This is a genomic window from Gammaproteobacteria bacterium (genome assembly GCA_028819075.1).
In the GTDB taxonomy this organism is placed as follows: Bacteria; Gemmatimonadota; Gemmatimonadetes; order Longimicrobiales; family Gaopeijiaceae; genus BD2-11.
In genome coordinates, this window is sequence record JAPPMM010000018.1 from 115,344 (window position 1) to 158,528 (window position 43,185).

General features: G+C 68.7%; 44 protein-coding genes and 1 pseudogene (1 of these 45 cut by a window edge). 32 read left to right on the plus strand and 13 right to left on the minus strand.

The window, feature by feature from the left end; all coding sequences use genetic code 11:
- From OXU32_04340 to OXU32_04380, 9 genes are all read left to right on the plus strand, one after another.
- On the plus strand, nt 1–87 hold the final stretch of the coding sequence (locus OXU32_04340) for a hypothetical protein (GenBank protein MDE0073198.1). The gene continues 582 nt to the left of window position 1, outside the view; the window shows 87 of its 669 coding nt (coding positions 583–669); its start codon lies off the left edge, out of view; the stop codon is at nt 85–87.
- A 62-nt stretch (nt 88–149) separates the two neighbouring features.
- Nucleotides 150–1,745, plus strand: a complete 1,596-nt coding sequence (locus OXU32_04345; protein ID MDE0073199.1) for a bifunctional response regulator/alkaline phosphatase family protein — start codon at nt 150–152, stop codon at nt 1,743–1,745.
- Entirely contained in the window at nt 1,742–3,598 is a 1,857-nt protein-coding gene (locus OXU32_04350; protein ID MDE0073200.1) for an ABC transporter ATP-binding protein, read from the plus strand. Before OXU32_04345 ends, OXU32_04350 begins: the two co-directional genes overlap by 4 nt.
- Before the next feature lie 18 nt (nt 3,599–3,616).
- Complete coding sequence (locus OXU32_04355) at nt 3,617–4,564, plus strand: lysophospholipid acyltransferase family protein (protein MDE0073201.1); 948 nt, start codon at nt 3,617–3,619, stop codon at nt 4,562–4,564.
- A gap of 92 nt (nt 4,565–4,656) precedes the next feature.
- Nucleotides 4,657–5,403, plus strand: a complete 747-nt coding sequence (locus OXU32_04360; GenBank protein ID MDE0073202.1) for a glycosyltransferase family 2 protein — start codon at nt 4,657–4,659, stop codon at nt 5,401–5,403.
- Nucleotides 5,400–6,215, plus strand: coding sequence for a DUF3108 domain-containing protein (locus OXU32_04365; protein ID MDE0073203.1), 816 nt, complete (start codon nt 5,400–5,402; stop codon nt 6,213–6,215). Before OXU32_04360 ends, OXU32_04365 begins: the two co-directional genes overlap by 4 nt.
- A gap of 127 nt (nt 6,216–6,342) precedes the next feature.
- Nucleotides 6,343–6,606 carry a ribbon-helix-helix protein, CopG family gene (locus OXU32_04370; protein ID MDE0073204.1) on the plus strand — a complete coding sequence of 88 codons (264 nt, stop codon included), beginning with the start codon at nt 6,343–6,345 and terminating at the stop codon, nt 6,604–6,606.
- Nucleotides 6,603–7,025 (plus strand): PIN domain-containing protein, encoded by a 423-nt coding sequence (locus OXU32_04375; protein ID MDE0073205.1) that lies wholly within the window; start codon nt 6,603–6,605, stop codon nt 7,023–7,025. The genes OXU32_04370 and OXU32_04375 overlap by 4 nt, the downstream gene beginning before the upstream one ends.
- 8 nt (nt 7,026–7,033) lie before the next feature.
- The gene (locus OXU32_04380) at nt 7,034–8,785 is read left to right on the plus strand and encodes a stage II sporulation protein M (protein ID MDE0073206.1); all 1,752 of its coding nucleotides are present in this window, start codon (nt 7,034–7,036) and stop codon (nt 8,783–8,785) included.
- A 7-nt stretch (nt 8,786–8,792) separates the two neighbouring features.
- Here OXU32_04380 and OXU32_04385 read toward each other — a convergent pair whose 3' ends face one another.
- The 8 genes from OXU32_04385 to OXU32_04420 all read right to left on the minus strand — a co-directional run bounded on the left by OXU32_04385 (nt 8,793) and on the right by OXU32_04420 (nt 17,984).
- The gene (locus OXU32_04385; protein ID MDE0073207.1) at nt 8,793–10,106 is read right to left on the minus strand and encodes a DUF58 domain-containing protein; all 1,314 of its coding nucleotides are present in this window, start codon (nt 10,104–10,106) and stop codon (nt 8,793–8,795) included.
- A gap of 38 nt (nt 10,107–10,144) precedes the next feature.
- Nucleotides 10,145–11,092: a MoxR family ATPase gene (locus OXU32_04390; GenBank protein ID MDE0073208.1), complete on the minus strand. Its 948-nt coding sequence runs from the start codon at nt 11,090–11,092 to the stop codon at nt 10,145–10,147.
- On the minus strand, nt 11,089–12,420 hold the full coding sequence (locus tag OXU32_04395) for a DUF4350 domain-containing protein (GenBank protein ID MDE0073209.1): 1,332 nt from the start codon (nt 12,418–12,420) through the stop codon (nt 11,089–11,091). Before OXU32_04395 ends, OXU32_04390 begins: the two co-directional genes overlap by 4 nt.
- Nucleotides 12,417–13,058 carry a DUF4129 domain-containing protein gene (locus OXU32_04400; protein MDE0073210.1) on the minus strand — a complete coding sequence of 214 codons (642 nt, stop codon included), beginning with the start codon at nt 13,056–13,058 and terminating at the stop codon, nt 12,417–12,419. The genes OXU32_04395 and OXU32_04400 overlap by 4 nt, the downstream gene beginning before the upstream one ends.
- Nucleotides 13,059–13,946: a hypothetical protein gene (locus OXU32_04405; GenBank protein ID MDE0073211.1), complete on the minus strand. Its 888-nt coding sequence runs from the start codon at nt 13,944–13,946 to the stop codon at nt 13,059–13,061.
- Between the two features lie 100 nt (nt 13,947–14,046).
- Entirely contained in the window at nt 14,047–15,924 is a 1,878-nt protein-coding gene (locus OXU32_04410; GenBank protein MDE0073212.1) for a hypothetical protein, read from the minus strand.
- Complete coding sequence (locus tag OXU32_04415) at nt 15,921–16,328, minus strand: hypothetical protein (GenBank protein ID MDE0073213.1); 408 nt, start codon at nt 16,326–16,328, stop codon at nt 15,921–15,923. The genes OXU32_04410 and OXU32_04415 overlap by 4 nt, the downstream gene beginning before the upstream one ends.
- A 3-nt stretch (nt 16,329–16,331) precedes the next feature.
- A complete protein-coding gene (locus tag OXU32_04420; protein MDE0073214.1) occupies nt 16,332–17,984 on the minus strand; it encodes a hydantoinase B/oxoprolinase family protein in 1,653 nt (550 codons plus the stop codon).
- A 74-nt stretch (nt 17,985–18,058) separates the two neighbouring features.
- Here OXU32_04420 and OXU32_04425 point away from each other — a divergent pair, with 74 nt between their 5' ends.
- From OXU32_04425 to OXU32_04450, 6 genes are all read left to right on the plus strand, one after another.
- Nucleotides 18,059–18,328: a hypothetical protein gene (locus OXU32_04425; protein ID MDE0073215.1), complete on the plus strand. Its 270-nt coding sequence runs from the start codon at nt 18,059–18,061 to the stop codon at nt 18,326–18,328.
- Nucleotides 18,329–18,559: 231 nt separating this feature from the next.
- Entirely contained in the window at nt 18,560–19,678 is a 1,119-nt protein-coding gene (locus tag OXU32_04430) for a tetratricopeptide repeat protein (GenBank protein ID MDE0073216.1), read from the plus strand.
- Nucleotides 19,675–20,370 (plus strand): zinc ribbon domain-containing protein, encoded by a 696-nt coding sequence (locus OXU32_04435; protein ID MDE0073217.1) that lies wholly within the window; start codon nt 19,675–19,677, stop codon nt 20,368–20,370. The genes OXU32_04430 and OXU32_04435 overlap by 4 nt, the downstream gene beginning before the upstream one ends.
- On the plus strand, nt 20,363–21,439 hold the full coding sequence (locus OXU32_04440; GenBank protein MDE0073218.1) for an isocitrate/isopropylmalate family dehydrogenase: 1,077 nt from the start codon (nt 20,363–20,365) through the stop codon (nt 21,437–21,439). The genes OXU32_04435 and OXU32_04440 overlap by 8 nt, the downstream gene beginning before the upstream one ends.
- A 101-nt stretch (nt 21,440–21,540) precedes the next feature.
- Nucleotides 21,541–22,743 carry an acetyl-CoA C-acyltransferase gene (locus tag OXU32_04445; GenBank protein MDE0073219.1) on the plus strand — a complete coding sequence of 401 codons (1,203 nt, stop codon included), beginning with the start codon at nt 21,541–21,543 and terminating at the stop codon, nt 22,741–22,743.
- A 10-nt stretch (nt 22,744–22,753) separates the two neighbouring features.
- Complete coding sequence (locus tag OXU32_04450; GenBank protein MDE0073220.1) at nt 22,754–23,632, plus strand: 3-hydroxybutyryl-CoA dehydrogenase; 879 nt, start codon at nt 22,754–22,756, stop codon at nt 23,630–23,632.
- Nucleotides 23,633–23,696: 64 nt separating this feature from the next.
- Here the strand turns inward: OXU32_04450 and rpsU are convergent, their stop codons facing one another.
- Nucleotides 23,697–23,897 (minus strand): 30S ribosomal protein S21, encoded by a 201-nt coding sequence (rpsU, locus tag OXU32_04455; GenBank protein MDE0073221.1) that lies wholly within the window; start codon nt 23,895–23,897, stop codon nt 23,697–23,699.
- Between the two features lie 616 nt (nt 23,898–24,513).
- On the opposite strand from rpsU, the gene OXU32_04460 reads away from it, so the two are divergent.
- Nucleotides 24,514–24,690: a hypothetical protein gene (locus OXU32_04460; GenBank protein ID MDE0073222.1), complete on the plus strand. Its 177-nt coding sequence runs from the start codon at nt 24,514–24,516 to the stop codon at nt 24,688–24,690.
- Nucleotides 24,691–24,968: 278 nt separating this feature from the next.
- Nucleotides 24,969–25,205 carry a hypothetical protein gene (locus OXU32_04465; protein ID MDE0073223.1) on the plus strand — a complete coding sequence of 79 codons (237 nt, stop codon included), beginning with the start codon at nt 24,969–24,971 and terminating at the stop codon, nt 25,203–25,205.
- A gap of 21 nt (nt 25,206–25,226) precedes the next feature.
- Here the strand turns inward: OXU32_04465 and ssb are convergent, their stop codons facing one another.
- The gene (ssb, locus tag OXU32_04470; GenBank protein ID MDE0073224.1) at nt 25,227–25,670 is read right to left on the minus strand and encodes a single-stranded DNA-binding protein; all 444 of its coding nucleotides are present in this window, start codon (nt 25,668–25,670) and stop codon (nt 25,227–25,229) included.
- 198 nt (nt 25,671–25,868) lie between these two features.
- On the opposite strand from ssb, the gene OXU32_04475 reads away from it, so the two are divergent.
- The 5 genes from OXU32_04475 (at nt 25,869) to gyrB (ending at nt 31,737) form a co-directional block, all read left to right on the plus strand.
- Nucleotides 25,869–26,654 (plus strand): enoyl-CoA hydratase-related protein, encoded by a 786-nt coding sequence (locus OXU32_04475; protein ID MDE0073225.1) that lies wholly within the window; start codon nt 25,869–25,871, stop codon nt 26,652–26,654.
- 6 nt (nt 26,655–26,660) lie between these two features.
- On the plus strand, nt 26,661–27,776 hold the full coding sequence (locus OXU32_04480; GenBank protein ID MDE0073226.1) for a DNA replication/repair protein RecF: 1,116 nt from the start codon (nt 26,661–26,663) through the stop codon (nt 27,774–27,776).
- The gene (locus OXU32_04485; protein MDE0073227.1) at nt 27,773–28,234 is read left to right on the plus strand and encodes a DUF721 domain-containing protein; all 462 of its coding nucleotides are present in this window, start codon (nt 27,773–27,775) and stop codon (nt 28,232–28,234) included. Before OXU32_04480 ends, OXU32_04485 begins: the two co-directional genes overlap by 4 nt.
- Complete coding sequence (locus OXU32_04490; protein MDE0073228.1) at nt 28,228–29,565, plus strand: hypothetical protein; 1,338 nt, start codon at nt 28,228–28,230, stop codon at nt 29,563–29,565. Before OXU32_04485 ends, OXU32_04490 begins: the two co-directional genes overlap by 7 nt.
- Nucleotides 29,566–29,775: 210 nt before the next feature.
- A complete protein-coding gene (gene gyrB, locus OXU32_04495; protein MDE0073229.1) occupies nt 29,776–31,737 on the plus strand; it encodes a DNA topoisomerase (ATP-hydrolyzing) subunit B in 1,962 nt (653 codons plus the stop codon).
- A gap of 131 nt (nt 31,738–31,868) precedes the next feature.
- On the opposite strand, the gene OXU32_04500 is transcribed toward gyrB, so the two are convergent.
- Together OXU32_04500 and OXU32_04505 are read right to left on the minus strand one after the other, a co-directional pair.
- Nucleotides 31,869–32,681, minus strand: coding sequence for a MerR family transcriptional regulator (locus tag OXU32_04500; protein MDE0073230.1), 813 nt, complete (start codon nt 32,679–32,681; stop codon nt 31,869–31,871).
- A 42-nt stretch (nt 32,682–32,723) separates the two neighbouring features.
- The gene (locus tag OXU32_04505; protein ID MDE0073231.1) at nt 32,724–32,960 is read right to left on the minus strand and encodes a hypothetical protein; all 237 of its coding nucleotides are present in this window, start codon (nt 32,958–32,960) and stop codon (nt 32,724–32,726) included.
- Between the two features lie 183 nt (nt 32,961–33,143).
- On the opposite strand from OXU32_04505, the gene OXU32_04510 reads away from it, so the two are divergent.
- The 3 genes from OXU32_04510 (at nt 33,144) to OXU32_04520 (ending at nt 35,921) form a co-directional block, all read left to right on the plus strand.
- Nucleotides 33,144–34,673: a solute:sodium symporter family transporter gene (locus OXU32_04510; GenBank protein MDE0073232.1), complete on the plus strand. Its 1,530-nt coding sequence runs from the start codon at nt 33,144–33,146 to the stop codon at nt 34,671–34,673.
- A gap of 133 nt (nt 34,674–34,806) precedes the next feature.
- On the plus strand, nt 34,807–35,397 hold the full coding sequence (locus OXU32_04515) for a nuclear transport factor 2 family protein (GenBank protein ID MDE0073233.1): 591 nt from the start codon (nt 34,807–34,809) through the stop codon (nt 35,395–35,397).
- Nucleotides 35,394–35,921, plus strand: a complete 528-nt coding sequence (locus tag OXU32_04520) for a hypothetical protein (protein MDE0073234.1) — start codon at nt 35,394–35,396, stop codon at nt 35,919–35,921. The genes OXU32_04515 and OXU32_04520 overlap by 4 nt, the downstream gene beginning before the upstream one ends.
- A 23-nt stretch (nt 35,922–35,944) precedes the next feature.
- Here the strand turns inward: OXU32_04520 and OXU32_04525 are convergent.
- Nucleotides 35,945–36,019: pseudogene (locus OXU32_04525) on the minus strand (HEPN domain-containing protein).
- A 64-nt stretch (nt 36,020–36,083) separates the two neighbouring features.
- On the opposite strand from OXU32_04525, the gene OXU32_04530 reads away from it, so the two are divergent.
- The 7 genes from OXU32_04530 to OXU32_04560 form a co-directional block, all read left to right on the plus strand.
- Nucleotides 36,084–36,425: a helix-turn-helix transcriptional regulator gene (locus OXU32_04530; protein ID MDE0073235.1), complete on the plus strand. Its 342-nt coding sequence runs from the start codon at nt 36,084–36,086 to the stop codon at nt 36,423–36,425.
- Nucleotides 36,418–37,149, plus strand: a complete 732-nt coding sequence (locus OXU32_04535; protein ID MDE0073236.1) for a hypothetical protein — start codon at nt 36,418–36,420, stop codon at nt 37,147–37,149. Before OXU32_04530 ends, OXU32_04535 begins: the two co-directional genes overlap by 8 nt.
- A gap of 15 nt (nt 37,150–37,164) precedes the next feature.
- A complete protein-coding gene (locus OXU32_04540; GenBank protein MDE0073237.1) occupies nt 37,165–37,821 on the plus strand; it encodes a hypothetical protein in 657 nt (218 codons plus the stop codon).
- A 111-nt stretch (nt 37,822–37,932) separates the two neighbouring features.
- Nucleotides 37,933–39,456, plus strand: a complete 1,524-nt coding sequence (locus tag OXU32_04545; protein ID MDE0073238.1) for a DUF222 domain-containing protein — start codon at nt 37,933–37,935, stop codon at nt 39,454–39,456.
- 164 nt (nt 39,457–39,620) lie between these two features.
- Nucleotides 39,621–42,011 (plus strand): prolyl oligopeptidase family serine peptidase, encoded by a 2,391-nt coding sequence (locus OXU32_04550; GenBank protein ID MDE0073239.1) that lies wholly within the window; start codon nt 39,621–39,623, stop codon nt 42,009–42,011.
- 52 nt (nt 42,012–42,063) lie between these two features.
- The gene (locus tag OXU32_04555; protein MDE0073240.1) at nt 42,064–42,924 is read left to right on the plus strand and encodes an SDR family NAD(P)-dependent oxidoreductase; all 861 of its coding nucleotides are present in this window, start codon (nt 42,064–42,066) and stop codon (nt 42,922–42,924) included.
- Between the two features lie 43 nt (nt 42,925–42,967).
- The coding region (locus OXU32_04560; GenBank protein ID MDE0073241.1) for a hypothetical protein at nt 42,968–43,185 on the plus strand (218 nt) is incomplete at its 3' end.

The window sequence follows — 43,185 nt, forward strand, 5'->3', positions numbered from 1 at the left end:
GAGGCCGCCCGCTGGATGTTCGAGCCGGCGCGCCGGGGCGGGCTGCCCGTGGCGGCCTGGTTCCGCTATGTCATCAGCATGGAATAGACTCCTTCTTCCACTGCCCCGGAGGGCCCACGAGCCGCCAGCAGCGGCCAGGCGGCCAACGAATGAAACCACTTCCCTCCACCCGCGCCAAGCGCGTTCTCTGGGTCGACGACGAGATCGACCGCCTGCGGCCACACCTCCTGTTTCTGCAGCAGCGGGGCTACCATGTGGACGCCATCACCAACGGCGACGATGCCCTCGTGCTCCTGCGCCGGAACCACTACGACCTGGTCATGCTCGACGAGCAGATGCCCGGGCGCCGGGGCCTCGAAGTGCTTTCCATCCTGCGGCGGATGGATCCCAATGCCCGCGTCGTCATGGTGACCAAGTCGGAGGAAGACCGCACCATGACCGAGGCGATCGGGCGGCGCGTCGAGGACTATCTGGTCAAGCCGACCAGCCCGCGCCAGGTGCTTTCGGTGGTTACCCGCATCCTCGAAGGGTCGAGCATTCGCCAGCAGCAGGTGGCCCGCGACTTCGCGGCGCGCTTCGGATCGCTCTCGGCGCTGCGTGCGGAGGTCCGCACCCATGAGCGGTTCGCCTCCCTGTATGCGGAGCTGGTGGACTGGCACATCCGGCTGGATCAGGCGGGAGAGACCGGTCTGCTGGATTCCGTCAACGGGATCATGGCCGAGCTTCGCCACGACTTCGGAACCTGGATCACCCGCAACTATCCTCGCTGGGTGAAGGGCGCGGGCCCGGCCCGGCCCGAACTCTCGACCGACATCGTGAAGAACCACGTGGCGCCCCTGCTGGGCACCGATCCGGTGGTCTTCGTGATCCTCGACTGCATGAGGCTCGACCAGTGGCGCGTCATCGCACCCCTGCTGTCCCCCATGTTCGAGATCCAGGAGAAGCTCTACTACTCCATCCTGCCCACCGCCACGCCCTACGCGCGCAACGCCATCTTCGGCGGACTGTTCCCGGACGAAATCGCCCGGCTGCGCCCCGGCTGGTGGGACGCGTCCGACGACGAAGGGAGCCTGAACGCCTTCGAGGACGAGTTGCTGGCAGCGCAACTCTGGCGGCTGACCGGGCGCGACGTGCCGCTGCACTACGAAAAGATCTTCACCGACCGGGAAGGCGACCAGGTTCGGGCGCGCTTCCGTTCGGCCGTGCGCACCGAGGGCTCGCTGGTGGCGCTGGTATTCAACTTCGTGGACCTGATGACGCATGGACGCAGCGAGTCCCCGGTGCTCATGGAGGTGGCCAGGGACGAGGTCGCGCTGCGCAACCTGACGCGGGCCTGGTTCGAACGCTCTACCGCCTTCCAGGTCCTGAAGGAAGCCGCGACGGCGGGCTATCCCGTGGTGCTCACCACCGATCACGGCTCGATCCACTGCAACCGTCCGACCACCATCTACGCCCGCAAGGACGCCACCACCAACCTGCGCTACAAGTTCGGGGTGGATCTCCGGACCGCGAGCAGGTCCACCGTCTTCAGCACCAAGCGGGCCCGCGACCTGCGGCTGCCCGGGGGACGGATGGGAACGACCTACGTCGTCGCCCGGGACGACTACTTCATGGTGTATCCCACGAAGCTGCGGGAATACCAGTCACGCTACCGCGGGTCCTTCCTGCACGGCGGCATCTCGCCGGAGGAGATGATCGTGCCGGTCGCGCGCCTGCAGCCCCGAGGCCGGAGCACGCTGGATTGAGGCTGTATCTCCGCATCCTGCGGTATCTGGGTCCCTACGTCGCGGTGTTCCTGGGGGCCGTGGCCGCGAGCATCCTGTTCGCCGCCTTCGACGCCTTCTCGATGGTGCTCCTGATCCCGTTCCTGAGCGTCCTGATGACGCCGGAGGCAGGTGCCTCGAGCGGGGTCGGCGACGGGATGCTGGGCCGGCTGCTGGACGCCACCGCGGGCCGCTTCGTCGCCGGCGCGTCGGGACCGCAGGAGGCGGTTCAGGCGCTCATCCTGCTGATCCTCGCCGTGTTCGCAGTCAAGAACGTCTTCGACTTCCTGAAGACCTGGCTGGCGGCGCGCGTGGAGCAGGGGGTGACCCGCGACCTGCGCAACCAGGTGCACGATCACCTGCTCGAGCTCGACCTGGTCTTCTTCGGACGAACGCGCATCGGGCAGATCGTCTCCCGGCTGACCCACGACGTCGAGCTGGTGCGGACCCTGTTTACGCGCGAGTTCATGCGCGGCATCTCGGCCGCCTTCGAGGTGGTAGCCGTTGTGGTGCTCATGGTGGCGGTGTCGCCTTCGCTGACGCTGCTCTCGGTCGCCGTGCTGCCGGGCATGGTGGTCATCTGGGGGCCGATGCTGAAGAAGCTGCGCCGGGAGGACGGCCGCGTGCTCGACCAGGCCGCCGAGGTGAACGCCCGGATCCAGGAGACCTTTTCGGGAATCCGTCTGGTGAAGGGGTCCGCGGCCGAGGACTACGAACGCGGGCGCTTTCATGCCCTTACCGGACGATACTTCCGCACCTTCCTGCGCACGGAGCGGGTGCGCGCCCTGGCGGCCCCCGTGACCGAAATGGTGGCGGCGCTCGGCACCATCGTCATCCTCTGGTACGGCACGCGGCTGGTCCTCGTGCAGGGCGACCTCACCGGGCCGGCGTTCATGGGTTTCGTCGCGCTGAGCACGAAGCTCTACAGGCCGGTCAAGTACCTGAGCAGGCTGCCCGCCATGATCCAGCCCGCCCTGGTGGGAGGCCGCAGGCTGTTCGAGTACCTGGACGCGCCAGCGGCCATTCGCGACCGGCCGGACGCGCTGCCGTTCCCGGGCCTGGAGCGCGAGATCGTGTTCGACCGGGTAGGGTTCGGCTACCGCGAGGGAAGCCCCGTGCTGGAGGATGTTTCGCTTGTGGTAGAGCGCGGAGCCATGGTGGCCGTGGTGGGGCCGAGCGGGGCCGGGAAGAGCACCCTGGTGGATCTGCTCAGCCTGTTCTTCGAGGTCACCTCGGGGAGGATCCTGATCGACGGCACGGACATCCGGCGGTTCCGGCTGCGCAGTCTGCGGGCGATGATGGGCATCGTTTCGCAGGAGACCGTGCTCTTCCACGACACCGTGCGCGCCAACATCGCCTACGGGTTGCCCGGGGCCGGGGCGGGGGAGGTGGAGGAGGCGGCGCGCGCGGCGGGTGCGCACGAATTCATCGAGGCGCTGCCCGGGGGCTACGACACCGTGGTCGGCGAGCGCGGCGCCGAACTCTCCGGCGGACAGCGCCAGAGGCTCGCGATCGCGCGCGCCATCCTGCGCGATCCTCCGATCCTGATCCTCGACGAGGCCACCAGTTCGCTCGACACCGCGTCGGAACGCCGCGTGCAGCGCGCCCTGGACCGGCTCAGCGAAGGACGAACCGTGTTCGTAATCGCGCACCGTCTGTCCACCGTTCAGCGCGCGCACGCGATCTTCGTGCTGGACGGGGGCCGGATCGTCGAAGTCGGGGATCACGACCAGCTCATGCGCGCGGGAGGGCTGTACTGCCGGCTCCACGAGATGCAGAGCGGGTCGCCGGCGGGCGGGCACCGTATTCCGGAAGTGGCCGCGGCGCGGGGTTGATTCCGGCGGGGAGCATGCATGGGGGCGTCTGAGGGACAGCGCGTGCGTGTCCGACACCGGGTCGAATACGCGGTCTTCCGCATGGCCGCCGGGTGTGCGCGGCTGCTTCCGGGACGGTGGGTCCAGGGCCTGGGGGCGGTGGCGGGATGGCTGGCCGGCAGCGTGCTGGGCATCCGCCGCCGGGTCACCGCGGAGAACCTGGCGCGCGCCTTTCCGGAGCGCTCGTCCGCCTGGCGGGCCCGGGTGGCGCGGGAGAGCTACCGCCATCTGGGACGCACCGCGGCCACCACCTTCCGGCTCGCGCGCCTGACGAGCGCCGAGATCCTCGCGCTCTCCCGGGTGGAGGGGCGGGAGCTGCTGGCGGAGCCGGTGGCGCGCGGCGAGGGCGCCATCCTGGTGACCGGCCACATCGGCAACTGGGAGGTGGGGGGCGGGGCGCTGGCTTGCCGCGGCCTTCCGCTGGACGTGGTGGTGCGCCCCCAGAACAACCCGCTCTTCGACCGTGCACTGGTGCGGGCCCGCCGCCGGCTGGGCATGAACGTGGTCTCGCGCAACGACACGGTACACGTCCTGCTCCGCTCGCTCCGCAAAGGCCGCGTCGTCGTGCTGCTCGCCGACCAGAATGCCCACGCGCGCGGCCTGCCGGTGGAATTCTTCGGAGAGCCGGCCTCGACCGCCCGTGGCGCGGCCCTCCTCTCACTGCGCAGCGGCGCACCCCTGGTGCTGGGTGTCGCCCTCCATCATCCGGCGGCCCCCGTTCCCCATCATCTCGTTCTGGAACAGGTCTCGGTTTCACCGAGCGGCGTGTCGGCCCGCGACGTGGAAGCGCTGACGCGCGCGCACGTCGCCGCGCTCGAGCGCTGGGTGCGGCGCTATCCGGGCCAGTATCTCTGGCAACACCGGCGGTGGTCCCGCCCGCGAGCCTCCGGCCGGCCGCCGGAACCGTCCCCGCGCGGTCAGGTATAAGCGCCAGCCTGTTTGTTCCCACCGTCCGCGGTTCTGTTCGGCACCGATCTTGCACCGCCGAGAGGACGTTCCGCGACGTCACGGAGTCCAGCTTGGTCTATATCTGCATACCTGCCCGCAACGAAGAGAACACCATCGGCGTGCTTCTCTGGAAGATCCGTCAGGTCATGGCCGGCTTCGGCCGCGACTACGAGATTCTCGTTCTCGACGACGGCTCCAGCGACGATACGCGCTCGCTGCTGTCGAGCTATCGGCGCGTTGTGCCGCTCGTGATCCTGTACGGCAAGAAGCGATTGGGGTATGCGGGGGCGACGGAAGAGCTGCTGCGCCACGCCGCGCGCCGGGCCGAGTATCCGAAGCGGGATGTGGCCGTGACCCTTCAGGCCGATTTCAGCGACGACCCCGCGGGCATCGTACCCCTCCTGAAGACCATCGAAGGGGGTACGGATGTCGTGAGCGTAGCCTACGCCGGGGAGCCGCCCGGACTGACCCGGTCCGCCCGCCTTACCCGCTGGGTCGGGCGCCACTGGCTGCGAAGGGCGCTCCGCTCGGCGCCGGTGTCGGATCCGTTCGGGGGCTTCCGGGCATATCGCATCGTGGTCCTCCGGAAGATGTTTGGCGAAGCCGGAGAGGAGGGGCTGGGGCTCGGAGAGGGCTGGGCCGGCAACCTGGAGCTGCTCGGGCGTGCGCTTCCCCATGCCCGCGCGGTCGCCGAGGCCGTGGTCGAGGCGCCCCGCAACCGGCGGGTGCGGGGTTCGCGTTTCAGGGCGTGGCGCACGCTGAGGGGCCTGGGCCGCGCGCGCGGACGGATAACCTTTGCCGCCGCGCAGGGATCATGAGACGCCCGATCGGTCTCGCGTTCGCGCTGAGCCTCGCCGCCGTCTCGCCGGCCGAGGCCCGCGCGCAGGCGCAGGCGCCCTGGATGAGGCCGGCGGAACCCATCGCGGCCCCCGTGCCGTTCGAGGTGGGCGAGTTCCTGGAATACAAGGTCAAGCTGGGAATCCTCGACGCCGGCGAAGGATCGCTGGAGGTTGCCGCCATCGAAGCGGTGCGGGGAACCCCGGCCTACCGTGCCGTCATGAGGATAGACGGCGGCATACTGTTTGCGCGCGTGCGCGACGTGTTCCAGACCTGGTTCGACACCCGCACGCTGACCAGCCTTCGCTTCATCCAGGACCAGAACGAAGTCGGATCGAAGCGCTATCGGCACTACGAGATGTTCCCGGAGCGCGGGGTCTGGGAACGCAGGGACGACGAAGAGGTGGGCGACCTGCCCACATCCCTGCCCCTCGACGACATCTCCTTCGTCTACTTCATCCGCACCCTGCCGCTGGAGGTGGGCGACGTCTACACCTTCAACAGGTACTTCAAGGACACGGGCAATCCGGTAGTCATACGGGTGCTGCGCAAGGAAGAGAAGGAGGTCCCCGCGGGCATCTTCAAGACCATCGTGGTGCAGCCGATCATCCGCACCCGGGGCCTCTTCGGCCAGGGCGGCAGGGCCGAACTGTACTTCAGCGACGACGACCGCCGGGCGCTCGTGTACATGAGGTCGAGCATCCCGATCGTCGGCAGCCTCACCCTGCACCTCACCAACCCGCCCGCCTGGCAACCCCAGCCCGGCGACACCACGGGCATGACGCCGCCGTAGCACCACTCCCGTTTGTTGCGGCCGCGCCACCGTATTACACTCGTAATACGCGGGCACGGCCGGCCTCCGTGGTCCGGCCCGATCCTCGCTCGCGAGGTCCTTCGTTCGGCCGGGAGCGATGATCTGAATGGCAACTCGGACGGTGCGTCTCGGACGGGAAGGGGAGACAACCCTGGCCGATCTGCGGGACCGGACCGGCCTGTCCATTTCGGAGGTGATCCGGCAGGCGCTGCGCACCCTGGCGGCGGAGCTGGACAGGGAAGCCACCTCGCGCCCGTACGACGTCTTCCGGAAGATCCCCCTGCCGCGGTCGGGCGGGTATGCTCTGGCGCCCGCCTTCCGCGCCAAGCAGGCGGTGGTGCTCGTGATCCGGCGGAGGCACGCATCGTGATTCTGGTCGATACCGGACCGCTGGTGGCCCTGTTCACTCCCACCGATGACTACCACCGTCACTGCGTCGCGATTCTGGAGTCGCTGAACGAGGAGCTGGTGACCACGGCGCCGGTGCTGACCGAGGCGTTCCATCTGCTGCGCCCGGGGAGTCAGGGTCCGCCCAGGCTCATGGAGTTCGTGCGGCAGGGCGGGCTCCGGGTTCTGCCGATGGACGGCGAATGCCTGCTGCGCGGCTTCCAGCTCATGGACCGGTACGCGGACATGGCGATGGACTTTGCCGACGCCTCCATCGTGGCCACGGCGGAGGGCCACAGGATCCACAGGGTGTTCACCCTGGACAGACGGCGCTTCGCGTCCTACCGCGTGAAGCGCGGCCACCGGCGCGTCCCTCTTTCGTTCGCGGAGCCACCCGGATAAGCGCGGCAGTGTCGGAGAAGCCGCCAACGGGGCGCCGGCTCCGGCTGGAGACCCCCGAGCACGTCCGGCTGGACTACGAGCTGGCCGACGTGGGCTCGCGCCTGGCTGCTCTGCTGATCGACATGGCGATCATCGTGGGCGGCCTGATCCTGCTCGCGATGGCCAGCGCGCTGCTGCGGCGGGGCGGATTGTCCCTGGGCGAGAGTCTGGCGGCGAGCGTCGTGGTGCTCGGTTTCTTTGTGCTGCAATGGGGATACTTCCTGCTGTTCGAGTTGCTGCGCGACGGCCAGACGCCCGGAAAGCGCGCCCTCCGCCTGCGGGTGCTCCACTCGAGCGGCCAACCTCTCTCGGTGCGCGGCTCGGTGATCCGCAACGTGCTGCGCATCGTCGACTTCCAGCCGGCGGTGACGGGTGTGCTGGGCGGGGGAGTGATCATGCTCACCGGCAGGTCCCAGCGACTGGGCGACCTGGCCGCCGACACCATCGTGGTGCGCGACGGTGGCGCGGACGAAGTGGCCTGGCCCGAAGCCTCGGCCGCCCCGGCGGCCGGCCGACCGCTGCTCTCGGCCGAGCAGTTCGAGCTCCTGACCAACTATCGCCGCCGGCGCGCGGACCTGGCGCCCGAGGCGCTGCACTCGGTCGCGAGCGCGGTGTTGCAGGCGATCCGCCCGGCCGTGGAGGGCCATTCCCTTCTCGGAACGGTGTCGGCCGACGAGTTCCTGGTGCGGCTGCACGACGAGGAGGAGCCGCGCCGGGCGGCGGCGGGCGGTGTGTGGGGACTGCAGGCCGCCGCCCTGGTGCGGGAGCAGCGGCAGGAATGGGCCAGGTACGGCGAACTCCTGCGCGAGAGTCGCAGGGGCGGACTCGCGCGGCTTCCCGAAACGGAGCTCAGGACCTTCGGGCGTCTGTATCGCGGGATGACCGCCGACCTGGCGCGCGCCCGCACCTACGGCGCTCCCGCGTCGGTGCTGCGCAGCCTGGAACGCTGGGCCGGAGCTGGCCACAATCTCCTCTACCGGGTGACCGGGGAGTCCATCGTGTCGGTGCGCCGCTGGATGGCATCCGGTTTTCCGAAGGCGGTGAGGACGTATCACCGGCCCATCCTGCTTGCGGTCCTGCTCCTCTTCGGCCCCATGGGCATCTCGTTCGGCCTGGTGCGATCGAATCCGGTCCTGGCCCGCTACATGACTTCGTCGGCCATGCTGGAGCGGGCGGAGTCGACCCCGGCGGGAGACATCGACGCCGAATACGTCGACATCCCGGGCACGCTCATGCCGCTGGCCTCCACGAGTCTCATCACCAACAACGTGCAGGTTGCCCTGCTGGCTTTCGCGGGCGGGGTTCTGGCGGGATCGCTGACCGTGCTGCTGCTGGTGTTCAACGGCGTGCACCTGGGCACCGTGCTGGGGCTGTACGCAAACGAGGGGCTGCTGGGGGTCATTCTCGCGTTCGTGTTCCCGCACGGCTTCATGGAGCTCACCGCCATCTGCCTGGCGGGCGGCGCCGGGCTCTGGCTCGGATCCGCCGTCCTGGCGCCGGGTCGCCGCACGCGCCGGGCGGCGCTGCAGGCGCGAGGCCGGGAAGCGCTCTCGCTCCTGGCGGGCGTCGTCGGACTGCTCGTTGTCGCGGGGGTCGTCGAGGGCTTCTATTCCCCGTCCGGCCTGCCGGCGTCCGCGAAGTTCGCGTTCGGTGGAGCGACGGCGGTCTTGCTGGCGGTCTATTTCGCCCTGGGCGGGCGGAGGGAGGCGAATCGGGCGTAGGGATTCTCTACAGCAATCCCCGTTCCTTCACCTCCATGTACTTGTCGAGCGTGGCCGCGAGCGTCTCGGCGGGCGGGACGTCCACCACGAGGATTCCGGAACGCCGCATGGCCTGGAGCGCCAGGGCACGCGCCTGCACCAGTTCGGCGGCGGCCGCCCGGCGGAACGCGTCGGCGTCGGTTCTGACCAACTGGCCGGCGGCTTCCGCCAGCCCCGGGTTGCCGATGGTCACGGCGAGCGGGAGGTGCGCGCGCGCGATCCGGCCCAGCGAGCGAACCAGGGCCCGCGACACCGTCTCGTCGATCACGTCGGAGAAGAGCACCACCAGCGAACGCTTGCTGAAGGTTCGCCCCAGCGTCGCCATGGCGAGGGGGTAGTTGGGCTCCACCAGGCGCGTCTCGACCCCGGTGAGCGTCTCCGCAAGCCGCGGAAGGTTCACGCGCCTCGGCGCCGACAGGTGGCGGATACGGTCGTCGAAGACCATCACGCCGAGGCGATCCCCGTAGGCCTGCGCGCGGCTGGCCAGCAGCATGCTCGCGGCCAGCGCGATGTCGGCCCGCTCCCGGTCGAGGATGGTCTCGCGCATGTGACGGCCCGCGTCGATGGCGAGGACGAGGTGCTGTCCGCGCTCCGCCTGGTAGTTGCGCACCAGGAAGTGCCGGCGCCGGGCGGAGGCCTTCCAGTCGATGGTGCGCGGATCGTCCCCCTTCACGTACTCTCGCAGGCTCTCGAATTCGGTCCCCTCCGCGCGCATGCGCGTGCGGCGGGGTCCCATCTCGTGGAGCGGGCGGCGAAGGCTGTGCTTCCTGTCGCGCAGGAAGTCGCGAATGCCCGGCTGTACGCGCACCACGTCGGTGGCCGAGACCGTGACACGCGTCCATGCGAGTCCGAGCGGGCCCAGCGCACGCAGATGCATGTCGCCGAGCTCGAGAAAGCCACGCCCACGCGGCCGCATCCGGTAGGAGCGCGAGACCGATCCCCCGGGGGGCACTGCCAGTCGCACGCCCGCGTTCCAGTCGTCGTCGCTCCGCCGGGCGCCACGGCGCTCGAACCTCGCGTCGATGTCGTCGGTGAACATCACGCGGACGGCGCGCGGAGTGGGGTTGGCGACCGTGACGACCACTTCCCAGAACGTGCCCAGGGAGGCCACCTCGGGAGCCCGCCGCCTCGCTTCGGGGGCCTGCGTCCGGCGTGCGTCCAGCAGGATCAGCCCCCCGATGACCAGATCGACCAGCAGCGCGACCGGAACCGACACCGCCAGCAGCGGCGAAGCCAGCGCGAGCAGCCAGAGGGCGCGCCGGCTCGGGACAGCGCGGATCATCGCCGCTCGAATGCCGGGGAGGGTTCGTCCACGGGCTGCTACCGTGGCGCTTCCAGCGTCTCGAGCAAAGCCGCCACCTCGTCGTCGGAGGATCGTCCCTCCACCTCCGCTTCGGGGGTGAGGACCACCCGGTGGCGGAGGACCGGGAAGGCCAGCGCCTTTACGTCGTCGGGAATGGCGAAGTCCCGGCCGCTGAGCCAGGCCTCGGCCTTGGCCGCCTGAAGCAGGGCCACGCCGGCGCGCGGGCTCGCCCCCAGCGCGAAGACCGATTCCCCGCGCGTCGCACGCACGATGTCGGTGATGTAGCGGCGGATGCGCTCGTCCACGTGCATGCGGTTCACGGTGTCCCGCATCGCCAGCAGCTCCTCCCGCGACACCGGCTCGCCCAGTGGATAGGTGGCCTGGTCGTCCGCCCGGAAGCCGGCGTCGTGGCGGTCGAGGATGCGGCGCTCCGCTTCCTCCGGGGGATAGTCCACCGAGATCTTCATCAGGAAGCGGTCCACCTGCGCTTCCGGCAGCGGGTAGGTGCCTTCGTATTCGACCGGGTTCTGGGTGGCGAACACCGTGAAGGCCTCCGGAAGCGGACGCGTTACCCCATCCACCGTGACCTGCCGCTCCTCCATCGACTCGAGCAGCGCGGCCTGGGTCTTGGCGGGCGCCCGGTTGATCTCGTCGGCCAGCAGCAGATCGGCGAAGACGGGCCCCGGCCGCCAGGTAAAGTCGCGTCCGGAGCCGTCGAGGACGTTCACTCCCGTGAGATCGGTGGGCATCAGGTCCGGGGTGAACTGCACCCGGCCGAAGTCCAGGCTCAGCCCGCCGGCGAGCGCGCGCACCGCCAGGGTCTTCGCCGTTCCCGGGACGCCTTCGACGAGCGCGTGTCCGCGGGCGAGGAGGGTGATCGTCATCTGCCTGAGCATGGTGGCCTGGCCGAGCACGATCTGGTCGAGGGCGGCGAGCAGGCGAAGCGCCGGATCCGGCGAATTCATGCGGGGATCCTCCCTTGGGTGTGGTTGTCGATGCCCTGCGCGACCCGAACAAGGTCCAGGGGACTGGCCTCGAGGCCCCGGCGGATGAGCCTGAGTGCGCGGGGGCGCGCGGTCCGCTTCTCCAGTCGCTCCAGCAGACGCTCGGCGTCCCGCAGGTCATGGGGAGGCGGGAGATGCGCGGCGCGCGCAAGCCGTCCGAGCATCAGAACTGCCGCAGTCTCCCGGGCCTGCGCGCTCTCGTACACCGCTGCCAGGGCCGTCACGTGTTCCAGCGCGGACCGCCCGGGGCCGCCGGCCGGGGCCAGCGGAGCGCCGAAGCGGAGTCCGGCGCAGAAGAACGCCAGAAGAACGACCACGCCCAGGTGAAGCGACGCCCTGCCGGCGGGCGTGCCGACGAGGAAGTCCACGGTGGCGCGCGCGGGGGAGCGGGACGCCCCCAGTCCCTGGCTGAACTCGTCGAAGAAGACGGAATCCCCCGGGCTCGTCCAGGCGATGGCCGCGCGCACCGCCAGAACGGCCAGAGGCGCCTCGTCGGCGAAGCGATTGGACAGGGGAGCGGCGTCGGCGAAGCTGACGATGCGCCCCTCGCGCAGCGGAATCGAGACAGCGACCGCCCAGCGATGGCCGGCCGAGTCGGGGGCGGAAAGGAGCAGGGGATGATGGGGCACGGGATCGGGCCCTGGCTCTTCGTCCGCGTCCGCCTCGTCCTCTTCTTCGTTCTCCGCAGAGGCGGTGTCGGGCGCGATGGCGTAGCGCGCTGCGCGGGCCACCGGCAACCCTTCGGTGAGGGGGTGATCCCCGCTCCAAAGCGGGCCGTCGTCGAACTCCGCACCCGGCGACGTGCCCGATGCCTCCGCGGAGTCGCCGTCTTCCAGGAGCGTGCGCCGGACCAGTCCGAGCGAGTCCAGGATGGGCGACGCGGGCCGAGGGGCGTGGATCAGGGTGCCCCCGTCCCGCACCCACTCCAGCAGCTCGTGGACCTCGCGCGGGCTCGGGCGCCGCACCGGTTGCAGCATCACCAGGGTCCCGCGCAGGGGCTCGGCGTCGACGAGCGGCGTCACCCGGGTCGCGGTGCGAGTTCCCAGGCGCGCGATCGACCGGTACAGCGCCGCGACCCCGTCGGGCGTGGCGCGCAGCGCGCTGCGGCGGACGTCTCGGGCCGAGGAGCCCGAGGGGCGCAGCGCGAACGCCGTCACCACGAGGAGTAGCGTGACAACCGCGATCGCGGCCAGAACTCCCCAGCCGGCGCCGGGAGAAGTGGACCCTCGCGGCCGCCGGTCACCGCGCCCGGTCGTCCCGGCGCGCGGCCGAGCCTGTTCCGAGGTCACCTCTCCGCCTCGGGCGCCCCTTCGCACCCTGCCTGCCCGGCCAACCGTTCGAGACCGCGGTAGCCGGACAAAGTGGGGGTCTCCTGGCCGAAGGCGAGCTCCTGGAAGGAGCGGATGAAGTTGGCGGTCTCGGCCTTCTCGCGTTCGTCGATGACCCCGCCCCCGGCCACCTCCAGCGCATACTCCCCGGGGGTCTTGGACGGATGAAAACCCACCGCGCCCCTGCGCTCCAGCGTGAGGACGAATCCCTGATACAGTGCCGTGGCGGCGTGCCGGTACTCCGCGGCGCGCGCTCTCTCGCCGGCGATGCGCAGCCAGTCCCGAGCGGTGCGGCGCTCGTCGGGTACCGCTTCCGGATCACGCCGCGCCGACTGCGGACCCGTCTGCGGCAGCGCGCGCAGCACAACGTAGGCGACGGCGCCGAGGCAGACGGCCGCGACGACGACGGTCAGCAGTTCGGCCTGTGATTCCGAAATGCCAGGGAACATGCCGCGGACCCAGTCCCAGAACCGCACCCACAGCTCGGCCAGCACGCGACTCGACAACCCACCCTCGAAGGCCTGGAATTCCGGTCCCGCAAGGATGTCTGCGAGGGTTCGCGACACCTCCTCGGCGGAAGGAAGCTGCTCCTGGAACACTCAATCCGCCATCGCGCGGGCGGCGGCCTCGAGATCCGTCCCTTCGCTCCGCGCCTTCAGGTCCGTGAAGAGCACCATGGCGCACGCCATCATCAGCGGAGTGGTCACCGACTGAAAGCCCAGTCCGACGATCTGGATCACCCAGAACCGGGCCAGGCCGATGGTCTGGGCCGGATTGGCCGCGAACAGGTCTCCCGCCGAGCCCGCAAGCGCGTACGCGGCCACGCCGGGCATGGCGGTGATGAACCAGGTGACCACGACGACGAAGAAGGTGCGCATGCGGCTGCCCCGCACCAGCTCGAAGGATCGCCGGAGGCCCGCGAGCGGTCCGCGCCCCTCGACCACGGTTGCGGGCACGAGCATGAAGACGTGCGTCGCCCACCATCCGACGACTGCTGCCGCCATCGCCAGGATCACGAAGGACGAGATCAGGGCGCCCGCGAGCGAATCGGCGGGCCCGGCGAAGGCCACGAGCGCAACCATGGGGAAAGCCAGGGTGAAGATCGCAGCCCCCAGGACCGCCAAGGCAAGAGCGCCGGCGGCCACCAGCCGGGGAAGGGCGGCCAGCGCCCGCGTGTAGCTGCTCCCGATCGAGGCCGGCCGATCGCCCATCAGGTTGTCCATGGCCGCCGCGAGTGCCCCCCAGGTCAGCAGCGAGAACACCATGCCGACGGCCATGAGTCCGAAGAACGGCAGAACCGCGCCAGGGTCGGCCAGGATGACGTCCGCATCGATCTCGGACGCGGTCGGGATCACCGTCGCCACCATTGCCGGCACCAGCCCGACGAGGGCGAGCGGCATGTAGAGCCGATAGTCGCGCCGGAAGAGTCCGAAGCCGAGGTCGAGAACCTCCCCGAAGTCCAGAGGCCGCAACGGGATTGCCGACATCGATTTCTCCGGTCCGGTCTCTTTCCGCCCCCAGGATGTGGCGCCCGATCGGCGCAATCAAACGTATCCGCCAAAGGCAGGCAAGCGATCCCGCCTTCCCCTACCCGGGGCCTGGACGGCCTCGTCCAGGGCGCTGCGGCCGCTCCGAATCCGCGAAACGGCGCCGCGCCTCCCGAACGATCTCGGCGAATGCCGGGTCGCTGCGGATGGGGTCCCAGGCGGGATCGGTGCGCAACATCATGAGCCGGGGATCAGATGTCTCGAGTGCCTCCCGGAGCTGATCGAGGGCGCCTTCGCTGTCACCGGCCCAGAGGGACGCCTCGGCGAGAGAGGTGGGCGCAACCCGCCGGCCCTCGGCCTGGATGGCGTGGAGGCGGTCGAGCTGCCACGTCCAGTACCCGGCCGTGCCACCGGACGCGACCGCTTGCTCGAGCTGGTCGACGGCCTGCGCGCCGGGCGCTTCCGGCCACCCGTAGGTGCTCCAGCGGCGCATGGTCGCCACCGCGGCCGCGACATCTCCCGCGGACGCGCGCATGCGCGCCAGCGTCTCCCACACCGGGCCAACGTTGGGATGGTCGATCAGCAACGTCTCCAGCACCTCGATGGCCGAATCGATACGCCCGTCCCCCGCCAGACGCCGCGCCACGAATATCTGGCGCCCGGCATCAGTGCGCGCCGTCTGCAGGATACGGCGGCTCACGGCGTCCTCCAGGCCGCGGCCGATCTCCGTCGTGGCCACGGCCCAGGTGGTATCCAGCTCGGCCAGTGGAACCCGGGGGGAACCGGCTCCAAGCTGTGCTGGCGCCGGAATCGCGAATCCTTCCGTGGCAGGCTCCCGGGGGAGGCTGCGTTCGAGGAAGTCGACCACCTCCCGTGCTTCGGCGGAACCCGGATCGAGCGCCAGGGCGCGGGTGGCTTCCTCGCTTGCCCGCACCACTTCCCCGGCATCCAGGAAGCCGCCTTCGATGGCGGCCAGGAAGCGCGCTCCGGCCAGGCCCGCGAGCGCGGGAGCGAAGCCCGAGTCGCCGCGCAGCGCCTCCTGGAAGTATTCCACCGCCCGGCGGTACCCGTCCGCCGTGCCGAGCCCGTACTCGTACCGTCCCCTCAGATAGGCCTCCTGCGCTGCCGGATCGCCGCTGGGCCCGCTGGCCGCGGCCAGCGCGACCTCCCCCTGCTGGCCGGGCCTCCCCGGAATCCCGGATGTCACCGCCATCGCCACTTCGCTCTGGAGTGCGAGCACGTCGGTCATTTCGCGGTCGAACCGAAAGGTCTCGATGTGGGAGTCGCTCGCGGCGTGAATGAGCTGAAGTGTGATGCGCACCTGGTCGCCCGCGCGGGTCACCGACCCCTCCACCAGCGCGTCGACTCCAAGTTCGCGTCCGATGACCGGCGCGGAGGTGGTCGTGCCCTGGTACTGCATGACCGAGGTTCGGGACGCCACTCGCAGCCACTCGAGCTGGCCGAGGCTCGCGGTCAGCTCCTCCTGCAGACCCGCGACGAAGTAGGCCTCGCTCGCGTCCGGGGAGAAGTCCTCCAGCGGCAGCACGGCGATCGACGTGATCGGCTGGTCGGGATCGTAGACCTCCAGCGCGATCGTCTCCTGCCCCTCCCCGGACGTGAAGGCGCCCCTGGACGAGAGCCAGCCCGCCAGCCCGCCGGCAATCCCGATGGTGAGTACGAAGAACGCGACGCGCGGAAGGATGCCCTGGGCCGGGCTGTCGGGGGTCCGCCGTATCCCGTCCCTGGTGCGTTCGTACACCCAGGCCAGCGCGACGCCGGGCGGAAAACCGAGCACGACGAGCACTACCAGAATGCGCAACCCGGTGTCGCCCATGCCGAACGCGGGAAGGACGATCTCGCCCAGCTGCAGGAGCACGAAGGCGACGGCGCAGTATCCCAGGGCGAAGCGCACCACCCGCCTGCGCCGCAACTCGGCGATCAGATCGGCGAAGGCGAATCGACGTTCAGGCAGGGTCATGCGGCGTCTGGGTCGCGAAAGAGGTGGAGCGCCGACCCTTTAAAGACACGTCCCTTTGCGCGCACGCTGAATCGGTATCTCCCGGGAACCGGGAACACCACGTTCTCCACGGGCATGATCAGGCAGGTGCGGGCAGGCGGCCGATCGGGAGCGCGCGGGTCGACCTGGGTCTCGCCCTCGACCGTCAGGCACGGCTTCTTCGAAGGATCGAGCAGGTCCACCCGAAAACGATAGCTGCCGTCGTCGCTCCGGTCCCACTCGATGCCCGCCACGATCACCATGCGGCTCTGGACCGCCGGGAACCCTGGCGCGAACAGGTCGTTGAAGGCGCCCTGGACGTCGATCCGGGTTCCGGAGGAAGCCTGCTGCGCCGAGTCGCAGGCCAGCGAAAGGTAGAGTTCCATACCCTACGCCTTGGCGCCGGGCGATCGATCCGCGGCGTCGTCGGGAGGTCCCCAGCCACCGCCGCCGGGCGACCGGATGCTGATGATGTCCCCCGCCTTCACCTCCAACGAGGTCTTCCCCGGCAGGATCCGCTCCTCGTCCCCGGAGATCAGCGTGTTGATCCCGGGCGCCCCGTCCTCCCCGCCCCGCGCCCCCGCCGGACCGCGCGTGCGCCGTTCACAGAGGAGCGTCGACCCCCCGTTCACGAGCATCATGATGTCGCGGCGCAGCCCGTCTCCCCCGCGGAACCGCCCCCGCCCCCCGCTGCCGCGGCGGAGCGAATAGCGCGTCACCCGGAAGGGATAGGCGTGCTCCAGCGCCTCCACGGGCGTGTTGAGCGAGTTGGACATGTGGCAGTGAACCCCCGAGAGCCCGGGACGGCCCGGACCGGCGCCCATCCCGCCCCCCACCGTCTCGTAGTACGCGAAGCTCTCGCCGCGAAGGTCGATTCCGCCCATGGTGGTGTTGTTCATGGTCCCCTGGCTGAGCGCGGGCACGAGATCGGGCAGCGCCTCCGCGAAGGCGCGCAGCAGCGTATCTGTGATCCGCTGGCTGGCCTCCACGTTGCCCGCGGCGACGCTGGCCGGCAGGTGCGCGTTCACAAGCGAGCCCGGCGGAAGGCGCTGCTCCACGCAGGTCATCGACCCTCCCCCCGCGGGCAGTTCCTCGCCCAGCAGCCCCTCCACCACGCAGCGCACCACGTAGCGCACCGCGGACGAGGTGATGGCCGCCACCGCGTTGATCCCGCCCTCGGTCTGGGGCGAGGTGCCCGCGAAGTCGATCACCAGCCCGTCGCGCGATACCTCGATCGCCACCCGGATGGGCACCGGACCGTGTCCGAACCCGTCGTCGTCCATGAAGTCCTCCGCCTCGAAGCGCCCCGCGGGCATGCGCCGGATGCCGGTGAGGAGGAGGCGGTCGGCGTAGGCGACGAGCTCGTACATGGCGCCCAGCACCGCCCCGCTGCCCCGCCGCTCCACCAGGTCGAGCAGCCGCACCTGTCCGGTGTAGAGCGCCGCGATCTGCGCCTGCAGGTCGCCCGCGCGCTCGACCGGGGTGCGCACGTTGGCCATGATGGTGTCCCACAGCCCGTGCCGCCGCTTTCCGCGCACGAAGAGCCGCACGGGAGGGATGCGCAGCCCCTCCTGGTAGATCTCGCGGGCCAGCGGCATCGACCCCGGCGTCATCCCGCCCACATCGGAGTGGTGCGCCCGCGAGGCGACGTAGCCCAGCAGCACGCCGTCGGGCCGCGAATACACGGGCGCGATGAGCGTGATGTCGGGGAGATGGGTCCCGCCCCTGAAGGGATCGTTGAGGCACGCGATGTCGCCGTCCTCGAGGGTGCCCAGCTCCGCGAGGGCGGCCTCCACGCTCATCGGCATGGCGCCGAGATGGACCGGCATGTGGTCTCCGAGCGCGACCGCGATGCCGTCCGGCGTGAAGAGCGCGCACGAATAGTCGCGGCGCTCCTTGATGTTGGGAGAGAAGGAGGAACGCCGCAGCGCAGCCCCCATCTCCTCCGCGAGCGCGGCGAACAGTTGCCGGAAGATCTCGAGCGTCACGGCGTCCGGACGAACGCCGGAGATCCCGCCCGGATTTGCACCGCTCGCGGTCACAGCGTAACCTTGCTGGGCTTTTCCGCCGGATTTTGGGTCGGCGATGTCGTCATGCATGGCAAAAGGAGGTGAAGTTGTCGGATTCGAAGCTCCTGGATCGAGCCAGGGATGAGCTTTTCAGTCACATCAACCGATGTGGCGTGGTCGACGCCAGCGAGGCCGACCAGACGGAGTGGATGAACGATACCATCGACTATCTCGGGGAACGTTATCCGACTCTCGCGGCACACGAACTGCGCTTTCTGCACGCCGTCGGCATGCGCTTCTGCCAGCCCGCCATAGCCCGCGGCGCCGCCACAATCACCACTGGCGGCAACTCCGACGCTCCCGCCGGCCAGGAGTAGTCCGGGCGCCCGAGAATACCGCAGCCCGGCACACCGGCGCAAATCTGTGCCGGTTCTCATTCAACCCGCACAATTCTGCCGCGCGCCGCTCCGTCGGACACCGCCGGAGTCTGGTTGCCGTATGGGCCCCAGGTTAGATTTGGGCGCGCTCGCGCCTGCGAGACCCTGGTCCGAACCGGCCATCCTGCGGGCACTCCGGAAGCGCCCCACATCTCCATCGGGAGGATGCGGATGATGCAAGAGCGGTTCCTGAGCTCTGAAGAATACGATGAGGAAGCATACAAGCTCTACGATGAAGGCGATTACGAAGGGGCCCTCGAGATGTTGAAGGAGGGCCTTTCCTTATATCCCAATGCCGTGGAACTGTACGTCGGCATGGGATACGCGCGGCTCGCGCGCGAGGAGTATGCGTGGGCCCGCGAGAGCTTCCAGCATGCGCTCATCCTGGATCCCGATCACGAGGACGCCCTGGTGGGAATGGGAGAGCTGCTCCTCCGGTTCGGAAAGAAGGAGAGCGCGCTCAGGCTCTTCAGGAAGGTGGAGGCTCTCGGCTACGACGCGGACATGGACCTCATGCTGACGATGGGCCGGGCTCTGTACGGTGCGGGTCTGTACGTGGAAGCGCGCGACGCGTTTGCCAGACTGGTGGCATCGAGGCCGGACTCGGCCGAGGCGGTTGCGGCGCTCGGGTACGCGCTCCAGCGCACCGGAAACGAGCTCGAGGCGACCCGCCACATCCGGCGCGCGCTGCGGCTCGCCCCGGAACTGCATGAGGCCCGCATCTTCCTGGGTCATGTGCTGTACGACCGTGCCGACCGGGAAGGAGCGATGCGCGAGTTCGAACAGGTGCCCCCCGCCGAGCACTGGGACTCGCGGGCGGTATGGCGGGTGATCGAGTTGAACGCTTCCCTGAGGGGCGTCCCGGTAGACGATGCGCGCATGGAGCCCTGGCAGGCCCGGCTGCGGGAGCTGGAAAGCCTTTCGGATCCGCTCGACCGGCTGCTGGCCGAGGTGGAGGCGCAGGCCTCCGGCATCGTCGAGTCCGTGACCGACCACCAGCAGCTGGAGCTGTTCGAGAACGCGCCGCTCGCGGATCGCGAAGCGCACCACCTCCGTACCCGCGAGGGCCGGCCCTTCCGGGGGACCTGGCACGAGATCGTACGCCAGATGCGTGACGACGCGGGATTCTCGCACGAGACCGTTTCCCACTACATGCGGCGGTTGTCCGAGCGCTGGCGGGAGCAGTTCGGCCTCCAAATCCCGATCGTGGATCCGGAGAGCTTTCTGACGGCGGCGCTCCGGGCCGGGCTCATGCAGCGCGTCGACGATGGTCCCGCTCCCGCCGGATGACCCCCCCGACGACCGGCCCCGACCACCCCGTGACCGCCTCCGATCTCCCCGGCCGCCTGTTCGCCGCCCTCGTGCGCGAGATTCGGACACAGTGGCCGGAGTACCTCGATTCGCGCTTCACGGTTGCCGAGATCTACCAGAACCTCATTCCCTGGCGCAGCCACCGGAACGCCATGGACATCGCCACCAGCGCCGAGTACGAGCAGGCGCTGCTTCGCCTGCTGGCGGGCGAGGGCGACTACCTGGCGCTGGAGTCGCAGGCCGCACGGCAAGAGATCCAGGCCGAACTGGAGGCCCGCTTTCCCAACACGGGGCTGTATCGAGATTTTGCCGCGGTGGGGGTTCGTCTCAACCCGAGCCGGCTGCCGGCGCGCGATGGTGGCCCCGGGCACACCGAGACGTCCGCTTCGAACGTCCTGGATCAGGACACGCTCGCGGTGGCGGAGCGGGAGCCGGACGCGGCGCCCGGGATCACCGCGCCCGCGGCAGCCCGGGCGCAGGCCGATGACGGAGCAGCGGCGGGGCAGGTGTGTTCGGGATGCGACCGGGAACTGCCGGACATCGAGGGGGTGCGCTTCTGTCCGTTCTGCGGCCAGGACGCGCGCATCATCGCATGTTCCGCATGCGGGATGAGGGTGGAAGCCGAATGGTCCTATTGCGTCGGATGCGGGAGGCGCGCCCGGCGTGCGTGAGGCTGGGGGCGGGGCGGCGCGGGTTGCGGTCATTCCCGGAGACGGCATCGGGGTTGACGTCACCCGTGAGGCGGTACGCTGTTTTCGGGCGGCGGCCGATCTGCACGGCGCCGCGGTCGACTTCGTCCACTGGGACCTGGGGGCCGAGCGCTACCTGCGCGACGGCGTGACCGTCACCGACGACGAAATCCGCCGCCTCGCGGACAACTACGACGCCATTCTTCTGGGCGCGCTGGGAGATCCCCGGGTGCCCGACAACCGCCACATCCGCGACATACTCCTGGGACTCCGGTTTCGCCTCGACCTCTACGTCAATTTCCGGCCCTGCGAGCTGCTCGATCCCCGCTACTGCCCGCTGAGTGAGGTTCCCGCCGGCGGGATCCACATCGACATCTTCCGCGAGAGTACGGAAGGCGCCTACGTGAACATGGGCGGGCACTTCAAGAAGGGCACTCCCGATGAGATCGCGATCCAGGAGGATGTGAATACGCGCAAGGGGGTGGAGCGCCTGGTGCGGGCCGCCTTCGAGTACGCGCGCGCCGAGGGGAGCCGCCGGGTGACGATGGTCGACAAGGCCAACGCCCTTCCCGCCGCGGGCGCGCTCTGGCGCCGGACGTACGACGACGTGCGTGCCGAATACGGGGAGATCGAGAGCGACGTCATGCTGGTGGACGCCATGGCCATGGATCTGGTGCGCCGCCCGGGACGCTACTCCGTGCTGGTCACGTCGAATCTTTTCGGAGACATCATCAGCGACCTTGCCGCGGAAGTGACCGGGGGGCTCGGCATGGCGCCTTCGGGGACGCTGCACCCCGGGCGTCATGCCCTGTTCGAGCCCGTGCACGGCTCGGCTCCGGACATCGCCGGCAGCGGACGGGCCAACCCGGTCGCCGCTGTCCGCTCGGCGGCTCTCATGGCCCGCCACCTGGGCCACGACGCGGTCGCCGGAGACATCGACCGTGCCGTCCGGCTCGCCCTCGCCGAGGGCCAGGTCACCCCGGATCTGGGTGGTACGCTCACGACTGCGGCGGCCGGGGGAGCCATATGTGACCGGCTCAGCGGGCCATAGGCCATAGGGCACGCCCGCCGCCCAGGGCCCCTCCCTCGGGGGCGCGACCGCAAGCAATTGATGTAAGGGAGACTGCACATGACCGATCGAGAGAGCCGCACATGACCGGCCGCGCGAGAGAAATCGTCTTCCTTTCCGGAAAGCGGACCGGCTTCGGGGCGTTCGGCGGATCGCTCAAGCATCTGTCGGCCACCCAACTGGGCGTCGTGTCGGGCAGGGCCGCGGTAGAGGCCGCCGGCCTCACGCCCGACCGGCTCGACCATGTCGTCTACGGGAACGCGCTCCAGACCTCGGGCGACGCCATCTACCTCGCCCGTCACGTCGGGCTGGGGGTGGGCACCCCCGACCGCGTTCCCGCCCTGACCGTCAACCGGCTGTGCGGCTCGGGCTTCCAGGCGATTGCCAGCGGGGCCCACGAGATCCTCCACGGCGGCGCCCGGGCGGTGCTCTGCGGCGGGACCGAGTCGATGAGCCAGGCGCCCCACGTGGTGCGCGGCGCCCGCTGGGGCAACCTGCGCCTGGGGGATCCCGGCCGCTACTTCGAGGACCTGCTCTGGACCGCCCTCGAGGACACCAGTTGCGGCCTCACCATGGCACAGACCGCCGAAGAACTCGGTGACCGGTACGAGGTGACGCGCGAGTACTCCGACGAGGTAGCGCACCGCAGCCATGTGCGCGCCCGGGCCGCCTGGGACGAAGGCCGCTTCGCCGACGAGGTCGTCCCCATCACCATCCGCACCCGCAAGGGCGAGAAGGAGTTCGCCGCCGACGAGCACATCCGCGCCGACGTCTCGCTGGAGGGGCTGGCCCGGTTGCGGCCGTACTTCCGCAAGGGCGGTTTCGTCACGGCCGGGAACGCGAGCGGCATCGGCGACGGATCGGCCAGCACCGTCATCGCCGACGCCGAGTGGGCCGCCGGCGAGGGGCTCTCGCCCATCGGCCGCCTGGTCTCGTGGGCGTTCGTGGGCGTGGAGCCGAAGATCATGGGTATCGGACCCGCTCCGGCCGCCCGCGCCGCCCTCGACAGGGCGGGCCTCGCGCTCGACGACATGGAACTGGTCGAGGTCAACGAGGCGTTCGCGCCGCAGTACGCGTCCGTCGAGCGTGATCTGGGACTGGACCCGGAAAGCACCAACGTCAATGGCGGGGCCATCGCCATCACGCATCCGCTGGCGGCCTCGGGAACCCGCCTCACCATCCACCTGCTTCACGAACTGAGGAGGCGCGGCGCGCGCTACGGGCTGGGCTCCGCGTGCATCGGGGGCGGCCAGGGCGGGGCCGTGGTCGTCGAAGCCTTCTCCTGAGGAGGAAGACGTGAACATTCAGCGAGTAGGGGTCGCCGGCTGCGGCCTCATGGGGAGCGGCATCGCCGAGGTCGCGGCCAGGGCCGGATTCGACGTCCTGGTGAGCGAAGTCGACGAAGGCGCGCTCGAAGGCGGCAGGAGCCGAATCGTCAAGTCGATGGGCCGGGCGGTGGAGAAGGAAAAGCTCTCCCCGGCGGCGCGTGACGAGGCCTGGGGCCGGATGTCGTTCACGACGTCGCTCGCGGACATGGCCGACCGGGACCTCGTGATCGAGGCGATCGTCGAGGACCTGGCCGTCAAGTCGGAGCTGATGGGCGCGCTGGACGAAATCACCGGTCCGGAGACCATCTTCGCATCCAACACCAGCTCGCTCACGATCACCGAAATCGCTGCTGCCACCGGTCGCCCCGACCGGGTGGTCGGACTCCATTTCTTCAATCCGGTGCCAGTGATGAAGCTGGTGGAAGTGGTCCGCACCATCGCGACCGACGAGAAGGTCTTCGACGCCGCCTACCGGTTCGCGCGCGACCTGGGCAAGGAGCCCATCAAGGCGAAGGACAACTCCGGTTTCGTCGTCAATCTGCTGCTCGTGCCCTACATGCTCGACGCGATTCGCCAACTGGAGCGGGGCGTGGCGTCGGTCGAGGACATCGACCGCGGGATGATGCTGGGAACCGGCTACCCGATGGGCCCGTTTCTCCTCTGCGATTTCGTCGGCGTCGACACGACGTACCGCATCGCGGAAATCATGTTCGAGGAATACCGGGAATCAAGATACGCCCCGCCGCCGCTTCTCAAGCGGCTTGTGGCGCTGGGCAGATTCGGGCGCAAGACCGGGAAGGGATTCTACGACTGGAGCGCGAAGCCGCCGCGTCCTCTGCCGCTGTAGCCGGCTAAACTGCAGGAGCCCGTCCTGGGGCAAGGAGCGGGCTGTAGTCGGGCGCGCGCGTCTCTCAGCGCCGGGACGAGGTTCGCCTCTGACGCCGCCGTTCGCGGCGGATTGCGGCTTCCCTCTTCCGCTTGCGTTGCGCGCTCGGCTTCTCGTAGAAGCGCCGTTTGCGCAACTCGGAGTAGAGCCCGGATCGCTGTACCTTGCGCTTGAAGCGTCGAAGCGCCCGCTCCAGATTCTCGCCTTCCTGAATCAAGACTTCCAAACAGAGCCTTCCTTTCGCTGTAGCCTGTTCCGCTGAGACACCGCGAGCGACGCCCTCGGGTCCGGGCAGGCAATCTAGTCGATTCCCGGCCTTCCCGGAATCCCCGTTCGCTCTCGTCCCGGAGCGCGGAGCAGGCGATCTGCCCGGTTCGTGCGGCCGGCTGGCGGGGTCAGGGCCCACATTGGCTTCCGCCGGGCACGGAGGAGTGCAGAGCCGGTTTTTTGCAAAACATTTGTATCGGAAGGATCTCCGGGACGTCACGGGCGCGTAGGTGGAAAACGAGCGTGGGCAGCAACTTATGGAAGCCATGAAGCTGCCTTGGAGGGGTTCGCGCAGTGCTCGGGAACAAGTGAATTATCGTTTTTGTCGATATCATGTAACTCATTGATACACAATTAGTTATGAGATTTTACCTGTTCGCTTTCGATTCGTTTCGATACCCTTGCGCCCCCGGGTCCGACGTCTTACCATCCGTGCCTTGAAGGATGATCGCCAAGTGCCGGGTCCGGCCCATCGCGGGGTCTTGAGGGCCGCGCGGGGGAAGAGGAATCAGATTCAGCTTTCGTTTCACATCGTCCCAGGGGAGCGAGCCGCCAAGATGTGGGAAACCCGATCCGTGAACCTCAACGTACGTCTGCCGCGCGACATCGCCAGGAAGGCCGAAGCGGTCCAGGAATCAGACCCGGAGTTTCTCAGCCGCGTCCTCATCGGGGGACTTACCCGCCGCAGCATCTACGAGCACCTGAAGGAGCACGAGGAGTCTCTCACCCCCTGCACCCGCGAAGCCCGCTAGACGCAGGCTTGCTCAATACCCGGCATGGCATTGTTGAACCGGTTCCAGTAGAATACACCCGCCTGAAAGAGATCTCCTGATCGGGGCCCTTTCAGTTCAACGTCCGACGCACGCCGGTTGCGGGGGACAATACGGGAGGAGACGTGGCGGGTACTGATGGGCCGGGCGGAACCGGGGCCCACTCCTCACAGCACGCGCAGGACCGCGCGTCGCTCGCTGTTTTGCGCGCGAAGCATCGTGACTATTGTTCCGCGCGTGTATTCCGGATCATCCAGCGCATGTCCCCGGACGAGATGTTCGTCTTCGTCAAGGATCTGGTCCGGGATTCCGGGGAACCCGGAGAACTCTCGTACGACGAGATGGTTCGCCTGGCCACGACAAGGATCTACGCGGAGGAAGAACTGCCTTCCTTCGAGGACTGGGTCGAGCAATACAGGGACAACCCCGAACACTTCGAAGCCGTGCTGCTCGATCTGTGGCGTTCGGAGGAGCGCAGGCAGCCTCCGTCGCGCTGACGGCGGGCGGTTCGCTCGCGGTTAGAAGGGCAGATCGTCGTCGGGCTCCTGCATCCGTCCGCCGCGCCTTGCCGCATCTGCGCCCGACCGCTGCGGGCGGCCTCCCGCGTCGCCCATCTCGGGCGTCCTGCCTCCCGACCCGAGCATGATCATTTCCCGCACAATGATGTCGGTCCAGTAGCGCGTCTCTCCCTGCGGGGTCTGGGTCTGCGAGTACTCGATCCGGCCTTCGACGTACAGGCGGTCTCCCTTCTTCACCCACTGCTCGACGACGTCGGAAAGCCGTCCGAAGAAGGTGAGACGGTGCCACTGCGTGCGCTCCTGCTGGCGCCCCGAGCGGTCGTTGAAGGTCTCGTTGGTAGCGACGGAGAACTTCGCCACCTTGGTGCCGGAAGGCGTCATGCGGATGTCGGGATCCGAGCCGACGTTGCCGATGAGGGTGACCTTGTTCAGCGAGCGGCTCATGGGCAAGCCTCCCTGGGCTCTGTTGGGGTGTTCAAGGGGCGAAGTGTAACCTAACCGGGCCGGGGTGGCCATGCCGCTGAGAGGCGCTCGCGAGCGACGGACGGCTGGCGCCGGGAAGCGTCCGGGCGGTAGTATTCGTGCCGGTTCGACGGAACCTCTTCCGACCCCTTCGACACCTCTTCCCAGCGGATTTCTGCCATGCCGGAACGGCAATACGTGCGTCTCGAGCGGGACCAGGAGATCGCGATCGTAACCATCGACCGCAGGCGAAAGCTGAATGCCCTCAACCCCCGCGTGGTTGCCGAGATCGGGGATGCGTTCGAAGCGTTGCGCGAGGACGGCGGCGTGCGCGGCGTCGTGCTGACGGGCGCCGGCGAGAAGGCCTTCGTGGCGGGAGCGGACATCGGGGTGCTTGCGGAGATGACCCCTCTTTCCGCCGTGGAGGTGAGTCGCCGGGGGCAGGAAGTCCTGGCGCTCATCGAGCGCTTTCCGAAGCCGGTGATGGCGGCGGTCGGGGGCTTCGCCCTCGGCGGAGGATGCGAGCTGGCGATGGCCTGCCACCTGCGCATCGCATCGTCCAATGCTCGCTTCGGACTTCCGGAGGTCACGCTGGGCATCGTCCCCGGATACGGCGGCACCATTCGCCTCGCCCGCATCGTCGGGCTGGGGCGGGCGCTGGAGATGACGCTCACGGGCGACATGATCGACGCCGCGACCGCGGAGCGCTTCGGGCTGGTCTCGCGGGTGGTCGAGCGGGCGGAGCTGCTGGACGCCGCGGTCGCGCTGATGCGCAAGATCACGAAGAACGCGCCGGTCGCGCTCCGGTTCGCCCTCGAGTCCATCTACTCCGCGCTCGACAGCGCCGAGGCGGATGCGCACGCCTTCGAGTCCTCGCTCTTCGGCGTGCTGGCGGCCACCGGGGACATGCGCGAGGGAATGGACGCGTTTCTGGAGCGGCGAAAGGCGAACTTCCAGGGACGTTGACGCGCGGTGCGCCTGAGCCGGATTTCCCTGTATCACTTCCGCAACCTCGGCGAGCAGGAACTGGAGTTTCCGCCCGAGGGCGTCGCCATCGTGGGCCCCAACGCGCACGGCAAGACCAACCTGCTGGAGGCCATCTACTATCTTGAGACGTTCCGTTCGTTCCGCGCGGCGAAGGACGAGCAGCTGACGGCCTTCGGGCAGCCCGTCTTCCGTCTGGCCGGCCGCTTTGCGGGGGAGGGCGAACAGGTGGAGGTGACGGCAGCCTTCCAGCGCGCCGGACCGCGCAAGAAGGTGACCGTCGACGGACACGAGCCCGACCGCCTGGGCGACGCCCTGGGACGCACGGCCGCCGTCGTTTTCGCTCCCTCGGACGTGAAGGTGGTGGCCGGGGGACCCGCCGAACGGCGCAGATTCCTCGACATCGTGCTCTCGCTGGCGTCGCCGGGTTACCTGCGCGCGCTTCAGCAGTACCGGCTCGTGCTCGCCCAGCGCAACGCGGCGCTCAGGGCGCGAAGCGACCGCGCGGCCGTGGCCGCCTGGGACGACCCGCTCACGTCGCTCGGCGCGAGGGTCATGGGCGCGCGGCGCGACTGGATCGCGGGCTCGGCGGAGACATTCCGCGCCCTGTACCGTGAGATCTCCGGTGGGAGGTCCGCGCACATGTCCTACCAGCCCTCCGTAGCCGACGCGGTGGAGGCGGAGGCCGGAGATCTGCCGGAGCGGTTCGCGCGGGCCCTGGAGCGTTCGCGTGGCCGCGAGAGGAGGCTTGCGACCACGGTGGTCGGGCCGCACCGCGACGAGATGGGGATTAGCCTCGCGGCCGACTCGGGGGACCTCGATCTCCGCACCTTCGGCTCCGGGGGCCAGCAGCGCACCGGGGCGCTTTCCCTTCGCCTCACCGAGGCCGCCACCGTGCGCGAGGTGCGCGGGAAGACGCCCATCCTCCTGCTGGACGACGTGTTCTCGGAGTTGGACGAGGGCCGGTCGCGGCGCATCCTGGACCTCATCGAGGAGAATCTGCGCCATCAGGTGATCCTCACCGCGCCCAGGGAGGCGGATATCCAGGTGCGGCGTGAATCGCTCCCGCGCTGGCGCGTCGAGAACGGAGTGTTCAGCACGTGAGCGAGACCCGCGAGGAGATCGCGCGCATCCTGGCCGGCCGAAGCCGCGCGGCCCGTGCGGGCGGCGAACGGGAGGGAGCCGCCGAGGGAGTGCCGGGCCCGTCGAGGCCGAGCGTGTACCGGGCGGGCGCCGCCGGTTCCACGCCGCGGGGTCCGGAGAAGGTCGGAGACGTTCTCGAGCGTGTGCTCCGGCGCCGGGGGCTCGCCAGAGAGATGGAGTATCAGAAGCTGCTGGAGGACTGGCCCCGGCTGGTTGGCCCGGGTCTGGCGCGCATGACCCGGGCGCGCTCGGTCAGGGACGGCGTGCTGGTCGTGGAGGTTCCGTCGTCGTCGTGGGCCATGGAGCTCAACCTGCGCAGGCGGCAGATCATGGCGCGCCTGAACGCGGGCCGGAGCGTTCGCATCAAGCGGGTGATGTTCGTGCTCTCCGCCGGTGATGACGAGGCGGGTGGATGGTGAAGCGGGGATTCTTTCGCCGCGCCGCGCGATGGTTTCTCGTCGCGGCGGGGATCTACTTCGCGGCCGCCTATGCCGGTGCGCGCCTGGACTGGGTGGCGATGGAGGAGGGGAGCGCCCACCCCGCCCCGCCCCCCTCCCCGTCGACCCGGGTGGCCGGCGCGCTCCACGTGCACACGCGCCGCTCGCACGACGCGATCGGGACCGAAGCCGAGCTGGCGCGGGCGGCGCGCGCGGCCGGGCTGGACTTCGTCTTCCTCGCCGACCACAGGGACGCCGGCTCGCCCTCGGCCGAGTGGGAACGCACCGCCGCGTGGGAGGAGGGCGTGCTGCTGGTCCGCGGCCAGGAGATCCGCGTGGAAGGGGTCGGCAAGGTGCTGGTCGACCGCGTGGACACGGCCGTGGTGTCGTGGACGGGCGGGATGGAGAGCTTCCTCGCCCGGGTGGAGCGCGATTCGGCCTTCACGGTGGTGGCGCACCCGCGCGGCCGGCCCGGGGACGCGTGGCGCCCGTCCGGCGCGCCCGGCATGGCCGCCTGGGAGGTGTTCGACTTCGCGGACGTGGCACGGCGGCGGCTGGCCAGCCCGAGCGTGGTCTACCACCTGGTGGCGCTGGCGGGCGGGGAGCTGACCGGCCGCGCCGAGCACAGTTGGCTGCGGCTCTACCGGGACGGGTTCCGGAGCCCCGGGGTGGCAGCCTTCGATTCCCTGTGGACGGGCGGCGGACAGGGACGGGCGGCTGCGCCGGGTCGGCCGGGTCCCACCGCGCTCGACCGTCCCGGCCCCACCGCGGTCGGGGGGCTGGACATGCACCCCAAGGTCCGGCTCCCGGGGGGGAGGCTCTTCCCGGACTACGCATCCTCGCTGCGCACCATGATCAACCACGTTGCGCTCGACGGGCCGCCGGGTCTCGACCCCGTGGCGGCCGCCCGCTCGCTGGGGGCGGCGATCCGGCGGGGCGACGTGTTCGTGTCGTTCGGCGACACGGAAGGGGCGCGCGGGTTCCGGGTGGGCGTGGCCGCGCCCGGGAGTGGAGCGGATGCTCCCGCCGCCGCCTACATCCCTCCCGGCGAAGTGACCCCCATGACGGCGGGCCTCCGCCTGGAGGCCGGCTTCGCGACCGATCCGGGACGGGTCGCCTACCGGGTCGTGCGCGACGGCCGGGAGGTGGGGTGGTGGCGGGGCCCCGGCCTGCGCCGGGCCGTGGACGGACCCGGAGCCTACCGGGTCGAGCTTTACAGGTATTCGGCCCGCGTGGGCCGGCTGGTGTGGAACCTGCGCCCCTGGATCTTCGCCAATCCCGTGCTTGTGCGGCCATCGTCCGGAGGCGGCTGACCGCGACCAGTCGATGCGGCCGCGTTTGCCGGTCCCCGCGGTCCCCGCGCGCACGGCGAAGAGCACGTGGCCGCCATGCTCCGGCGCCACCCCTCACGGCCTCTCCGGACATGGCCGAAAACGCTGAAAAATGCTAGATTACAACGTCTTGAAGGTCGTCACCTGCGGTAGTCCGCCGCGCCCCGCATTACCCCCTCCGAAAGGCACCGTATGACCGAGGAAAACGCGACGAACAACACCGAGTACACGGCCAGACAAATCCAGGTATTGAAGGGGCTGTCCGCCGTTCGCAAGCGGCCCGGCATGTACATCGGATCGACTTCGGCGCGGGGCCTTCACCATCTCGTCTACGAAGTCGTGGACAACTCCATCGACGAAGCGATGGCGGGGTTCTGCACGCGCGTCGATGTCCGCATCCATGCCGACAATTCGGTGACCGTCATCGACGACGGGCGCGGCATCCCGGTCGACATCCACCCGGTCGAGGGCATGCCCGGGGTCGAGGTGGCCATGACCACGCTTCACGCGGGCGGGAAGTTCGACAAGGACACCTACAAGGTTTCGGGCGGACTTCACGGCGTCGGCGTCAGCGTCGTGAACGCCCTCTCCGAGCAGCTCGATGTCGAGGTCAAGCGGGACGGCAAGCTTTACCGCCAGAGCTACGCACGCGGCGAGAAGCAGACCGACCTGGAGGTCGTCGGCCCGGCGGAGGGAAGCGGCACGCGCGTCACCTTCAAGCCGGACCCCGAGGTCCTCACCGAGCTCCGCTTCAACTTCGACACTCTGTCGGGGCGCCTGCGCGAGATGGCCTTCCTCAACCGCGGACTGCGCATCAGCCTGCGCGACGAACGTGGATCGGGGGACGGGGCGCCGGATCCCGGACAGTACGAGGAGGAGGTCTACCAGTACGAAGGAGGTCTGGTCGAGTACGTGGCCTTCCTGCGCGGATCGCGCCAGCCGGTGCACCCCGAGGTGTGCTCGTTCGAGGTGAGCCGCGAGGAGGCCGAGATCGAGCTGGCCCTCCAGTACGACTCCGGCTTCTCGGAGAACACGCACACCTTCGTGAACAACATCAACACGCACGAAGGCGGCACCCACCTCACCGGCCTCAAGGCCGCGCTCACCCGCACCATCAACGACTACGCGCGCCGCAACAAACTCTTCAAGAAGGCCGACGAGAGCCTCTCCGGCGACGATGTGCGAGAAGGGCTCACCTGCGTCCTCAGCGTCAAGGTGCGCGAGCCCCAGTTCGAGGGCCAGACCAAGACCAAGCTCGGCAACTCCGAGGTGCGCGGCGCCGTCGAGATGACCGTCAACGAGCACCTGCAGATCTTTCTGGAGGAGCATCCCAGGGCCGCCAAGGCCATCATCCAGAAGTCGCTGCAGGCGGCGCGCGCCCGCGAGGCCGCACGCAAGGCCCGCGACCTGGCGCGCAAGAAGAACGCGCTCGAGGGGGGCATCCTCCCCGGCAAGCTCGCCGACTGCTCGCTCTCGGATCCCGCGATGACCGAACTTTACCTCGTGGAGGGAGACTCCGCGGGCGGGTCCGCCAAGCAGGGCAGGGACCGCCAGTACCAGGCCATCCTGCCGCTGAAGGGCAAGATCCTGAACGTGGAGCGTGCGCGCATCGACAAGATCCTCTCGAACGACGAGATCCGCGCCATCATCACCGCCATCGGCGCCGGAATCCACGAGGATTTCAATATCGACAAGGCGCGCTATCACAAGATCATCATCATGACCGACGCGGACGTGGACGGAGCGCACATCCGCACCCTCCTGCTGACCTTCTTCTTCCGCCAGATGAAGGGGTTGATCGACCAGGGTTACGTCTACATCGCCCAGCCGCCCCTCTACCGTGTCGCCAAGGGCAAGCGCGAGTTCTACGCCTACTCCGAGGAGCAGCGCGAGGAGTACATCCAGCGATTCTCCAACGGCAAGGAAGCGGCCAAGGGCGTCGGCATCCAGCGCTACAAGGGGCTCGGCGAGATGAACCCGGATCAGTTGTGGCGCACCACCATGGATCCCGAGGCGCGCACCATCCTGCGCGTGGACATCGACAACGCCAGCATGGCCGCGGATCTCTTCGACCGCCTCATGGGCGAAAACGTGCAGCCCCGCCGCGAGTTCATCGAAAGGAACGCCAGGTACGTCAAGAACCTGGACGTGTAGCGCAGTCGGCGGTTATCCGCGGCTCCCCGCCCGCGGCCAACTACCCATCGTCCAGCAGCGCCAGCAGATCGTCCCGCCGGGGCATCGTCTCGAATCCACCAGGCGGAGGTGGTCTCGAAGACGGCTTCAGACTACGGAACGTTTCTCCGTCGCGCCGCATTCGCGAGGATCGCCTCCCGGAAGAACGATGCCAGCCCTTCTCCGCGCTTCTCGAAGTACTCCGTGAATCGCGGATCGGCGACGTACATGTCCGCCAGGCCCGCGTGCATTGCGTGGCTGCACGGGTAGAACCAGCGGTCGATGTGGCAACGGTGTTCCTCGGCGAGCCCTCTGGCGGCCCTGCTTGCGGCGTGGGCTCCCTCCTCCAGCAGCCCGGCGAGGCGGGCCATCACGTCCTCGCCCTCGACCTTGATCCGCGTCCAGTCGTCCTTCGAATAGCGCCGCGTGCGCCGCATCGACTCCTTGTAGGCGTCCGTCCCGCCCCAACGCTCGCGGGCCTCGTCCTCGTACTGCTCGTGGTCGAAGTCCTCCAACCCCTCGAACATCTGTTCCTTCGCCATCGGTCTCTCCTCCCACATCGCCTCGAGCGCGCGGTCTACGCCCGCGATGATTCTCTCTGGACGGTGTTGTCGCTCGCGCAGCAGTTCGCGCTGGGCGATGAGCGCGCGCCGCTGGTCGTACGCCCCCGCGTCCAGCATCTGCCCGATCGCGTCCAGCCCGAACCCCAGTTCACGCAGCAGCAGGATCTGCCGCAGCCGCTCCAGGTCCTCGTAGCCGTAGAGCCGGTAGCCGTTCTCGGACCGCCGGGACGGGACCAGCAGCCCGATCCGGTCGTAGTGGTGCAGGGTGCGTACGGTGACCTTGGCCAAGGCGGTGACCTCGCCCACGGTGTGGAGTTCATCGCCGGAGCGATGGTCTGTGGGCGGCAGCGTTTCGGTGTTCATGGAGGGGAAGCTAAACCCTGACGTTACGTCAGGGTCAAGGGCCTACCAGTCCTCTTCAGGCTCGTCCCAGGTCTGGGCCCAGAACTCGTCCTCTTCGGCCCGCGCTTGCTCCAGGTCGACCGGCTCGACATCCTCCGCGTCTACGCGGCCGACCGTCTCGATTTGACGGACGATCTCATCCGTCACCCTGCTCCGCGTCTGGTGACGAAGCCGGTGCCGGACCCGCCAGCCTGCCACGGCCACGAGCACCGCGAGCGCCACGAACAGATATCCGGTCACCGCTCTGGAGGCTCCTTGTTCAAAGAGAGATTAGCGGACTTTCCAAGCCGGTCATAGCCAGTCTTAGCCACAGCGAGATAATTGGTCAACGATGGCTGAATTGGCGCCGATCCACTTGCATAAGCGCCGCAGACACCTAACCTCGAACCATAGCGATCCCATGCCGCAACCGGAGCCCCGGGCATGACCTTCCAACCCCTCGACCTCGCCGCCTTTGCGGGCTTTCTTGCCCTCGTGGTCGGGGTGTCGCTGTATGCCTCGCGCGGCAGGCACGACGCGGCGGGATACTTTCTCGCGGGCCGCAATCTGCCGTGGTGGCTGATCGGTTTCTCGCTGATCGCGTCCAACATCTCCACGGAGCACTTCGTGGGCATGGCGGGCCGCGGGTACGATCTCGGGCTGGCCATCGCCAGCTACGAGTGGATGGCCGCGGTCACGCTCGTGCTGGTGGGCCTGTTCTTCCTGCCGCGCTTTCTCCAGGCCGGCATCTACACCATTCCGGAGTTCCTGGAATACCGTTACGACGCGCGCACGCGCACGCTCATGGCGGCCTACATCATGGCGGCCTATGTCCTGGTGGCCCTGGCCACGGTGCTTTACTCGGGGGCGCTGGCCCTGGAATCCATCTTCGGGCTGGACATCGGGGCGGGCATCTGGCTGATCGGGATTCTGGCCGGCGGCTACACCATCTACGGGGGCCTGAAGGCCGTCGTGTGGTCGGACCTCATCCAGAGCGTGGCGCTGCTTCTGGGCGGCGTTCTCGTGACGGTGCTCGGCTTTCGCGCGATCGGGGGCGTGGAGCCCTTTCTCGCGGCGGCCGAGGGCAAGCTGCACACCGTTCTCCCGTGGAACCACCCCGAGATGCCGTGGCTGGCGGTCTTCATCGGCGGACTCTGGATCCCCAACATCTTCTACTGGGGGCTGAACCAGTTCATCACCCAGCGGACGCTGGCCGCGCGCAGCCTGGCGGACGCGCAGCGCGGCATCTTCCTGGCCGGCTTCATCAAGCTGCTCATCCCCTTCATCATCGTCTTTCCGGGGATCATGGCCGCGGAGCTGTTCGCCGACCAGGTGACGAATCCGGATCAGGCGTATCCGGTGATGATGCGCGAGCTACTGCCCGCGGGGCTGACCGGGCTCATGTTCGCGGCGCTCTTCGGGGCGGTGATGAGCTCCCTCGACTCGATGCTCAATTCGGCCGCGACCATCTTCAGCGTCGACATCTACAAGCGGCACCTGCGCCCGCGGGCTTCGTCGCGGAGGCTCATGACTGTCGGTCGGGTGGCGACGGCGGTCCTGGCGCTGATCGGGTGCCTGTGGGCGCCGCTGGTTGCACGGGCGGGGAGCGTGTTCGAGTACATCCAGATGTTCTGGGGATTCATCTCGCCGGGGATCGTGGCCGCCTTCCTGTTCGGTCTGTTCGTGCCCCGGACGCCGCCGCGGGCGGCCTTCGGCGGAATGGTCCTGGGGGTGCCGGTGTACGGCCTGCTGCTCTGGCTGCTTCCGGAAGTCGCGTTCCTGCATCACATGGCGATCACCTTCCTCGTGATCTGCGCGTTCATGCTGGCGGTGACGCGGGCCCGTCCGCTCACGGAGGAGCGCACGCTGCCGCGATCCGCAGCGGCGGTGGATCTGACGCCGGCGTCCGGCGGGCGCCTGTGGGCCGGAGGCGTCATTGCCGGGGCGGCTGCTCTGTACATCGTCTTCTGGTAGGCGCGCCGCCGACGCCAGTCGTTTGCCCCGGCCTCACGGGCTGCGAGCCGGGCACGCCGGCAATACGTTGCAGGACCATGCATCGACCCTGCGAGAGGCCGATTCCCCGCCATCTTCCGGGAGGAACCATATCGTGATCCGCAACACCGCTGTTTCCGTCCTCGCAGTCATCGCGCTTGCCGCTTGCGGCACTTCCGGCAACGAAATGGGCGAGGGCCCCGAGGCCGGGACCATGATGTCGGCCGCCGACGGGGGCGCGCCCGTCGCCCAAGCCATGCCATCCACGGACCACATGCCTTCGGATGCCGACCGGGCGGCGATTCTGGCGACCGTCCAGTCGCTCTTCGACGCGCTCGGCGAACGGGACACGGAGTTGCTGACCGCCATCCTGCATCCCGACATCCTGATGCACTCGGTGGAGCGATCGGCTGCGGGGGAACGGTCCGCGTCGACATCCACGCTTGATGGTATGGTCGCGCGCCTCGAAGCCGACGGCCCGCGCATGACCGAGCGCATGTGGGATCCCGAAGTGCGCATCAGCGGCGACCTGGCGACGGTCTGGACGCCGTACGACTTCTACGTCGGAGAGGACCTGAGCCACTGCGGCGCCGACGCCTTCATCCTCATGCGCGACGGCGGCGACTGGCAGATCACTTCGCTCTCGTGGACCCGGCTTCAGCCTCCGGAGTGCGAACTGCACCCGGACGGGCCGCCGGGTTCGTGAATTCATCCCGTTGGCGGCGGGTGCTGGTTGCCGGCTGGCTGCTGTTCGCGGTTTCGTTCCTGCTGCCGGCACTGTCCGGGATACCGGATCGCCACCGCATAACGGTCCCGCCTCCCCCTCCTCCTCTCCCGTCTGCCGCCTCGTCGATCATGCCCGAGGCGGGTGCGGTCTCCGGTTCGGCCGGTTCGCTCATGGCGCAGCGCACCAACCTCACGCCCGGCTGGGAAGCCTTCCTGTATGCGCTTTTTGGCTGGGGCGGCATCCTCGGGATAACCAGCGCGCTCACCAACCTGCTCATGGTGGCCACTGCCTTTCATGGAAAGTGGTCCGCGCGCGAGAGGTGGCCCGTGATCGTCCTGGCCGCCGCTGCGGTGTTCAACCTGGGGTACTGGCTGTGGTGGGTCGCCGACGACGGGGGGTCCACGCTTGAGATCGGCTACTACGTGTGGGTGGCGTCCTTCGCGTGCGCGACCGTCGCATTCAGGCTGCGCGCGCAGAAGGGGACTATTCCCACCTCCGAATGATGGGCCATGGCCTCGTGACCCTAGGCCATGTGGAGCGCCTTGACCGCCTTTTCCGCCGCCTGATGCGCCGCGAAACAGGCCCAGTCATGCCTGCCGTTTGCAGGGGTCGCCGATACCTTGTAATATAGGGTATATAGCACTTCATGGTATTGGAGCGATCGGATGAAGAAGCCGGTGTACAAGGAGCTCGTGGCTGCTTCGTCGCGCCCCATGGTGCTCTCGATCCTGGCGGGCGACGAGAGCTACGGCTACGAGATCCTCAAGCAGGTGAAGGTGCTCTCCGGCGGAGAACTCGAGTGGTCGGACGGGATGCTCTACCCGCTGCTCCATCGGCTTGAACGCGATGGCTTGATCGCGGGCCGCTGGGAACTCACCGACGAGGGACGGCGGCGCAAGTACTACCGGCTGACCGTCCGCGGCAAGAGCCAGTTGGCGCGCGACCGGGTGAGTTGGCGGGCGGTGCACGGAGCCCTCGAGATGTCCTGGGGAGGCGGTCATGTGTGAACTGGACAGGGAAATCCGACGTTGGCGGCGGCAGGAGATCCGGAGGTCGTCGCTGTCCCCGCGCGAACTCGACGAGCTCGAGGATCATCTGAGGGCGCGAGTGGAACTGGAATTGGAACTCGATACCGCACGCTCGCCGCAACAGGCCTTCGCGCTCGCTTGGGATGAACTCGGCGGCGGGCGAGCGCTGTCCTGCGAGTTTGCGAGGGCGGGAAGGCCGAGGTGGCGAGGCCTGATGGCGGTCGCCGGGGTGTTGTTCGGGGCCTCCTTTTTTTTGCCGGTCATCGTAGCCGAGCTCCAGACCGCGGATGGGATGGTGCCCCGCTACGGGTACGAGGCGGTCTTGCGCCTGCTCGCCGACGGCGAACTTTCGTCAACACTCCTGGCGCTGGGTCCCAATTTGTTGATGGTCGTGGCTCTGGTCGGGGGTCTCGGCTCGGACCGATCTCAGGGTCGCTGGCTGCGGGGAATCGTCGGACTGGCGGGTCTTGCGTTACTGCTGATCGGGGTCACGAATCTCCTCTGGCCTGCTTCCGTCTCGTTGAATGGTGGTCCGCCGTTCCATTGGCCAGCGCCAAACCCGGTAACGAGCACCGTCCACTACCTCGCCGATCTGGGCATCGGATACTGGGCGTGGGCGCTCTCGTTCGCCTGCGCGACTGCTGGCCTGTGGATCCGCGACCGCGAGTGGGCGTCGGCGGAGCCGCGCCGGGCATCCGCCTAGCGACGGGAGCAGATCATGTTCGACCTGGACCAGGAGGTTCAGCGCTGGCGGGAGCACCAGATCCGGAGGTCGTCCCTATCCCTGCGCGAACTGGATGAGTTGGAAGACCACCTGCGGATTCGCGTCGATCTGGAGCTGGAGCTGGACCAGCGGCTGACCCCGGCGCGGGCCTTCGCGATCGCGCGCGACGAATTGGGAGAGACTTCTGTCCTGTCGAGGGAGTTCGCGAGGGCCGGCGCGCTCAGGTGGCGCCGCGCCCTGGTGTTCGGATGGGCGCTGTTCGCACTGTCGTTCCTGCTTCCGGCGCTCCGATTCGAATTCACCCGCGAGTCCGTTCAGGTGTTGTCACTGACGGGATACGAGGTCTTCTGGGCAGCTGTCACCGAAGGTGGGTTTCGCCACGCGCTCTGCAACCTGGCGATGCTGCTGACGTTGCCGGCGCTTTGGCGGGGACGAGTCCGTGGTGGACGATGGCTGGCCGGGGGCATCGGCCTGATGGGGTTGTACCTCCTTGAAACGGACCTCTCGTTGCCGCGCAGCAGCGCGGGTTTTTCGGCCTCGCTCCAAGGCGGGTATTTCGTCTGGGCGGCCTCGTTCGTCTGCGCCGCAGTCGGTCTTTGGCTGCGAGCGCGTGACTGGGTGCCGACGACAGCGGAAAGACCCGAGGCCTAGGCCCGAGGTGGGAAGAGGATTTCGACAGCAACCCGAACAAATACCGAATATTGGTGTATAAGGAGGTGAGCCAGTAACCGATCATCCCAGAGCCCCCGGAATCAGACGACCATGTCCACTGCCGCCCCCGCTCCAGCCGCACTTGCCCCGGTTCCTTCTTCGCCCACCCGTTCCCCCTCAGGCCAGCCCGCCGCGAGCGCGCTCGTTCCACCCGCGCCTGCTTCGGTCACGCCCATCTCCAGAGGGCTCAGGCCCGACCTCGATCCGCTCGGCGACGAGATCGCTCTTCTCTGCGCCCACATCACCGCGGCCACGTACCGGCTCCTCTGCCTGCTGAGGGTCTACGAGGAAGAGGAACGCTGGCAGGGATTCCGCTCCTGCGCCCACTGGCTCTCCTGGCGCACCGGCATTTCGCTCGGTCCCGCCCGCGAGAAGATGCGCGTCGCCCGTTGCCTCCCGTCCCTGTCCTTGATTCCCGAAGCCTTCGCCAAGGGAGAACTCTCGTACTCGAAGGTGCGGGCCCTGACCCGCATCGCCAACCCGGAAAACGAAGAGAAACTCCTCGACTTCGCGCGCCACGGCACCACCGCGCACGTGGAGCGCATGGTGCGCCATTGGCGCCGCCTGGACCGGGGCGACTCGTCGGAGGTCGCCCGTGCGGAGCGCCGCGGCCTCTCGGTGTGGCTCACCGACGAGGGCAGCTACGAAGTGCGGGGCCGGCTCAACCCGGAGGTGGGCGCGCTGCTCGTCAAGGCGCTCGAGGTAGCGGAAGGCCGGCTCTACCGCGCCGAGCGCAGCGCCGAGACCGAGCACCTGACCACGCCGGTACAACGCCGGGCCGACACCCTGGGGCTGTGGCTCGAGGAGCGCGTGCAGCCTCAGGTGCAGCTCGTGGTGCACTCGTTCAAAGGGGAGCAGCATCAGGAGCGGAAGGAGCATCAGGAGCACCAGAAGCGCGAGGAGCAGGAGCAGGAAGTGTCGGCCCTGCTGGTCACTGAAGAGGGCTGTGGCGTTTCAGCTGAAACGTCTTCGCGGCTCGCGTGCGACGCCGAGGTCGTGCCCATCGCGCGTGCGGACGACGGCTCCGTGCTGGATGTCGGGCGCCGCCGGAGGACCGTGGGCTGGCGCCTGCGCAAGGCCCTGGAGGCCCGCGACGGCGGGTGCCGCTTCCCGGGATGCGACTCACGCGCGCGCACCCACGCCCATCACATCACGCCGTGGGCCGAGGGCGGAGAGACGGCGATGAACAACCTGGTGCTCGTGTGTCCCTTCCACCACCGCGCGGCCCACGAAGGGGGCTGGCGGGTGGAGATGGGCGAGTGGGGAGTCCCGCGCTTCCTCAACCCGTTGCGCACTCCAGTGCCAGTGGTGCCCGCCTCCCCGGACATCGGCGGCCTGGTGCCCCGCGACGCCGCGAGGGCACGTCCGATGTCTTCGCGCGCGTTCCCGGTGTCTTCCACCCCGGACTTCGGTCTGGGTCGCTGGCACGGCCAGGACGGCATCGACGCCTGGACCGGGGACTCGCTGTGGACGGGCGAACGCATCGACTGGGGCTATGCGATGTTGTGCCTTTGGGGGGATGGGAGTGAGGGAGGACACACCAGCCAACAGGTGAGTTCAGCGGCCGCGAGTTGATCGCGGTGTAGTGGCAGCCGCTCGTGGACTCCGCCCGGGCACCTCCGGAACTCCGTTGTGAGCATGGTCTGGCACGCCTGAGCGCATCCGCTTTCGCGCCTGAGCAGCCAGCACGTACGTTCAAGCTCCGGAACTCGTCTCACCCCTCGGAAGCGATCCCGACCATGAGTATTGCTCGACGCCTCACTGCTTTTCGCAGGCTCTTGGCCCTTCCCTCTTCAATCGTCCGCGCATCCCGCGACGCCGAACGCGCACCCACCGGCCTCGCCGCCGCCTGCGGTGCGGTACTGGTGGCGCTGGCGACCCTGGCGGTCCCTGCGATCGCCGCCGCCCAGCAGGCCTTCACCCCGGAGATCGCCCTCGACGTGCGCACCCCAGGCATCGCGGCGGTGACGGCGGACGGCGCCCGGGTGGCCGTGACGCTCACGTCCCGCCGGGACCGGACCGACGTCGACCACCAGCGCTTCGGCGATCCCACCTACATCTCGCCCGTGTCGACCCGGCTGATGGTGATCGACACGCGGACCGGAGATCCCACCTGGGTTCAGGCCGAACTCGGGCAGCTGCGCGGCTATGCCTGGTCGCCGGACGGAGGGCGGCTGGCCTATTTCATGGTCGAAGACGGTGAGTACCGGCTCCGCATCTTCGACGCGGTCACCAGCGCGAGCAGGACCGTCACGCTGCGCACCGACAAGGAGATCGCGTCCTCCTCGCCGCTGGTGTGGTCGCCGGATGGCGCCCGCGTTCTGCTCGGGCTTCGCCCCGCTGGATGGGCGGAGGAGGCGCGCGCGGCCTTCCACTCCCTCACGGATGCGGCCGTGATCGTGCAGGACTCGCGCAACGACTTCCTGGCCTGGGACCGGGTGAGGAACCTCGCCAACCAGCAGGAGACCGTGCTCGTGTCGGTCGTCGACGGCACGGTGCGCGAGGTTCTCTCCGAGGTGACCCCGGTCGATCCGGGTTTCTCGGAGGACGGATCCTACATCACGTTTTCGACAGCCGCGCGGACGAAGACGTCGTACACTCGCCGGGACGGCACCGAGTACGAACTCTTCCGGCTCGATCTCGCGGCCGGTGGAGATCCGGTCTCGCTCAGGGACACGGGCGAGGAGCGCCTGAACGTAGCCTGGAACGACGCCCGCGACGCCTTCGCGTATGCCGATGAGGGCTCCGTCTTCGTGCGGCGGCTGGACGAGGACGAGGCGGTGGATGTGACGCAGCGTCATCGAGATCTTGCAGACGACTCCGGCGCTGGCGACGCAGCCGGTGCCGGCACAGGCCTCGACAGTCCCGATTCCGACGATGACGAGTCGGATTCCGACGGACTCCGCTTCGCCGTCGAGCGCTGGAATCCGTCCGGCGACCAGCTCCTCCTCAGCTCGCAGGACGCCTGGCACCTCCTCGATCTCGGCAGCGGCAACATGCGTACGCTTCTCGAGCTTGAAGTGGATGAAGACCAGCGCCCGCGCCGCCAGCTCCAGGGGTGGAGAGAGGATGGCCGGTATCTCTACTTCAGCTACTCGGCCCCGGACCGCTGGCAGCGCGGCCTCAAGCGCCTCGACACAGCGTCCGGCGACATCGAAACGCTGATGGTGGATGCCGGCCTCTACCGGTCCTGGAACGTCTCGGAGGATGGCGCGACGCTCGTCTACGCCATGTCGGACGGCGACCACCCCAACGAGATCTGGGTCGCGCGCGGGGACGGGTCGTCACCCCGGCAGCTGACCGACGCGAATCCCGGGCTCGAGGGCGTGGCGCTGACGCGGAGCGAGCTCGTCGAGTACCTGGATGTCGACGGCAACACGCTCTACGGCATCCTGTACTATCCGGCCAACTACGAGCCGGGGCGCGCCTATCCCATGGTGGCGGAGATCTACGAGGAGTACTTCGACAACGGGTTCAACGAGAACATGAACCTGATCACCGCCCAGGGATGGTTCGGGTTCCGGCCCTCGGTCCGCTTCGAGGAGGGCTTCCCCGGCGAGGCCTGGCTGAAGGCGGTGCCCAACGCGATCAACAAGATCATCGAGCGCGGGCTGGTCGACCCGGAGAAGGTGGGCGTGTACGGGCAGAGCTACGGGGGCTACGCGACCAACCTGCTCATCACCCAGACCGACCGGTTTGCAGCGGCCGCCAACGTGTCCGGCAAGGTGAACATCATCTCCTTCCTGGGGGACTCGCCGAAGATCACCACGCGCAACTATGCGGCTGCCGAGGTGGGGCAGGACCGCATCGGGGCGACGCTCTGGGAGCAGCCGCACAAGTACATCGCGCACTCGGCGGTCATGTTCGCCGACCGGATCGAGACGCCGCTGCTGATGCTCTCGGGCGAGGGCGACTGGAACGTGCCGGCCACCAACCAGCGGGAAATGTATTACGCGCTGCGGCGGCTGGGGAAGGAGGTGGTGTGGGTGCACTACACCGCTGGCGGCCACGGCGCCGGGCGCGCGAGCACCGAGGCCGACTTCGTGGACCACTGGCAGCGCATGTTCGACTGGTTCGCCGAGCACTTCGGGGAGGAGCGTGAGCGGAGCGCGGCGCAGGACGGCAGCTGAAGCGCCTGCGCGTCCGCCGAAACCTGTCGTGTCAGAGATAGGGGGACGCCGTATGTCCCGTTCCCTGAAGGGGCAGGTCGCGATCGTGACCGGGGCCAACTCGGGAGTAGGCCGGTCAGCGACCGAAATGCTCCTTCAGGCGGGCGCCCACGTCACGATGGTGTGCCGCAGCCGCGAACGCGGGGAACGGGCGCTGACGGAGTTGGGGGGGAGCGCGGCGGCCGGGCCCCGGATCGAACTCGAGCTCGCGGACCTCTCCCGGCAGGAGGATGTACGCGACCTGGCTGAGCGGCTCGCTGCCCGGCTCCCGGCGATCGACATCCTGGTCAACAACGCCGGCGTCACACGGCCGCATTGCGTGCATTCACCTGAGGGATTCGAGCTCACCTTCGCCACCAACCACCTCGGACACTTCCTGCTCACCCGCCTTCTGCGCGAGCGACTTGAGTCCGGGCGCGGACGAATCGTGAACGTGAGCTCGCGGGGGCACCAGAGCGGGGATCTGCGGCGGGCGGGGCTCGAGGACATCGCGCGCGGACGTGCCTGGGAGGGGGCGCTACAGGCCTACGCCGACTCGAAGCTGGCCAACGTCCTCTTCACCTCCGAGACCGCTCGGCGCTGGGGCACCCGGGGAGTCACGGCCAACGCAGTGCATCCCGGCGTGCTGGCGACGGAGATCTGGAAGAAAACGTCGCTGGCCGCGCGCCTGCTGATCCTTCCCTTCACCTGGTTCATGGCGAGTCCGGATGTGGGCGGGAAGGCCGTGATGAATCTCGTCGAGGACCCCTCCCGGGACAACGTGACAGGCCGGTACTTCCACGTCCAGCGGGAGGAGAGCCCGAGCGCGCAGGCGCGCGACGAAGCGCTGGCGTGCGAATTGTGGGAACGCAGCGTGGAGTGGACGCGCGGCTGATGACCATTAGTTTGTTGGCGACTCACTACCAAAGGAGACCATCATGAGGATCGATGTCAAATGGCGTCAGGAAGGTGACATCGCGATCGCGTCCATCCTCGGTCGCATCGACAGCTTGAGCAGCGATCGCTTCCAGGCCCTGCTGGAGGAGGGGCTCAGTTCCGGTCCCCGGGCCCTGCTAATGGACTTCGAGCGGAAGTACGTCGTCATGCACGCCGATGTTGTCCCGTATCGTTCCATAGTATCCTGTAAAGCCATGTA

What these genes read in the sequence shown, in the direction of transcription:
- OXU32_04510 (MDE0073232.1), top strand. Translation starts at nt 33,144, where the DNA reads ATGACCTTCCAACCCCTCGACCTCGCCGCCTTTGCGGGCTTTCTTGCC.
- OXU32_04445 (MDE0073219.1), top strand. Translation starts at nt 21,541, where the DNA reads ATGACCGGCCGCGCGAGAGAAATCGTCTTCCTTTCCGGAAAGCGGACC.
- OXU32_04415 (MDE0073213.1), bottom strand. Translation starts at nt 16,328, where the DNA reads ATGGAACTCTACCTTTCGCTGGCCTGCGACTCGGCGCAGCAGGCTTCC.
- OXU32_04410 (MDE0073212.1), bottom strand. Translation starts at nt 15,924, where the DNA reads ATGACCCTGCCTGAACGTCGATTCGCCTTCGCCGATCTGATCGCCGAG.
- OXU32_04385 (MDE0073207.1), bottom strand. Translation starts at nt 10,106, where the DNA reads ATGATCCGCGCTGTCCCGAGCCGGCGCGCCCTCTGGCTGCTCGCGCTG.
- OXU32_04500 (MDE0073230.1), bottom strand. Translation starts at nt 32,681, where the DNA reads ATGAACACCGAAACGCTGCCGCCCACAGACCATCGCTCCGGCGATGAA.
- OXU32_04355 (MDE0073201.1), top strand. Translation starts at nt 3,617, where the DNA reads ATGGGGGCGTCTGAGGGACAGCGCGTGCGTGTCCGACACCGGGTCGAA.
- OXU32_04390 (MDE0073208.1), bottom strand. Translation starts at nt 11,092, where the DNA reads ATGAATTCGCCGGATCCGGCGCTTCGCCTGCTCGCCGCCCTCGACCAG.
- ssb (MDE0073224.1), bottom strand. Translation starts at nt 25,670, where the DNA reads ATGAGCCGCTCGCTGAACAAGGTCACCCTCATCGGCAACGTCGGCTCG.
- OXU32_04475 (MDE0073225.1), top strand. Translation starts at nt 25,869, where the DNA reads ATGCCGGAACGGCAATACGTGCGTCTCGAGCGGGACCAGGAGATCGCG.
- OXU32_04530 (MDE0073235.1), top strand. Translation starts at nt 36,084, where the DNA reads ATGAAGAAGCCGGTGTACAAGGAGCTCGTGGCTGCTTCGTCGCGCCCC.
- OXU32_04490 (MDE0073228.1), top strand. Translation starts at nt 28,228, where the DNA reads ATGGTGAAGCGGGGATTCTTTCGCCGCGCCGCGCGATGGTTTCTCGTC.
- OXU32_04545 (MDE0073238.1), top strand. Translation starts at nt 37,933, where the DNA reads ATGTCCACTGCCGCCCCCGCTCCAGCCGCACTTGCCCCGGTTCCTTCT.
- OXU32_04540 (MDE0073237.1), top strand. Translation starts at nt 37,165, where the DNA reads ATGTTCGACCTGGACCAGGAGGTTCAGCGCTGGCGGGAGCACCAGATC.
- OXU32_04345 (MDE0073199.1), top strand. Translation starts at nt 150, where the DNA reads ATGAAACCACTTCCCTCCACCCGCGCCAAGCGCGTTCTCTGGGTCGAC.
- OXU32_04550 (MDE0073239.1), top strand. Translation starts at nt 39,621, where the DNA reads ATGAGTATTGCTCGACGCCTCACTGCTTTTCGCAGGCTCTTGGCCCTT.
- OXU32_04365 (MDE0073203.1), top strand. Translation starts at nt 5,400, where the DNA reads ATGAGACGCCCGATCGGTCTCGCGTTCGCGCTGAGCCTCGCCGCCGTC.
- OXU32_04555 (MDE0073240.1), top strand. Translation starts at nt 42,064, where the DNA reads ATGTCCCGTTCCCTGAAGGGGCAGGTCGCGATCGTGACCGGGGCCAAC.
- gyrB (MDE0073229.1), top strand. Translation starts at nt 29,776, where the DNA reads ATGACCGAGGAAAACGCGACGAACAACACCGAGTACACGGCCAGACAA.
- OXU32_04430 (MDE0073216.1), top strand. Translation starts at nt 18,560, where the DNA reads ATGATGCAAGAGCGGTTCCTGAGCTCTGAAGAATACGATGAGGAAGCA.
- OXU32_04435 (MDE0073217.1), top strand. Translation starts at nt 19,675, where the DNA reads ATGACCCCCCCGACGACCGGCCCCGACCACCCCGTGACCGCCTCCGAT.
- OXU32_04535 (MDE0073236.1), top strand. Translation starts at nt 36,418, where the DNA reads ATGTGTGAACTGGACAGGGAAATCCGACGTTGGCGGCGGCAGGAGATC.
- OXU32_04405 (MDE0073211.1), bottom strand. Translation starts at nt 13,946, where the DNA reads ATGTCGGCAATCCCGTTGCGGCCTCTGGACTTCGGGGAGGTTCTCGAC.
- OXU32_04465 (MDE0073223.1), top strand. Translation starts at nt 24,969, where the DNA reads ATGTCCCCGGACGAGATGTTCGTCTTCGTCAAGGATCTGGTCCGGGAT.
- OXU32_04370 (MDE0073204.1), top strand. Translation starts at nt 6,343, where the DNA reads ATGGCAACTCGGACGGTGCGTCTCGGACGGGAAGGGGAGACAACCCTG.